This is a genomic window from Streptomyces sp. YIM S03343 (assembly GCF_054729195.1).
This window is the reverse complement of the sequence record NZ_JBPUKX010000001.1, coordinates 6,181,939-6,239,609: the sequence shown is the minus strand read 5'-3', so window position 1 is coordinate 6,239,609 and position 57,671 is coordinate 6,181,939. Positions and strand designations below refer to the sequence as shown.

The following is a 57,671-nucleotide window of genomic DNA, read 5'->3' as shown; positions in this document are numbered from 1 at the left end:
GGCGACCGGGGCGCCATGGCCCAGGACCCCGTGATCGTAGGCCGTCTCGGCGTGCACCGTAAGGTCCAGGCCGGTGTACTCCTGCTCCTCGCTCGCCCGCAGGCCCATCATCCTGTCGAGCAGCCGCCCGATGCCGTACGTCACCGCGAACGCGTACACCGCAACAGCCAGCACGGCGACCAGCTGCCGCCCGAGCAGGGCGAGCCCGCCGCCGTAGAGGAGGCCGTCGGTGCCGCCGGTCATGGCGGCGGTGGCGAACAGGCCGATGAGGAGGGTGCCGACGACACCGCCGACCAGGTGGACGCCCACGACGTCGAGGGAGTCGTCGTAGTTCAGCCTGAACTTCCAGCCCACGGCGTACGAGCAGACGATCCCGGCTGCCAGGCCCACCACGAGGGCGCCGGTCAGGGAGACCACGCCGCAGGACGGGGTGATCGCGACGAGCCCTGCGATCGCGCCGGAGGCGGCGCCGAGGGTGGTGGGGTGGCCGTCGCGCTTCTGCTCGACGAAGAGCCAGCCGAGCAGTCCGGTGCAGCCCGCGGCGAGGGTGTTGAGAAAGGCGGCCGCGGCGAGGCCGTCGGCGTGCAGCGCGGAGCCCGCGTTGAAGCCGAACCAGCCGAACCAGAGCAGCCCGGCGCCGAGCACCACCATCGGCAGGTTGTGCGGGCGCATCGCGTCCCTCTTGAAGCCGAGCCGCGGGCCGAGGACCAGGCAGAGGGCGAGCCCGGAGGCACCGGAAGTGATCTCGACGGGGAGTCCCCCGGCGAAGTCGAGGGCGCCGAGGCCGTGCAGGATCCAGCCACCGGGGCCCCATACCCAGTGGGCGACGGGAACGTATACGAGCAGGGTCCACAGCGGCACGAAGACCAGCCAGCCCGAGAACTTCGCCCGGTCGGCGACCGCGCCGCTGATCAGGGCGGCGGTGACGATCGCGAAGGTGAGCTGGAAGGTGGCGAACAGCAGGGTGGGGACGGAGCCCTGGACGCTGTGCGGGCCGATGCCGCTCATCCCGGCGTGGGCGACGGTGCCGATCAGGCCGTCGCCGGCGTCGGCACCGAACGCGAGCGAGTATCCGGCCGCCAGCCACACCACCGTGACCAGGGCGATCGACACGAAGCTCATCATCAGCATGTTGAGGACGCTCTTCGTGCGGACCATGCCGCCGTAGAAGAGGGCAAGACCCGGGGTCATCAGCAGCACCAGTGCGGTGGCTGCGAGCAGCCAGGCGGTGTCGCCGGTGTCCAGGGATGCGGCGGCAAGGGTCACGGTCACTCCAACCGGGGTATGGGCTCGTCAGAGGGTCACCGGCGCGCGTTTCCTGTCGTGCACAGGGATGTTTCCGTCACGTTTCATTGCAGACGGGTTACCTGAAGCTCACTGTCCGGGCAGGTGCGCAAGGGCCCGGTCGGCTCTTGTTCGGAGGGGCTCCCGGCATCAGGGACAATGGGCGGCATGAGCGTGCGTACCCAGACTTCCGAGCAGCCGGCCGAGACGGTCCACCGGGCCGGCTTCGCCTGTTTCGTGGGCCGACCCAACGCGGGCAAGTCCACCCTCACGAACGCTCTGGTCGGGCAGAAGGTGGCGATCACCTCCAACCGCCCGCAGACCACGCGGCACACGGTCCGGGGCATCGTGCACCGGCCCGACGCGCAGCTGATCCTGGTGGACACCCCGGGTCTGCACAAGCCGCGCACGCTGCTGGGCGAGCGGCTGAACGACGTGGTGCGGACCACCTGGGCCGAGGTCGATGTGATCGGCTTCTGTCTGCCCGCCGACCAGAAGCTCGGCCCCGGCGACCGTTTCATCGCCAAGGAACTGGCCGGGATCAAGAAGACCCCGAAGGTCGCGGTCGTCACCAAGACCGACCTGGTGGACGGCAAGACCCTGGCCGAGCAGCTGATCGCCGTCGACCTGCTCGGCAAGGAGCTGGGCATCGAGTGGGCGGAGATCGTCCCGGTGTCGGCGGTCGGCGACAAGCAGGTGGGCCTGCTGGCCGACCTGCTGGTCCCGATGCTGCCCGAGAGCCCCGCGCTCTACCCCGAGGGCGATCTGACCGACGAGCCCGAGCAGGTCATGGTGGCCGAGCTGATCCGCGAGGCCGCGCTGGAGGGCGTGCGCGACGAGCTGCCGCACTCCATCGCGGTGGTCGTGGAGGAGATGCTGCCGCGCGAGGACCGCCCCGCCGACAAGCCCCTCCTGGACATCCACGCCAACCTCTACATCGAACGCTCCAGCCAGAAGGGCATCATCATCGGCCCCAAGGGCAGGCGTCTGAAGGAGGTCGGCATGAAGTCCCGCAAGCACATCGAGGCCCTGCTGGGCACGCCGGTCTTCCTGGACCTGCATGTGAAGGTCGCGAAGGACTGGCAGCGGGACCCGAAGCAGCTGCGGCGGCTGGGGTTCTGACCCGTTCGGCCAGTTGCTTCACACCGTGGTGCGGAAGCCGATCGTCTGACCGTGGTACGGAAGCCGATCGTCAGACCGTAGTACGGAAGCCGATGGTCGGCACCGCTCGCCGCAGGGGCCACGGGCGGGCCGGTTCCCGGTCCACCAGGCCGGTGAGGAAGGCGTAGCGGTGCAGCGCGGCCGGGTCCTGGTCGGCCAGGGAGCGGACCTGGCGCCACCAGGCGCCGATCTCGGACCAGCCGGGCGCCGAAAGGGAGCCGCCGAACTCCTGCACGGACAGCGCGGCGGTGAGGCCGGCGAAGGCGAGGCGGTCGGCGAGCGGCCAGCCCGCCAGGGTGCCGGTGACGAAACCGGCCACGAACACGTCCCCGGCACCGGTCGGGTCGAGGGCCTCGACCTCGATCGCGGGCACCTCGGCGGTCTCCCCGGTTCTGCGGTCCACGGCGTACGCGCCCTCCGCGCCCAGGGTGACCACGGCCACCGGGACACTCTCGGTCAGGGCGTGGGCCGCGGCGCGCGGGGAGGCGGCGCCGGTGTAGCGCATGGCCTCCTCGGCGTTGGGCAGGAACGCCTCGCAGTGCGCCAGGTCGGGCAGTCCGGCCAGGTCCCAGGCTCCGGTGTCGTCCCAGCCGACGTCGCCGAAGATCCGGGTGCCGCGGGCCGCCGCCTGCGCGATCCAGGGTGACCGCCGGCCCGGGGTGAGCGAGGCGACGGCGGCGCGGGCGTGCGGCGGGCAGACGGGGGCGGGCAGGTCGGGCGGCGGCTCATGGCCGTGGGAGACCATGGTGCGCTCGCCCTCGTACGCCATGGACACGGTGACCGGGCTGTGCCAGCCGGGCACCCGGCGGGAGCGGGAGAGGTCGATGCCCTCGCCCTGTTCCAGCGCGTCCCAGCAGTAGTCGCCGTAGTGGTCGTCACCGAAGGCCGCCGCGAGGGACGTCTTCAGGCCGACACGGGCCAGCGCGGTGGCCATATTGGCCACGCCGCCGGGACTCGATCCCATACCCCGGGCCCAGGACTCGGTGCCGCGCACCGGGGCGGAGTCGAGGCCGGTGAAGATGATGTCGAGGAAGACGGTGCCGGTGAGATAGACGTCGCAGGGCGGGTCGTCGGGGGTGCGCAGACCCGCCAGGGGGTCGACCGGCAGTACGTCCGGGCCGGGACCGAAGACACGGGACGAACCGGAGGCGGGGGCGGAACCGGAGGCAGGGGAGGCATGGGGGGCGTTGGGCGCGGACACGTGCACTCCTGACAGATGGTGCGGTTCAGCCCAGTGTGCACCACTTCGCGCGCGGGAGTACGGCGATCACGGGAACGGGACCGCCCCGGGGCGGACAGGAGGTTACCAGCGGGGCACGGACGGTGTGACCCACTCGGGATCGGCGGTCCGCATGGCAGCCGCGTCGTCGCGGTCGCGCATCGAGCCGTCGTCGTCGGTCCACCGGCGGTGCAGGAACTCCAGTCGGTCACGGTCGAGTTCGACACCGAGTCCGGGGGCGTCCGGCACGGTGACACGGCCGCCGTCGAAGGTGACGCGCTCGGTGAGGACGTCCTCCGACTGCCAGGGGTAGTGCGTGTCGCAGGCGTGGCGCAGCCCGGGCACGGTCGAGGCGACATGGGTCATCGCGGCGAGGGAGATGCCGAGGTGGGTGTTGGAGTGCATGGACACCTCGACCCCGAACGTGCGGCAGACGGCGGCGAGTTGCTGGGTGTTGCGCAGCCCGCCCCAGTAGTGGTGGTCACAGAGCACCACCTGCACGGCGTCGCGGGCGAACGCCTCCTCGATCTCGGCGAACGTCGTCACGCACATGTTGGTCGCGAGCGGCACGTCGGTGCGCAAGGCGACCTCGGCCATCGCCGGGGTGCCGAGCGCCGGGTCCTCCAGATACTCCAGGACGTCGTGCAGTGCGTCCGCGACCTTCACCGAAGTGTCCACGGACCAGGCCCCGTTGGGATCGTGCCGCAGCGGCCGCCCCGGAAACGCCCCGGCGAGGGCGCGTACGGCGGCGATCTCCTCGTCGGGCGGGAAGACCCCGCCCTTGAGCTTGAAGGAGCCGAACCCGTGCCGCTCGGCGAACTGCCGCGCCTGCGCCACGATTCCGCCGGGATCGAGGGCGGCACCCCAGCCGTCGGACTCCGAGGCCACGCCCGCCGGATGAGCGGCGGGCTTGTAGAAGAGATAACCGCTGTACTCCACACTGTCGCGCACCTTGCCGCCGAGCAGGGTGTGCACGGGCAGCCCGAGCGCCTTGCCGAGGGCGTCGAGGCAGGCGACCTCGAAGGCGGAGAGCACGGACAACCGCAGCTTGTCGGCGGTCTGCACACCCCGCAGCCCGCCGACATCGACCTGCTCCTGCACATGTGACCGGTCGACGGTGACGCCCTCCGCAAGGAGGTGAAGCCCGTTCAGCTCACTGACCCGCCGCCCGACCAGCGCCCGCGCGAACGGCCGCGCCAGCTCCAGGTACTTGGTGTCGCCGTAGGTCTCCCCGACGCCCGTGATCCCGTCGTTGGTGACGATCTCGACGATCAGGCGGGGTGTGTACGGCTGGTGGACGCCCTGGGTGTTCAGCAGCGGCGGGTCGGCGACCAGGATCGGCGTCAGTCGGGCCTCGGCGATCGTGAGATCGGCGGTCACGGGGCGGCTCCAGGGACAGAGGCATCCACATACGAGAACAGGGCATCCACATACAAGAACACAGGCTAGGTACGCGAACGATGCCCCGTCAACGGCGCACCGGACGATCGCGGGCAAATGACGACCGTTACCCATTCCCCCCAACCCCAAACACAACGTGATCCACTTCACACGCGCCGTCCTTCTTCGCGAACCCCGTGCTTGGTACAACTTGATCGCGATCCCCCGTCCCCCGACGATCGTCGCGCCCCCTCACCCAAGCCGCTCTTCCCGCATGCCCTGGAACGCCCGTGTCCGCCCCCCGCACCATCCCCTGGCCCCTTCTCGCGCTCTTCACGACCGGGTATCTGGCCCCCTATCTCCTCCCCACGATCGTCGGCCGACTGGATTCGGGCCTACCGCTCTCGGCCACCCAGGCGGGCGCCATCGGCAGTGCCCTGCTGCTGAGTTCGGCGACGGCGGGCTTTCTCTCGGTACCCCGCATCGCACGGACCGGGGCCCGCGGCATGGCGCGCATCGGCCTGCTGCTGGCCGTGGCCGGCTACGGCACGGCGGCGCTCACCCACACCGTCGTGCTCGTCGTCGCGGGCGTGATGGCCGGCGGCTTCGGCTCGGGCACGGCCACGGCGGTCGCCGCGACGGGGATCGCGACGGAGGAGGACCCGCAGCGGGCATCGACGCTGGGACTGCTGGGTGTCTCCGCCCTCTCCAGCGCCCTGTACCTGGTGATTCCGCACCTGGGCGGGGGCCACGGCCAGCCGCTGGCCGCGATGGCGCTGACGGCGATGACCGTATGGCCGCTCACCGCCCGCCTCCCCGGCCCGGCCGCCACCGCCCAGCCGGCCACCCGCATCACCGGCCTCCCCGGACTGCGCTCCGGCCTCACCCTGGCCGGTGCCCTGATGTGCTGGGCGCTCACCCAGAACTCCCTGTGGGGCGTCAGCGGCCGCATCGGCCTCGCCCAGGCCGACCTCGGCGAGACGGCGGTGGGCGTGGTGTTCGCGGTGTCGCTCGGCGCGGGACTGCTCGGGGTGCTGGGCGCGGGCGCGCTGGGCCCGCGGCTGGGCAGAGCGGTGCCGATCGGCGGGGGGACGGTGCTGATCGCCGGGTGCATCCTGCTCACGGCGTCGTCGGCCGGCCCGGTGAGCTTCGCGACAGGCGAGATCGCCTGGAACCTGCTCTACCCGGTCGTCCTGTCCTACATCCTCGGCCTGGCCGCCTCCCTGGACTCCCGAGGCCGCTGGGCAGTACTGGTCGGCTCGGCCTCCTCCCTGGGCACAGCAGCAGGCCCCCTCACCGGCAGCGTCCTGTCCTCCCAGGCAGGCTTCCCGACGATGGGCGCGATCCTGGCAACGGCGCTGCTGGCGATAGCACCGGCGATGACGTGGGTGGCGGTACGAGCGGACAGGGGGCGGAGCCCTTCACGAACGGCAGCGACGGGAACAGCCGCCTCGCAGGCGCCTGCGGCGATACCGCCGCAGGCGGCCGCCTCGCAGGTGGCGGCTGTTGCAACCAGCCCATTGCGAGCGGTCACTTCTCAGGTGGCGGCGGCTGCAACAAGCCCATCCGCCACGGCCGCTTCTCGGGCAGCGGCTGCAACCAGCCCATCCGCCATGGCCACTTCTCGGGCGGCGGCCACCATAATCAGCCCGTCCGGCGTTTGAGGACGAGGCCCGTTCAGGGCCGATAGCGGGGGCTCGGGGGCGGCAGCCCCCGACATCCACCCACCGTCAGGTGAACGAATACCCAGCCACCTCGGCCAAGTACCGCTCACGCAAAGCCTCGTCGTCCTCCAAGAACGCCGCCAGGAACGAGTTCCGAGCCAACTCGAGCAACCCCGATTCACCGATGCCCAGCGCAGAGCGCACCGCCTCGACGTTGTCCCCCGCATACCCCCCGAAATAAGCCGGATCATCAGAGTTGACGGTGCACAGCAGCCCCGCGTCCAGCATCGCCCGCAACGGATGCCGCTCCAGCACATCGACGGCCCGCAGCCGCACATTGGACAACGGGCAGAGCGTCAGCGGCACGCGCTCCCGTACCAGCCGCGCCACCAGCGCCGGGTCCTCCATGCACCGCAGCCCGTGGTCGATGCGCTCCACGCCGAGTACGTCGAGCGCCTCGGTGATGTACTCCGGCGGCCCCTCCTCCCCGGCGTGGGCGACGCGGCGCAGCCCGAGCGCGGCGGCGGTCTCGTAGACCTCGCGGAACTTGGCGGGCGGATGCCCGACCTCGGCCGAGTCGAGCCCGACGCCGGTGATCCGGTCGAGGAAGGGCTTGGCCTCGTCCAGCGTCCGCAGGGCCGACTCGGCGGACTGGTCGCGCAGGAAGCACATGATGAGCCGGGTGGAGACACCGTGCGTGCGCTCGCTGTCGCCCAGGCTCCGCCACAGCCCCTCGATGACGGTCTCCATGCTCACGCCGCGCGCGAGATGGGCCTGCGGGTCGAAGAAGATCTCCGCGTGCCGTACGCCCTGCGCGGCGGCGCGGGTCAGATAGGCGTCGGCGAGATCGGCGAAGTCCTGCTCGGTGCGCAGGACGGCCATCAGCTCGTAGTACAGGTTCAGGAAGGACTGGAGGTCCTCGAACCGGTACGCCTCACGCAGGGCGTCGGTGTCGCCGTAGGGCAGGGTGACGCCGTTGCGCGCGGCGAGCGCGAAGGCCAGCTCGGGTTCGAGGGTGCCTTCGATATGGAGGTGCAGTTCAGCTATGGGCAGGGGCATCAAAGCATCGTACGGGTGTTTGGGCTGCGCTTCGGAACCGGAACCCGCACCAGATCATGCGCGACGGTCAGCTCACCGTCGTAGCCCGCGGCCCGCGCCAGCCGCTCGAACTCCTCCGGCTCGGAGTAGCGCTGGCTGAAGTGGGTGAGGACGAGGTGCCGTACGCCCGCGTCACGGGCGACCCGCGCGGCCTGGCCGGCGGTGAGATGCCCGTGCTCCGAGGCGAGCGGGGCGTCCTCGTCGAGGAAGGTGGACTCGATGACGAGCATGTCGCAGCCCTCGGCGAGCGCGTGGACGCCGTCGCACAGCCGGGTGTCCATGACGAACGCGAACCGCTGTCCGGGCCGTGGCTCGCTGACGTCGTCGAGGGTGACCTCGCCGATCGCACCCTCGCGCTGGATACGGCCGACGTCGGGTCCCGCGATGCCGTACGCGGCGAGCCGGTCGGGCAGCATACGGCGGCCGTCGGGTTCGGTGAGCCGGTAGCCGTAGGACTCCACAGGGTGGGAGAGCCGGCGGGCCTCCAGGGTGTACGACGCGGTCCGCGCGAGGACGCCGTCGGCGGCGACCGGGGCCTCGGTGAGATCGACGGTCTCGCGGTAGGCGGTGGCGTACCGCAGCCGGTCGAAGAAGCGCTGCCCTGAGCGCGGGTAATGCGCGGTGACCGGGTGCGGGACCTGGTCGAGGTTGATGCGCTGGATGACCCCGGCGAGCCCGAGGGAGTGGTCGCCGTGGAAGTGGGTGACGCAGATGCGGTCGATGTCGTGCGCGGCGACCCCGGCGCGCAGCATCTGGCGCTGGGTGCCCTCGCCGGGGTCGAAGAGGATGCCCTCGCCGTCCCAGCACAGCAGATAGCCGTTGTGGTTGCGGTGCCGGGTGGGGACCTGGCTGGCGGTACCGAGGACGACGAGTTCGCGTACGGACACGGTTTCCTATCCGGGGGGCCATTCGAGGCCGCGGCCGCCGAGGACGTGGGCGTGGGCGTGGAAGACGGTCTGACCCGCACCGGGGCCGGTGTTGAAGACGACGCGGTAGCTGTCCAGCTTGTCCTCGTCGGCGACGGCCTGGCTCTCGCGCAGCAGGTCCGCCGCGAGCTCGGGCGCCCCGGCGGCCAGCTCGGCCGCGTTCGGGTAGTGCGCCTTGGGGATCACCAGGACGTGGGTGGGCGCCTGGGGGTTGATGTCCCGGAAGGCCACGGTCGTCTCCGTCTCGCGGACGATCGTCGCGGGAATGTGGCCGCCGATGATCTTGCAGAAGAGGCAGTCGTCCTGCGGTTCCCCTGCCATGTTCCCTCCGGGGGTCGCCGAATTTCTCAGGTCCGGTGCATCGTATCCCTGGCGGGTGCGGGTCGGTGGGGGTTGGTCGCTCCCCCAAGCTCTCAACTCCGTTCGAGCAGGGAGGTACCCCCATCGCGGCGGAGCCGCATATCGACACAGCCCCGCGCCCCTGGGGATGGCGGAGTGCTCGGCCTTCGGCCATCGCACTCCCCCATCCCCATACCTACCGTCGCTCCGCTCAGCTGGGCTCGACCGGGGGAGTTTTTGCCGGGGTCGTCTCCAAGGTTTCCAGCGCTATGCGTACCGCCTCGTCCAGTTGCCGGTCTCTTCCTGTGGCCCAGTCCTGGGGGGCCTGGACGATCTCCACGTCCGGGTCCACGCCGTGGTTCTCGACGCTCCATTCGTAGCCCTCCAGCCAGAAGGCGTACTTGGGCTGGGTGACGAGGGTGCCGTCGACCAGGCGGTAGCGGCTGTCGATGCCGATGACGCCGCCCCAGGTGCGGGTGCCGACCACCGGGCCGATGCCGAGCGCCTTGATCGCCGCGTTGACGATGTCGCCGTCGGAGCCGGAGAACTCGTTGGCGACGACGACCACCGGGCCGCGGGGCGCGTCCGCGGGATAGCTGTACGGCCGCATTCCGCGCGGGCGGTTCCAGCCGACGATCCGGCGGGCCAGCTTCTCCACGACGAGTTGCGAGGTGTGGCCGCCGCGGTTCTCGCGGACGTCGACGACCAGGCCCTCGCGGACCACCTCGACGCGCAGGTCGCGGTGGATCTGGGCCCAGCCCGGCGCCATCATGTCGGGCACATGGAGATAGCCGAGGCGGCCGCCGGAGTGCTCATGGACGTAGGCGCGCCGGTCGGCGACCCAGGCGTGGTAGCGCAGAGGCTCCTCGTCGGAGAGGGGTACGACGACGGCGTGCCGCAGGTCGCCGCCGCCGGCCGGGGAGACGGTGAGCTCCACGGCCTTGCCCGCGGTGCCGATGAGCAGCGGGGCGGGGCCGGTCACCGGGTCGACGGGCCGCCCGGCGACCGCGACGACCGCGTCCCCGGCGCGCACCGCGACACCGGGCGCGGCGAGCGGGGAGCGGGCGTCGGGGTCGGAGGTCTCGGAGGGCAGGATGCGGTCGATGCGCCACAGGCCGTCGGCGTGACGGGAGAGGTCGGCGCCGAGCAGACCCTGCCGGGGGCCGGAGCCGAAGGTGCCGCGGGGGGTGACGTAGGCGTGCGAGGTGCCGAGTTCGCCGTGCACCTCCCACAGCAGGTCCACGAGGTCGTCGTGGGTGGCGATCCGGTCGAGGACGGGCCGGTAGCGGTCGAGGACGCCGTCCCAGTCGACGCCGCTCATGTCGGCGCGCCAGAAGTTGTCCCGCATGATGCGGCCGTTCTCGTCGTACATCTGACGCCACTCGGCCGCCGGGTCGACGGTCTGGCGGACCCGGCCGAGGTCGACGGTGACGCTGGACTCGCCGTCGTCGTCGGACGGGGCGCGGCGGTCGCTGGGCACCACGCGCAGCTTGCCGTCGGACCAGAGCAGGACGCGTTTGCCGTCGCCGCTGACCTGGAAATGGTCGGCGTCGCCCGCGAGGTGTTCCAGGCGCTGCTGGGCGAGGTCGTAGCGCTCCAGCTCGGTCTTGGGCTCGGGGTCGTCCGGGGTGGCGCGCGAGGAGCCGAGTTCACCCTGCACCGGGTGGCGCAGCCACAGCACACCGTCCTTCGCGGCACGCAGCCCGGAGTAGCGGGCGGCCTCGACGGGGAACGGCACGATGCGGTCGGCGAGGCCCTCCAGGTCGATACGGGTGGCGGGGGTGCCCTCGCTGTCGGGGGTCTCCTCCTTGTCCGGCGCCTCGAAGGGGCGGCCGTGGCGCTGCGGGCCGAACGGGGAGGGGGTGGCCGCGGCGAGGGTGATGAGGTGGGGGCGGTCGGCGACGACGAAGGACAGGTCGAAGACATGCTCGTCGTAGACGGGGTCGAAGGAGCGGGTGGACAGGAACGCCAGATGCTTGCCGTCGAGGGTGAAAGCCGGCGCGTAGTCCTGGAAGCGCAGCGGGGTGGCCTCCGTGACCGCCAGGTCGGTGGTGTTGGCGAGCTTGATCTGGCACAACGGGCGCGGCCCGGGGTGCGACCAGGCGAGCCATGCGGAGTCGGGTGAGAAGACGAGGCCGGAGGCGCTCCCGTCCTCGCTGCGGTCGACCTCGCGGACCTCGCCGGTCTCCCGTTCGACGAGCAGCAGCCGTCCGTCGTGCGCGGCGACGGCGGCGCGGCTGCCGTCGGGGGCCATGGCGAGGCCCAGGACCCGGCCGAGGCGGCCCGCGGCGAGCCGACGCGCGGTGGCGCCGGGGGCGAGGCCGGTGGCGGGGGCGAACTCCAGGGCGTCGTCGCCCTCGGCGTCGGTCACCCACACCACCCACTCCTCGCCGTCCACACGGAAGGTGCGGGGCAGGCGCGCGCGTACGCCGGGGGTGGCGGCGAGGGCGCGGGCAGGTCCGGAGCGGTGGGTGACCCAGTGGACCCCGCCGCGTACGGCTACGGCGCTGCCGCGCGCGGTGTGGTCGGGGGACGCCGAGCCGAACCAGTGGGCGGCGTCGACGGGGTAGAGCTGCTGGTCGACGCGGGGGCCACCGAGGCGGATGTCCAGGCGGCGGGGTTCGGCGCCGTCGAGGTCGTCGAGCAGCCAGAGTTCGCCGGCGCTGGAGTAGACGACGCGGGTGCCGTCGGTGGCGGCGTGACGGGCGTAGAAACCGCCGAGCGGGGTGTGGCGGCGGAGGTCGGAGCCGTCGGCGAGGGAGGAGTAGAGGGCGCCGGTGCCTTCGTGGTCGGAGAGGAAGGCGATGCGGTCGCCTACCCAGAGCGGGTACTCGATGTTGCCGTCCAGGTCCTGGTGCAGGCGGGTGAACTCCTGGGCGGCTTCGCTCTCTTGGGGTTCTTGGGCTGCCTCGGTGCCTGCGGCCCGTTCGGCTCGATCGGCTCGATCGGCTCGTTCGGCTCCGTCGGTTCCTTCGGCTTCCGCAGCGATCCACAACTTGCCCGCCGTGCCACCCCGGTAGCGCTTCCACCAGGCGGCCTCACGGCCCATCGGCGCCGAGAGGAGTACGGTGCGCGGGCCGTACGCCACCTCTCCGACGGGGCCGTACGGCAGGAGGGTCGCCGGTCCGCCGTCCAGCGGGACGGCACGGGCCCAGCTGCGGCGCAGGCTCGCCTGGCCCGCGGTGCTGAGCGCGAGGACCTCGCCGCCGGGGGTCCAGCCTCGTACCTGGGTGCGCCAACTGCCCCAGTGCGTCAGCCGTTTCGAGGGTCCGCCGTCGACGGGGGCGATATGCACCTCGGGGGCGCCGTCCCGGGTCGAGGTCCACGCGACGGTTTCGCCGTCCGGCGATATGCGGGGGTGGTTCACCGGTACGTTGTCGGCGCTGACGCGCCAGGCCCGGCCGCCGTCGATCGGGGCGAGCCAGACGTCGTCCTCCGCGGTGAAGGTGACGTGGGTGCCGTGCAGGTGCGGGAACCTTAGATACGCCGCCTGTGCGGACGATACGGGGTGAGTCACTCCGTCACCCTATTTGCCGGTTGCCTCCGGCGGCAGGGGCGGATCACTTTCCTTCGGGTGGGTTTGCAGGTGCGGGCGCGTTGTGGCCTTTCGCGCAGTTCCCCGCGCCCCTGGGGGTGGACCGGTCGCACTTCGAGTGCGGGTGCGTGGGGGCTTGTCGCAGTTCGCCGCGCCCCTAAAAAGAAGGGGGTTGCCCATCTCGGAGCCAAGGGCCGCCTGATTGCGGTTACTTGCCCTGTACCGGCCAGCACGTCGGGTCGCCCTTGCACCAGATCGTTCGGGTCACCGTGACCGTCGGGGCCGGGTTGCCGCCGTGGGTCGGGGCGTAGGTCACCGGTGGGGTGTATGTCGGGCCTGTGGTGGCGTTGCAGTTACCCAGGCCGTCTACGTGGAACCATTCCTTGCCGCCTACCTTGGCGGTCAGGTCGCCGCGGACGCAGGCGCCGTCGACGGCTCGGGTGACCTTGCCGGTGACGGTGATGGCGCGGTTGTCGTTGGTCTGGCCCTTGCAGTCGACCGAGGCGACCGTCTGCTCGGTCGACGAAGGCGACTTGGTCGAGGACGACTTGGTGCCGTAGTTCGCCGTGCAGGTCAGCCAACGCACGTTCACATGCTGGCGGGTGAGTTCCGCGGTCGCCGTCTTGTCCGTCGTGTACGCCACCGCCGCCGAGCTCAGACCGCCCGGATCGCACGCCGCGACCCCGCCCACCGCGACCACCGCGAGCCCGGCCACCGCGAGGGCGCGGCGTTCCCGTCGTCCTTGCCAAATGCGGCTCAATGCGCCCATGGAGGGCAGCCTGCCACTGTCCCGGCGCCCGCGGAAGAGCACATGCGGCCACTCGGGTGACCCACCGGCCGCGGTCCGGTGACGTCAGGTCAGGACCAGCGTCCTGTACGGCCCAGCAGCAGCGCCGCCGCCGCGGTCCCGGCAGTGGATGTGCGCAGCACGGTCGGGCCGAGGACGTACGGCTTCGCGCCCGCCTCCGTGAACGCCGCCAACTCCTCCGGGGACACGCCCCCTTCGGGTCCCACGACCAGCACGATCTCTCCCTCGGCGGGAAGTTCGGCGGTGGCGAGCGGGGTGTCGCCGCTCTCGTGGAGCACCGCGGCGAAGTCGGATTTGACGAGAAGTGCCGCAACCTGCTTGGTCGTCGCCGCGTCCGCGACCTCGGGGAAGCGGACCCGGCGGGACTGCTTGCCCGCCTCGCGGGCGGTGGCCCGCCACTTGCCGAGCGCCTTCATCCCGCGGTCTCCGCGCCACTGGGTGATACAGCGGGCGGCCTGCCACGGCACGATCGCGTCGACGCCGACCTCGGTCATCGTCTCCACGGCCAGCTCGCCCCGGTCGCCCTTGGGCAGCGCCTGGACGACGGTGATGCGCGGCGACGCGGCGGGCTCCTCGGCGACGGAGGTCATCCGGACGATCAGCCGGTCCTTGCCCTCGGTGCCGATCACCTCGCACACCGCGTAGCGCCCGGCGCCGTCGGTGAGGACGACCTCCTCGCCGGGCTGGAGCCGTTTCACGGAGACGGCGTGCCGTCCCTCGGGGCCGTCGAGGACATAGCGCCCCGCGCCACCCGCCTCAACCGTGTCACCGCCGTCGTCGATGCAGTCGATGTGATCGATGTGGTCGACCACGAACACCGGTGCCGTCATCAGAATTCTCCTCCGGATCTCGGCGGGCCCGTCAACGCGGTGAGCGCGCCGGCGAGTTCGGCGGCGAGCTGCTCCACCAGCCGCCCCGCGGACATCCCGCGTGCCATGCGGTGGCCCTGGCCCGCCCACAGCGCCATGCCCTGCGCGTCCCCGGCCTTGGCGGCGGCCTTGCGCAGCGGGGCGGTCAGATGGTGCACGTCCGGGTAGGCGACGGGGGCGTAGCGGCCGTGCTCGCGCACGAAGCGGTTGAGCAGGCCGCGGGCCGGGCGGCCGGAGAAGGCGCGGGTCAGTTCGGTGCGGGGGTAGAGGGGGTTGGTCAGGGCCTGTTTGTGCAGGGCGCTCGCGCCGGACTCGGGGGTGGCGAGGAACGCGGTGCCGAGCTGGGCCGCGCTGGCGCCCGCCGCGAGGACGGCGGCGATCTGGCTGCCGCGCATGATTCCCCCGGCGGCGACGACCGGTATGCCGACGGTCTCGCGGACCTGGGCGACGAGCGGCAGCAGGGCCATGCCGGCGCAGTCGTTCTCCGGGTTGTCCCAGTGGGTGCCCTGGTGGCCGCCGGCCTCCACGCCCTGTGCGATCACCGCGTCGGCCCCGGCCCGCTCCACCGCGAGGGCTTCCTCGGCGGTGGTCGCGGTGGCCAGCGTGAAGGTACCGGCGCGGCGCAGCGACTCCAGCACCTCAGGATGCGGCACACCGAAGTGGAACGACACCGCCGGCACCGGGTTGTCGAGCAGTACGGCGAGCTTGACGTCGTAGCCGTCGTCGCGGCCGCTGTCGGGGTCGCCGAGTTCCGTGTCGTACCAGGCGGCCTCCCCGGCCAGCTGGTGGGCGTAGAGCTCCACCGCGCCGGGCTCCGCGTACTGCGGCTGCGGCATGAAGATGTTGACGCCGAAGGGCTCTCCGGTGAGTCCCCGGATCTGCTTGATCTCCTGGTACAAGCCGTCGGCCGTCTTGTACCCGGCGGCCAGGAACCCGAGTCCGCCCGCCTCGGACACGGCCGCCGCGAGTCGCGGTACCGAGATCCCACCCGCCATGGGGGCCTGCACGATCGGCAGCGGGCAGAGATCGATCAGTGCGGAGGGCATGACGGCATGTTGTCACGTCCTTTGAACAAGTCCGAATCGGCCCGGACGTTGTCATAGGCCGTTGGCAAGGGGGCGTTCGGGGGTGTGCTGCGGGCCTCTCGACCCGGCCCGCAGCACGTGCGGACGATCAGCGGACACGGCTCCGGGCCGTTCACGTCAGAGTCCGGTCACCGGCCGTTGAACGCATCCTTCAACCACGAGAACAACCCTTGCCGCCCAAGCTGACTGCGCCTGCCCGGGGACCGACCCCCGGACCCCCAGCCACACCCACAGCGACCGTCACCGGCCGTTGAACGCATCCTTCAACCGCGAGAACAACCCTCGCCGCCCAGGCTGACTGCGCCTGCCCGGGGACCGACCCCCGGACCCCCAGCCACACCCACAGCGACCGTCACCGGCCGTTGAACGCATCCTTCAACCACGAGAACAACCCTCGCCGCCCAGGCTGACTGCGCCTGCCCGGGGACCGACCCCCGGACCCCCAGCCACACCCACAGCGACCGTCACCGGCCGTTGAACGCATCCTTCAACCACGAGAACAACCCTCGCCGCCCAGGCTGACTGCGCCTGCCCGGGTACCGACCCCCGGACCCCCAGCCACACCCACAGCGACCGTCACCGGCCGTTGAACGCATCCTTCAACCGCGAGAACAACCCTTGCTGCCCAGGCTGGAACTGCCCCGTCGGCCGTTCCTCCCCGCGCAGCTTGGCGAGTTCCCTCAGGAGGTGTTCCTGCTCGGGGTCGAGCTTGGTGGGGGTCTGGACCTCCACGTGGACGATCAGGTCGCCCCGGCCGCCGCCGCGCAGGTGCGTGATGCCCCTGGTGTGCAGCGGGATGGACTGGCCGGACTGGGTGCCCGGGCGGATGTCCACCTCTTCGAGGCCGTCCAGGGTCTCCAGCGGGACCTTGGTGCCGAGGGACGCCGCGGTCATCGGGATGGTCACCGTGCAGTGCAGATCGTCGCCGCGCCGCTGGAAGGTGCGGTGCGGAAGTTCGTGGATCTCCACGTACAGGTCACCGGCGGGGCCGCCGCCGGGGCCGACCTCGCCCTCACCGGCCAGCTGGATGCGGGTGCCGTTGTCGACACCGGCCGGGATCTTGACGGTGAGGGTGCGCCGGGAGCGGACCCGGCCGTCGCCCGCGCACTCCGGGCACGGCGTCGGGACGACGGTGCCGAAGCCCTGGCACTGGGGGCAGGGGCGGGAGGTCATGACCTGGCCGAGGAAGGACCGGGTCACCTGGGACACCTCGCCCCGGCCGCGGCACATGTCGCAGGTCTGCGCGGCGGTGCCGGGCGCGGCGCCCTCGCCGTTGCAGGTCCCGCAGACGACGGCCGTGTCGACCTGGATGTCCTTGGTGGTGCCGAAGGCGGCCTCGTCCAGCTCGACCTCCAGCCGGATCATGGCGTCCTGCCCGCGCCGGGTGCGCGAGCGCGGCCCGCGCTGCGACGCCGTGCCGAAGAACGCGTCCATGATGTCGGAGAAGTTGCCGAAGCCGCCCGCTCCGAAGCCGGCGCCCGCGCCGGCTCCGCCGGACTGCGAGAGCGGGTCGCCGCCGAGGTCGTAGACCTGCTTCTTCTGCGGGTCGGAGAGCACCTCGTAAGCGGCGTTGATCTCCTTGAACCGCTCCTGGGTCTTCGGGTCCGGATTGACGTCCGGGTGCAGCTCGCGTGCGAGCCGCCGGAAGGCCTTCTTGATCTCTTCCTGCGACGCGTCGCGGCGCACGCCGAGAACGGCGTAGTAGTCCGTGGCCACTTACGACTCCGCCAGGATCTGTCCGACGTACCGTGCCACTGCGCGTACCGCTCCCATCGTTCCCGGGTAATCCATGCGGGTCGGTCCGACCACGCCGAGCTTGGCCACTGCCTCGCCGCCCGAACCGTAGCCGACCGAGACCACGGACGTGGAGTTGAGTCCCTCGTAGGCGTTCTCATGACCGATGCGTACGGTCATGCCCGAATCCCCCGTCTCGCCCAGGAGTTTCAGGAGGACTACCTGTTCCTCCAGCGCCTCCAGGACGGGCCGGATGGTGAGGGGGAAGTCATGTCCGAAGCGGGTCAGATTGGCGGTGCCGCCGATCATGAGCCGCTCCTCGTTCTCCTCGACCAGTGTCTCCAGGAGGGTGGAGAGCACCGTCGAAACGGTACCGCGATCCTCGGCGTCGAACGCGTCGGGGAGGTCCTCGACGAGCAGCGGCACGTCGGTGAACCGGCGGCCCGCGACCCTGCTGTTGAGCCGGGCGCGCAGATCCGCGAGCGATGCCTCGCCGAACGGGGCGGGACAGTCGATCATCCGCTGCTCCACACGGCCGGTGTCCGTGATCAGCACCAGCATCACGCGGGCGGGCGCGAGCGACAGCAGTTCCACGTGCCGCACGGTGGAGCGGATCAGGGACGGGTACTGCACGACGGCGACCTGCCGGGTGAGCTGCGCGAGCAGCCGCACCGTACGGGCCACCACGTCGTCGAGGTCGACGGCGCCGTCGAGGAAGTTCTGGATCGCGCGCCGCTCCGGGGCCGTCATGGGCTTGACACCGGCGAGCTTGTCGACGAACAGCCGGTAGCCCTTGTCGGTGGGGATGCGCCCGGCGCTGGTGTGCGGCTGGGCGATGTACCCCTCGTCCTCCAGGGCGGCCATGTCGTTGCGGACAGTGGCCGGGGAGACGCCGAGGCTGTGGCGTTCGGTGAGCGCCTTGGAGCCGACCGGTTCCTCGGTGCCGACGTAGTCCTGGACGATGGCGCGCAAGACCTGGAGCCTGCGTTCACTCAGCATCGCGCCCTCCTCCAGATGTCGTCCCCTAGTCCCCCAGGCAGTCCCTGAGCGGTACCTGAGCAGTCTCTGAACGTCCTGCCGGCACTCTGCAGACGTCCTGCCTGGCACTCTGCGCGCGCGAGTGCCAACGGCTCCCCCGCCAGTGTACGGCGGTGGGGTACACCCCCGGCAAGGCTGGGACCCGTCGGTGCCCCCACGAGAGCACCGTCACAGTTAGCGTCGCTGCATGACCGTGACTTGGGAAGAGCTCGGATGGGAGCGGCTGGCGGACGGGGTGGGGCGGTGCCGTCTGCCCCGGTGGGACTGCACGGCGGGACTGGTGGTGGGCCGGGGTGCGGTCCTGGTGATCGACGCGGGGGCGGACCTCGCGGAGGGCACCCGGCTGCGGGCGCAGGCGGAGGCGCTCGCGGGGCACCGTGTGACCCATCTCGCTCTCACCCACCCCCACTTCGATCATGTCTTCGGGGCGGCGGCGTTCGCGGGCGCGGAGATGTTCGGCGCGGTCGGCGTGGACGCGGCGCTCATGTCCCGGCGGGCGCGGGAGGAACTGCGCGCGGACGCGGTACGCAACGGTCTGCTCGCGGCGCAGGCGGACGAGGCGGCCGATGCGCCGGTCGTTCCCCGCCACCATGTCTCCGGCGAGTGGACCCTGGACCTCGGCGGCGGCCGTCAGGTGCTGCTGGCGAACGTGGGCCCCGGCCACACCGCCCACGACCTGGCGGTGCTGGTCCCCTCCCTGTCGCCCGGCGACCCGGACGATCCGGAGGTGGTCTTCTGCGGCGACCTCGTGGAGGAGTCCGGCGAACCCCAGGCGGGACCGGACGCCGTACGCTCCCGCTGGCCGGCCGCCCTGGACCGGCTGCTGGCGCTTGGCGGCCCGGACGCCCTGTACGTACCGGGCCACGGCGCGGCGGTGGACGCGGAGTTCGTGCGGGCGCAGCGGGACGCCCTGGCGGCTCGCTTCGGCGTGTCGTGACGGCGCTACGGCGCCCTGCCGCCCCGTTCCTCCTATCGTCGTCCGAATGCGCCAGTACTCACCGGACCTGACCCCGCCGTGGAAGAGGCAGCAGCCCGCGCCGGAGGTGCCGGCGGAGCCCGGCCTGGTCGTGGAGGAGCCCGGCACCGGCTTCTGCGGCGCGGTGATCCGCTGCGAGGCGGGCACGGTGACCCTGGAGGACCGGTTCGGCAAGCACCGGGTGTTCCCGCTCCAGCCGCGCGGCTTCCACCTGGAGGGGCGGGTCGTGACCCTCGTACGCCCGCCGCAGTCCACCCCCGTACGCCCCGCCCGCACCGCCTCCGGCTCGGTGGCCGTCCCCGGCGCCCGCGCACGGGTGGCCCGCGCAGGGCGCATCTATGTCGAGGGGCGGCACGACGCGGAACTGGTCGAGAAGGTGTGGGGCGACGACCTGCGCGTCGAGGGCGTGGTCGTGGAGTACCTGTCGGGCGTCGACGACCTCCCGTCGATCGTCACCGGCTTCGCCCCGGGCCCCGACGCCCGCCTCGGCGTCCTGGTGGACCACCTGGTCACGGGCACCAAGGAGTGGCGCATCGCGGAGGCGGTGACGAGCGAACACGCCCTGGTGGTGGGCCACCCGTACATCGACGTGTGGGAGGCGGTGAAACCGTCCTCCCTGGGCATCGACGCCTGGCCCCGCATCCCGCACGGGGAGGACTGGAAGACGGGCGTGTGCCGCGCCCTCGGCTGGCCGGACAACACCGGCGCGGCCTGGCAGCACATCCTCTCCCGGGTCCACTCCTACAAGGACCTGGAACCGGAACTGCTGGGCCGGGTCGAGGAACTGATCGACTTCGTCACGGCAGCGGACGGCGGCGCGACGGCCTGACGCCGGGCGGTCGCCGAGCGGTCGCCGGGCGGTCGCCGGGCGGTCTCCGACGGCCACGGTCCTGGAGACTGTGGCTCAGTCGACGAGGTCCCTGACCACCGCGTCCGCCAGCAGGCGGCCCCGCAGGGTGAGGACGGCTTGGCCCTCGTCGTAGGGGCGGGCCTCCAGGAGGCCGTCGCGCAGGGCTCGGCGGGAGGCCGCGAGGCCCTGCTCACGGAGGAGGGACAGCGGTACGCCCTCGCTCAGCCGCAGCTCCAGCAGGATGCGCTCCACCCGGCGGTCCTCGTCGGTCAGCAGTTCGCGGCCCGCGCCCGGGGAGCGGCCCTCGGCCAGCGCCGCCGCATACGCGCCGGGGTGCTTCACGTTCCACCAGCGCACACCGCCGACGTGCGAATGCGCCCCGGGGCCCGCGCCCCACCAGTCCGCTCCGCGCCAGTACAGCTCGTTGTGCAGGCAGCGGGCGGCGTCGGTGGTGGCCCAGTTGGAGACCTCGTACCAGCCGTAGCCCGCCGCCGACAGCGTCTCCTCGGCGATCAGATACCGGTCGGCGTGGACGTCGTCGTCGGTCGGCGGGATCTCGCCTCGGCGGATACGGCGGGCGAGCTGCGTGCCCTCCTCGACTATGAGGGCGTACGCGCTGATGTGGTCGGGTCCGGCGCCGAGGGCGGCGTCGAGGGAGGCCCGCCAGTCGTCGTCGGACTCACCCGGGGTGCCGTAGATCAGGTCGAGGTTGACGTGCTCGAAGCCCGCCGCCCGGGCCTCGGCGACGCACGCCTCCGGGCGGCCGGGGGTGTGGGTGCGGTCCAGGATCCGCAGTACGTGCCGCCTGGCGCTCTGCATCCCGAAGGAGATCCGGTTGAAGCCCCCTTCGCGCAGAGCGGCCAGATAAGCCGGGTCGACCGACTCGGGGTTCGCCTCCGTCGTCACCTCGGCGTCCGCCGCGAGCCCGAACTCCTCACGGATCGCGGCGAGCATCCGCACCAGGTCGGCGGCGGCCAGCAGGGTGGGCGTACCGCCGCCGACAAAGACGGTACGGACCTCGCGCTGGTCGTCGCCGAGCACCTTCCGGGCCAGGCGGACCTCATCGATCAGGGTGCCGGCGTAGTTGTCCCGGGAGGCGAGCACACCGCCGCTGCCGCGCAGCTCGGTGGCGGTGTAGGTGTTGAAGTCGCAGTACCCGCAGCGAGTCGCGCAGTACGGCACATGCAGATAGAACCCGAGGGGACGGCCGGCGGCGCCGGCAAGCGCGACCTCGGGCAGAGCACCGTCGGCGGGGACGGGCTCGCCGTCGGGGAGTGCGGAAGGCATGTGCTCCATTGTCCCGTACGGCGGGGGGTACGGGGCCGGTGTGCGGCTTTGGGGGGTGGGCCGCGCAGCCCGGCGCTACCGGGGTACCGCTGGGGAAGGTCGCGCAGCCCGGCGCTAACGGGTTGCCGCCCGCGCCCACCCGTGCTGCCCCAGCGGCACGACTGCCCGCGGCTGGGCGCGGCGGGCAGCGCCCCGAAGGGGCGCGGGGAACTGCGCGACCAGCCACAACGTGCCCGCAGATGACCACCGACCGCCGAACCCCAAGGGGCGCGGGGAACTGCGCGACCAGCCACAACGTGCCCGCAGATGACCACCGACCGCCGAACCCCAAGGGGCGCGGGGAACTGCGCGACCAGCCACGACGTGCCCGCAGATGACCACCGACCGCCGAACCCCAAGGGGCGCGGGGAACTGCGCGACCAGCCACGACGTGCCCGCACTCTGAGCCCCGCCCCCTACCCCCCTTCACCGCCGGGTGGCAGCCGGTCCGCCTGGAGAACCAGCAGCGCCAGATCATCCTCCGGAGGCTGCGGGGCAAAGTCATGGACCAGCCGGCTGATCCGCTCCGCGATCCCCTCGGCGCTAAGCCCGGCGCAGCCACCCAGCGCCCGAGCGAGCCCGTCCGCGTCGTCGAACTGCCGCGAGCCCTCACGCCGTTCGGTGACCCCGTCCGTCACGCACAACAGACTGTCGCCCGGGCGCAGCTCGAACGTCTCAGCGGTGTACGTGGCGTCCTCGACCACCCCGAGGATGGTCTGCGGATGCGCAACCGAGCGCACGGTGCCGTCCAAACGGAGGTGCAACGGCAGCGGATGCCCCGCCGAGGCGAGGGTGCAGCGGATGCCGCCGCCGGGCAGCGGGACGAGTTCGCCGTGCAGAAGCGAGAGGAAGCGGGTCTGGGGGCCGTCACCGGGGGCGACCGCGCGGCCCCCGGCGGCCACCAGGGCACGGGCGGCGGCGTCGGCCGCCTCGGTGGCGTCGTCGAGGAGGAGCTGGTTGAGGCGGTCGAGGACGTCGGCGACACCGTGGCCGTCCCGGGCGAGCAGCCGCAGCCAGGGCCGGGCGAGACCGATGACCACGGCCGCCTCGGGCCCCTTGCCCTGGACGTCGCCGACGGCGAAGCACCAGCGGCCGTCCCCGGCGGGGAAGAGGTCGTAGAAGTCGCCGCTGGGATCGCCCTTGTCGCACGGCTCGTAGACGAGCGCGCTGCTCACCCCGGGGATCTCGGCGACGGCGCCGGGCAGCAGACCGCGCTGGAGGATGGCGCTGATGGTGGCCTGCCGGGCGTACTGCCGGGCCGCGCCGATGGCGAGCCCCACCCGGCGGCTGAGGTCCTCGACGAGCCCGGTGATCTCGTCGGGGAAGTCCGGCACTCCGGATCGGCCGATGACGAGCGTGCCGAGCGGCCGGCCGCCCGCGATCAGCCGGTAGGCCAGGGCCGCGCCGTGGGCATCGCGCGGGCCGAGGGCGTCGCCGGGCCAGGGGTGCGGGACGGGGGCGGGGCGCGGTCCGCCGGCCGGGCGGGGCGGGTCCTTCGCCAGGGCGCGGCGCAGGTCGTCGATGCGGTTCTCGCTGCTGTGCCAGACCCGGGCCAGCCGCGGCCCGGCCGCCCCCGTGCCGCCGTCGCCGGTGCCCGGGTGCCGGGTTCCCCAGCGTGCGAGCGACTCGTCCTCCAGCCACACCGCGCACCAGTCCGCGAGCCGCGGCACGATCAGCTGGCCGGTGAGGGCGGCGACGAGGTCCTCGTCGAGCTGCCCGGCGAGGAGGTCGGAGGCCTCGGCGAGGAAGGAGAGGGCGCCGCGGCCCAGCCAGTCCCGGTCGCGCTCGGCGCGCTGCGGAGAGGGGGCGAGGATCTCGGCGACACCGAGGCCGCGTTCCAGGGCGCGGTCGAGGGCGGCCGCGTCGTCGTGCGTCTCGCCGCCGCCGTCGGCGTCCGCGGCGCCGTCGGGGGTCAGGCGCGCCCACACCGTCTTGGCGCCCCGGCGGTAGGTGACGCCCCAGGACTCGGCGAGGGTGGCGACGAGCCGCAGTCCGCGGCCGTACTCCGGTGTCCCGTACGGCACTTCGGGCCCGGTTCCGCGCGGCGCCCGCGAGGGATGGTGGTCGCCGACCTCCACGACGAGCCCGCCGGACCCGTCCGGCCGGCACAGCAGCTCCACATCGGTGCCCGCGTGCACGACGGCGTTGGTGACGAGTTCGCTGACGACGATGAGCGCGTCGTCCACCACCCGCCCGCAGGGGCAACCGGCACCCACCGCCGACCCGGGGCGGCCCCACTCCGTCAGGGCCTCCCGCACCAGCCCGCGCGCCGCGCCCGGTGCCAGGGGGCTGCCGGTCAGGGTCGTACACAGCTGTGCGCTCCCGTCCGCGCCGGTGTACGCGGGCGCGCCCGAGTCGAGGGACATGGTCTCCCGTTGCGTCGGAATGGCCCACATGGACAGCTCCCCCAGGAGGTGGCACGAATTCGCTCGGCCGATGGGGGCATGGTGACAGACCGGCTCCGCACATAAGCATCGAGTTACCGAAGAAGACCGTGACGGGTGACAACCGTGCTATACGAGTGCACGGACAGGGACGGTTTACGGACCGACTCCGAACGACTCCCCGTCCGGGTACCGGTCGCCCGCTCGACTCTCGACATACCGCGCGACGGCACTCGACGGCCCCGGAACGCCGGTCACGTTCCGGGGCCGTGAGGGTCGTGAGGGCCGTGAGGGCCTGGTAGGCCTGGTGGGCCGGGAGGGCCGGGAGGGCCAGCCGCGAGGCCGCCTCCGTCCCCGCCCCGGCCCGCCCCCGGTGTCACGCCTCCCGCGTGCCCGCGTACATCTCCTCGATGAGGTACTTGTACTCCCGTTCCACCACCGGCCGCTTCAGCTTCAGGCTCGGGGTGATCTCGCCGTGCTCGACATCGAGGTCGCGCGGGAGGAGGCGGAATTTCTTGATGGTCTGCCAGCGCTGGAGACCCTGGTTGAGCTCCCTGATGTAGCCGTCGACCATCCCGACCGTGGCCGGGTCGGCGACGATCTCGGCGTACGGCCTGCCCTCCATGCCGTTCTCCTTCGCCCACTCGGTGATCGCGATCTCGTCGAGGGCGATGAGGGCGGTGCAGTAGTTGCGGTCGGCGCCGTGCACCAGGATGTTGGAGACGTACGGGCAGACGCCCTTGAACTGGCCCTCCACCTCGGCGGGCGCGATGTACTTGCCGCCGGAGGTCTTGATGAGGTCCTTCTTGCGGTCGGTGATGCGCAGATAGCCGTCCACGGACAGCTCACCGATGTCGCCGGTGTGCAACCAGCCGTCCGGCTCCAGCACCTCGGCGGTCTTCTCGGGCAGCTTGTGATAGCCCTGCATGATGCCGGGGCCGCGCAGCAGGATCTCGCCGTCCTCCGCGATGCGCACCTCGGTGCCGGGCAGCGGCTTGCCGACGGTGCCGGTGCGGTAGGCCTCGCCGGGGTTGACGAAGGACGCCGCCGAGGACTCGGTGAGCCCGTAGCCCTCCAGGACATGGATGCCTGCGCCGGCGAAGAAGTAGCCGATCTCCGGGGCCAGGGCGGCGCTGCCGGAGACACAGGCGCGCAGCCGCCCGCCGAACGCCTCGCGGATCTTGGAGTAGACGAGCGCGTCGGCGGCCTTGTGCTTGGCGGCGAGAGCGAAGGGCGCGCTACGGCTGCCGGTGCGCGCGAAGGTGTCCTGGGTGACCTTGGCGTACTCGCGGGCGACCTCGGACGCCCACTGGAAGATCTTGTACTTGGCAGCGCCGCCCGCACGGGCCTTGGCGGCGACGCCGTTGTAGACCTTCTCGAAGATCCGGGGCACGGCAGCCATGTACGTCGGCTGCACGACCGGCAGATTCTCGATGATCTTGTCGACGCGGCCGTCCACGGCGGTGACGTGCCCGACCTCGATCTGACCCGAGGTGAGCACCTTGCCGAAGACGTGCGCCAGCGGCAGCCACAGGTACTGCACGTCGTCGGCGCCGATCAGCCCGGTCGCCGAGATCGCCTTGGCCATGTAGGACCAGTTGTCATGCGGCAGGCGCACGCCCTTGGGGCGGCCGGTGGTACCGGAGGTGTAGATCAGGGTGGCGAGCTGCTCGGAGGTGATCGCGCCGACCCGCTCCTTGATCAGCTCGGGGTGCACCTCCAGATAGGCCGCCCCGCGCCGCTCCAGCTCGGCAAGCGTCAGCACCCGGTCGGAGGACTCGACCCCGGCCGCGTCCACGACCACGATGTGCGTGAGGTCGGGCAGGTCGGACTGCCGCTCCTCGGCCTTGGCGAGCTGCTCGGCGTTCTCCGCGATGAGCACCTTGCTCTCGGAGTCGGACAGGATGAACGCCGACTCGTCGGCGTTGGTCTGCGGGTAGACGGTGGTCGTGGCCGCACCGGCGCACAGGATGCCGAGGTCGGCGAGGATCCACTCGACACGAGTCGAGGAGGCCAGCGCCACGCGCTGCTCCGGCTGCACCCCCAGCTCGATGAGCCCGGCCGCGATCGCGTACACCCGCTCGGCGGCCTGCGCCCAGGTCAGCGACGCCCACTCGTCGGGGCCGTCACCGGAGGCAGCGGGCACCGGGAAGCGGTAGGCCTCGGCGTCCGGCGTGGCTGTCACCCGCTCCAGGAAGAGGCCCGCGACAGACGGCGGACGGTTCTCGATCAGGGTCTGTGTGTCGCTCACGACATCCTCCGGGGCCCGCGGCAGGCGGCTGGCTCGTGCGGCTGGTTTTCCACCCGCGGGTCACGGCCCTGGTCCCCGACCCGGACCGTTTGTTTAACTCGCGAGTAACTATGGAGCAGGGATCAGAGTAAGGCGCGACCGGCGGCTGCGTAAGGGGTGGGGTCTGTCGCCTACTCCACAGCATGACCGCCCGAACGCCCGGGGGCCCGCCGCACTTTGGCACGGCAGGCCCCCGTTCCGCCCCGTTTGCCGGGCGGCCGTTCCTCACTTCGGGTGATGCGACCTCGGGTGACGCGATTGCGGATGGCGTGATGACGGCTGACGCACGATCACTTCTTGCCCTTGGCGGACGCCACGCTGTCGTCGCTGGACAGGACGGCGATGAACGCCTCCTGCGGAACCTCCACCGCGCCCACCATCTTCATCCGCTTCTTGCCTTCCTTCTGCTTCTCCAGCAGCTTCCGCTTACGGGAGATGTCACCGCCGTAGCACTTGGCGAGGACGTCCTTGCGGATGGCGCGGATGGTCTCGCGGGCGATCACCCGGGAGCCGATGGCGGCCTGCACCGGCACCTCGAAGTTCTGCCGCGGGATGAGTTCCCGGAGCTTGGCGACGAGCCGTACGCCGTATGCGTACGCCTGGTCCTTGTGGGTGATCGCGGAGAAGGCGTCCACCTTGTCGCCGTGCAGCAGGATGTCGACCTTGACGAGGCTCGAGGACTGCTCGCCGGTGGGCTCGTAGTCCAGCGACGCGTAGCCGCGCGTCTTGGACTTGAGCTGGTCGAAGAAGTCGAAGACGATCTCGGCCAGCGGCAGGGTGTAGCGGATCTCGACCCGGTCCTCGGAGAGGTAGTCCATGCCGAGCAGGGCGCCGCGCCGGGTCTGGCACAGCTCCATGATCGCGCCGATGAACTCGGTGGGCGCCAGGATCGTCGCCCGGACGACGGGCTCGTACACCTCGTCGATCTTGCCCTCGGGGAACTCGCTCGGGTTGGTGACGACGTGCTCGCTGCCGTCCTCCATGATCACCCGGTAGACCACGTTGGGTGCGGTCGCGATCAGGTCGAGGCCGAACTCGCGCTCCAGCCGCTCCCTGATGACGTCGAGGTGCAGCAGGCCGAGGAAGCCGACGCGGAAGCCGAAGCCGAGGGCCGCGGAGGTCTCCGGCTCGTAGACCAGGGCGGCGTCGTTGAGCTGGAGCTTGTCGAGGGCCTCGCGCAGTTCGGGGTAGTCGGAGCCGTCCAGCGGGTACAGACCGGAGAACACCATCGGCTTCGGGTCCTTGTACCCGCCGAGGGCGTCCGTGGCTCCCTTGTGCTGGCTGGTGACGGTGTCGCCGACCTTGGACTGGCGGACGTCCTTCACACCGGTGATCAGATAGCCGACCTCACCCACGCCGAGCCCATCGGCGGACAGCATCTCGGGCGAGTTGGTGCCGATCTCCAGCAGCTCGTGGGTGGCGCCGGTCGACATCATCCGGATGCGCTCACGCTTGTTGAGCTGGCCGTCGATGACCCTGACGTAGGTGACCACACCGCGGTAGGAGTCGTAGACCGAGTCGAAGATCATCGCGCGGGCGGGCGCGTCGGCGACCCCGACGGGCGCGGGGACCTCCCGTACGACCTTGTCGAGCAGCGCGTCGACCCCCACGCCGGTCTTGGCGGACACCCGCAGGACGTCCTCGGGGTTGCAGCCGACCAGGTTGGCGAGTTCCTCGGCGAACTTCTCGGGCTGCGCGGCCGGCAGGTCGATCTTGTTCAGGACGGGGATGATCGTGAGGTCGTTCTCCATCGCCAGATAGAGGTTGGCGAGGGTCTGCGCCTCGATGCCCTGCGCCGCGTCCACCAGGAGGACGGTCCCCTCGCAGGCGGCGAGCGACCGCGAGACCTCGTACGTGAAGTCGACGTGCCCCGGGGTGTCGATCATGTTGAGGATGTGGGTGTTGCCCGGATCCTGGCTCGGGGCCCAGGGCAGCCGCACGGCCTGGGACTTGATCGTGATGCCGCGCTCGCGCTCGATGTCCATGCGGTCGAGATACTGAGCACGCATCTGCCGCTGCTCGACCACTCCGGTCAGCTGGAGCATCCGGTCGGCGAGGGTGGACTTGCCGTGGTCGATGTGCGCGATGATGCAGAAGTTGCGGATCAGAGCCGGGTCGGTACGGCTCGGCTCGGGCACATTGTTAGGGGTCGCGGGCACGCAGGGTCCTGATTCTTGAGGTATCCGCAGGGATCGGCGGCTCGGGTCGGATCGATACGTAGGCATCCATGGTCCCACGGGCGGGGGGCCGGTACCGGTTCGGGCGGTGACGGGGGTGTAACGGCACCAGGGCCCCCGAGGGCGGTTTTGGGCGGGCGCCGGGCCGCTGGTAGATTGGGTCGCTGTGTCTCATGCCCTCTCAGCGCGAGGCACACCTCAAGAGATCACCGGCACGGGACCCGAGCGGCCCCGCGCCAGAACCTGAAAAGGCTCATTCGTGGCGAACATCAAGTCCCAGATCAAGCGGAACAAGACCAACGAGAAGGCCCGGCTGCGCAACAAGGCCGTCAAGTCCTCTCTGAAGACCGCGATCCGCAAGGCCCGCGAGGCCGCTGCCGCGGGTGACGTCGAGAAGGCCAACGAGTACCAGCGCGCTGCCGCGCGTCAGCTCGACAAGGCCGTCTCGAAGGGCGTCATCCACAAGAACCAGGCCGCCAACAAGAAGTCGGCGCTTGCTTCCAAGGTCGGGTCCCTCCAGGGCTGACCCTTTCTCTTGGCTTTCTTGGCCTGACCGCCGGAAGGACCCAGAGCGGGCCCTCTCTCATCCGCTCCCGACCGGCACCCCGGATCCACGCGCGGCCTGCGTTCGCCACGCGGGCGTGGATCCACAGCACAGCAGTCTGAAACCGGAGGCCCCGGCTTCCGCCCTTCCCCAGGGCGGAAGCCGGGGCCTCCGGCGTTCTGTACGGCCGTACTCGTGTCGCGCGTACTCGCGCCGTGCGTACTTGTGCCGCGCGTAGGCGTGTCGTGCGTAGGCGTGTCGTGCGCACGGGTGTCGTCCGTACTCAGTCGTCCCTGCTCAGGCCTTCGAACTCAGCCGCTCGAACTCAGCGTTCGCACTCAGCCGTTCGACCTCAGCCGCTCGAAGGGACGACGTGCAGCAACCCCCCTCACAGGGGGGTTGCGTTTGTGTGTGCTTGCTGGGGGCAGTCCGAAGGCGGCTCAGACTGCCCCCTGCCCGAACGCGGCCGGGGAGCGTGTCCGGACATCTGTGTTTCTCACCCGAGCGGGGTGTTTTCCAGGGTTCTACGTGCACCAGGGCCGCGATGTCAACACATACGGAAAGGTAAAGCAACACAGTCAGAAGTGTTGTCTTCCTGGCCAGTGGGAGTACTGTTCGCCCTAGACAGGCATCACCCCACATGAAACGGACTTGATCCCACATGTACGCAGCGAAGCGTCAGCCTCAGATCATTCAGCGCATCGCGCTGGATGACGCTGACGCATACGCGGGCGGTGCCTCTCTTCATGCCTTCCTCGGTGCAGGCGGTGCCGGGTGGAGGGGTCTGGTGGCGGCGGTGGCGCATGGTGCTGCTGCTGTGTCGTTGCCGGGCAGTGTGATGCCGGCTCCGGCGGATGTGTGTCCGTCCGGGGTTGTTGGCGGGGCTGATGTTCCGCTGTTGCGGCCGCTGGGCGGTCGTGTCGGCCGGTTGTTGACCGGTCGGGGTCGGGGACGTGTCTCATCCCTACCGGAGTGAATCGGAAGATTTGTAATGACTGACACAGCGGCGTTGAAGAACCTGGAAGGCAACGGGTTCAGAGCCAGAGTCCAGCGGCTCGGCGGGCAGTTGGCCGGCATGGTGATGCCGAATATCGCGGCGTTCATCGCGTGGGGTCTGATCACGGCGATGTTCATCCCGACGGGGTGGATTCCGAACGAGACGTTGGCGAAGCTCGTCGGGCCGATGATCACGTTCCTGCTGCCGGTGTTGATCGGTTACACCGGCGGTCGCATGGTGCACGGTCAGCGTGGTGCGGTGGTCGCGGCGATTGCCACGGTGGGTGTGGCGGTCGGTGCGGACGGTACGCCGATGTTCCTGGGTGCGATGATCATCGGCCCGTTCACGGCGTATCTGCTGAAGCTGGTGGACGGGTATCTGCAGCCGCGGACGCGTGCCGGGTTCGAGATGCTGGTGGACAACTTCTCCGCGGGCATTCTCGGTGGTGCGATGGCCGTGGGTGGTGTGGCGGGTGTCGGGCCGGTGGTCAGGTCGCTGACGACGGCTGCGGGTCATGGTGTGGACTGGCTGGTCAGCAATCATCTGCTGCCGGTGGTGTCGATCATTGTGGAGCCGGCGAAGGTCCTGTTCCTGAACAATGCGATCAACCACGGTGTGCTGTCGCCTCTGGGTGTGGACGAGGCGGCGAAGCACGGCAAGTCGATCCTGTTCATGATCGAGACGAACCCCGGTCCGGGTCTGGGCATTCTGCTGGCGTATCTGCTGTTCGGTCCGAAGCGTCTGCGCGGGTCGGTTCCGGGTGCGATCGTGGTGCACTTCCTGGGTGGTATCCACGAGATCTACTTCCCGTACCTGCTGATGAAGCCGCGTCTGATCCTGGCGGCGGTCGCCGGTGGTATGGCGGGTGTGTCGACGGCGATGGTCACGGGTGCGGGTCTGGTCGCGGCTCCGTCGCCGGGCAGCATCTTCGCCTATCTCGCGGTGACGCCGAAGGGCGGCTACTTCTCGGTGCTGGCGTCGATCGCGGTGGCTGCGACGGTGTCGTTCCTGGTGGGTTCGGCTCTGCTGAAGACGGAGCGCAAGTCCGGTGAGGACGACGAGCCGGCTGCGGTTGAGGGCGGTGTGGTGTCCTCGGATGCTGAGGCTGTGGTGGCGGACGCGGAGGCTGTGGTGTCGCGGTCGCTGGCGGGTGCGGACATCAAGAACGTGGTCGTGGCGTGTGACGCGGGGATGGGCTCCAGTGTGATGCTGGCGAGCCAGCTGACGAAGCGGCTGAAGCCCTACGGTGTGACGGTCACGCACAAGGCGGTGAACGAGCTGCCGGCGGACACGCCGCTGGTGGTGACGCATCAGGATCTGGCGGCGCGGGCGCGGTCGATCGCGCCGAACGCGGTGATCATCCCGTTCCAGTCGTTCCTGAACGATCCGGCCTTCGACAGGCTGGAGGAAGCCATTCGTGACGGAGGAGAGGTTCGTGCCTGAGGTTCTGCCCCGTGAGGGTATCCGTGTCGGGCTGAAGGCTGCCGACCGGTGGGACGCGGTGCGTCAGTGCGGTGCGGTTCTGGAGGAGCTGGGCGCGGTCGAGGACGGCTACGCGGCGGCGATGCTGGAGCGTGAGCGGTCGGTGTCCACCTTTGTGGGTGAGGGTGTCGCGATCCCGCACGGTACGTCCCAGTCGCGGTCGCTGGTGAGGCGGACGGCGCTGGCGGTGCTGCAGTTCCCCGCAGGGGTGGACTGGGGCGGCCAGTCGGTCACCACGTGTGTGGCGATCGCGGCGAAGGGCGACGAGCACATTTCGGTGCTCTCCGCTCTGGCTCTTCTGCTGCTGGAGCCCGACCAGGCCGAGAAGCTGCGTGCTTCGTCGGACCCGGACGAGATCTATCAGCTTCTGGAATCGATCAGCAAGGACATCGCATGAAGGTCGCACGTTTCTACGCTCCCGGTGATCTCCGGATAGAGGACGTGCCGGAGCCGGTCCCGGGGCCGGACGAGGTGAAGATCAGGGTCCGTAACTGCTCGACGTGCGGTACGGATGTGAAGATCTTCAATCATGGTCATCAGCATCTGGACCCGCCGCGGGTGATGGGTCACGAGATTGCGGGTGAGGTCGTCGAGGTCGGCGCCCAGGTTGCGGGCGGCTGGGTCGCGGGTGACCGTGTCCAGGTGATCGCGGCGGTGCCGTGCGGTGAGTGCGCGGACTGCACCGCCGGGCGGCTGACGATCTGCCCGAACCAGACGTCGGTGGGTTACCAGTACGACGGCGGGTTCGCCGAGTACCTGATCGTGCCGCACGCCGTTTTGAAGGTCGACGGCCTGAACCGGATCCCGGAGGGCGTGTCGTTCGCGGAGGCGTCGGTGGCGGAGCCGCTGGCGTGTGCGATCAACGGTCAGGAACTCGCCCGGGTGGGCGAGGGCGACGACGTGATCGTGATGGGTGCGGGTCCGATCGGCTGCATGCATGTTCATCTGGCGCGTGCGCGGGGTGCCCGCAGGGTGTTCCTCGCGGACATCAACGCGGGCCGGCTGAAGCAGTCCGCTGATGCTGTGAAGCCGGATGCGGCGATCTGCGGTGCGGATGTCGACATGGTCGAGGAGGTCCTGCGGCTGACCGACGGGCGTGGCGTGGATGTGGTGATCACGGCTGCGGCATCCGGGAAGGCGCAGGAGGACGGTGTGCGGATGGCGGCCCGGCAGGGCCGGATCAGCCTGTTCGGGGGTCTGCCGAAGACCGCGCCGACGATCACGCTGGACTCGAACCTGGTCCACTACCGTGAGCTGACGGTGGTGGGTGTGAACGGGTCCAGCCCCGCGCACAACAAGCAGGCCCTTGAGCTCATCGCGTCCGGGAAGGTCCCGGTCAAGGACCTCATCACGCACCGTATGACCCTGGACCAGGTCCCCGAGGCCATCGCCACGGTCGCCGCGGGCGACGCGATCAAGGTCACCATCGAACCCTGACCCCACCCCCCCCCCCAACAGCGGCCCGGCCGGATCCCCCGATCCGACCGGGCCGCACCACATCCCCCCCACCACAACCAACCACTTAGGCATGACAGCATGCCGTCCATGGCAGACGACAGCACGAGCGGGTTTCTGGCGGGCTGAGCACTCCGCTGGAAGTGCCGTCTGCCGTCTGCGGCACCATCGTGGCTGGTCGCGCAGTTCCCCGCGCCCCTTCGGGGCGCTGCCTAACCGGAGCGGACTTCGTCCGACCTGCTTCGACGGCCCTCATCATCAGCGTCCCGGGGGCGGAACCGGCTTGTCCGAGCCTGGCACGAACGGTTCGGCCCGTCAGCACGGGCAGGGGTTTCCGGCCCATGTATGACGCTTTCGACCTTGGTCCGGCAACTGCGGGCGGTTTCCCAGCGTGCTGTGTCTGGCTCCTGAGCCGGACAGCTGGCTACGGCAGCTCACCGAGGCGATGGCCGACCGGTGGCCCGAGGCCCCTCCCTGCGGTGGCCGGTTCACCGCGATGTCGTACCCCACCCGACCGTCGCAGACGGTCAGGACGAGCCCGTCCTGGACGAGATCGAATCCGCCCTGCTCCCTGGACTGCCCATCACGTCCTATGCATCGTGTGTCGACCTCAGGGTGGATGACGGCGCGAGGTGGCGGATGCGGGCCGCGTTCCCACTCCGTGGGTGAACGGGCCGTAGGCAACTGGCCGCCCACGGGCGGTCTTTGGCGGTGATTCGGTGGGGGGATGTGGTGCGGCCCGGTCGGATCGGGGGATCCGGCCGGGCCGCTGTTGGGGGGGGGGGTGGGGTCAGGGTTCGATGGTGACCTTGATCGCGTCGCCCGCGGCGACCGTGGCGATGGCCTCGGGGACCTGGTCCAGGGTCATACGGTGCGTGATGAGGTCCTTGACCGGGACCTTCCCGGACGCGATGAGCTCAAGGGCCTGCTTGTTGTGCGCGGGGCTGGACCCGTTCACACCCACCACCGTCAGCTCACGGTAGTGGACCAGGTTCGAGTCCAGCGTGATCGTCGGCGCGGTCTTCGGCAGACCCCCGAACAGGCTGATCCGGCCCTGCCGGGCCGCCATCCGCACACCGTCCTCCTGCGCCTTCCCGGATGCCGCAGCCGTGATCACCACATCCACGCCACGCCCGTCGGTCAGCCGCAGGACCTCCTCGACCATGTCGACATCCGCACCGCAGATCGCCGCATCCGGCTTCACAGCATCAGCGGACTGCTTCAGCCGGCCCGCGTTGATGTCCGCGAGGAACACCCTGCGGGCACCCCGCGCACGCGCCAGATGAACATGCATGCAGCCGATCGGACCCGCACCCATCACGATCACGTCGTCGCCCTCGCCCACCCGGGCGAGTTCCTGACCGTTGATCGCACACGCCAGCGGCTCCGCCACCGACGCCTCCGCGAACGACACGCCCTCCGGGATCCGGTTCAGGCCGTCGACCTTCAAAACGGCGTGCGGCACGATCAGGTACTCGGCGAACCCGCCGTCGTACTGGTAACCCACCGACGTCTGGTTCGGGCAGATCGTCAGCCGCCCGGCGGTGCAGTCCGCGCACTCACCGCACGGCACCGCCGCGATCACCTGGACACGGTCACCCGCGACCCAGCCGCCCGCAACCTGGGCGCCGACCTCGACGACCTCACCCGCAATCTCGTGACCCATCACCCGCGGCGGGTCCAGATGCTGATGACCATGATTGAAGATCTTCACATCCGTACCGCACGTCGAGCAGTTACGGACCCTGATCTTCACCTCGTCCGGCCCCGGGACCGGCTCCGGCACGTCCTCTATCCGGAGATCACCGGGAGCGTAGAAACGTGCGACCTTCATGCGATGTCCTTGCTGATCGATTCCAGAAGCTGATAGATCTCGTCCGGGTCCGACGAAGCACGCAGCTTCTCGGCCTGGTCGGGCTCCAGCAGCAGAAGAGCCAGAGCGGAGAGCACCGAAATGTGCTCGTCGCCCTTCGCCGCGATCGCCACACACGTGGTGACCGACTGGCCGCCCCAGTCCACCCCTGCGGGGAACTGCAGCACCGCCAGCGCCGTCCGCCTCACCAGCGACCGCGACTGGGACGTACCGTGCGGGATCGCGACACCCTCACCCACAAAGGTGGACACCGACCGCTCACGCTCCAGCATCGCCGCCGCGTAGCCGTCCTCGACCGCGCCCAGCTCCTCCAGAACCGCACCGCACTGACGCACCGCGTCCCACCGGTCGGCAGCCTTCAGCCCGACACGGATACCCTCACGGGGCAGAACCTCAGGCACGAACCTCTCCTCCGTCACGAATGGCTTCCTCCAGCCTGTCGAAGGCCGGATCGTTCAGGAACGACTGGAACGGGATGATCACCGCGTTCGGCGCGATCGACCGCGCCCGCGCCGCCAGATCCTGATGCGTCACCACCAGCGGCGTGTCCGCCGGCAGCTCGTTCACCGCCTTGTGCGTGACCGTCACACCGTAGGGCTTCAGCCGCTTCGTCAGCTGGCTCGCCAGCATCACACTGGAGCCCATCCCCGCGTCACACGCCACGACCACGTTCTTGATGTCCGCACCCGCCAGCGACCGCGACACCACAGCCTCCGCGTCCGCCACCACAGCCTCAGCATCCGAGGACACCACACCGCCCTCAACCGCAGCCGGCTCGTCGTCCTCACCGGACTTGCGCTCCGTCTTCAGCAGAGCCGAACCCACCAGGAACGACACCGTCGCAGCCACCGCGATCGACGCCAGCACCGAGAAGTAGCCGCCCTTCGGCGTCACCGCGAGATAGGCGAAGATGCTGCCCGGCGACGGAGCCGCGACCAGACCCGCACCCGTGACCATCGCCGTCGACACACCCGCCATACCACCGGCGACCGCCGCCAGGATCAGACGCGGCTTCATCAGCAGGTACGGGAAGTAGATCTCGTGGATACCACCCAGGAAGTGCACCACGATCGCACCCGGAACCGACCCGCGCAGACGCTTCGGACCGAACAGCAGATACGCCAGCAGAATGCCCAGACCCGGACCGGGGTTCGTCTCGATCATGAACAGGATCGACTTGCCGTGCTTCGCCGCCTCGTCCACACCCAGAGGCGACAGCACACCGTGGTTGATCGCATTGTTCAGGAACAGGACCTTCGCCGGCTCCACAATGATCGACACCACCGGCAGCAGATGATTGCTGACCAGCCAGTCCACACCATGACCCGCAGCCGTCGTCAGCGACCTGACCACCGGCCCGACACCCGCCACACCACCCACGGCCATCGCACCACCGAGAATGCCCGCGGAGAAGTTGTCCACCAGCATCTCGAACCCGGCACGCGTCCGCGGCTGCAGATACCCGTCCACCAGCTTCAGCAGATACGCCGTGAACGGGCCGATGATCATCGCACCCAGGAACATCGGCGTACCGTCCGCACCGACCGCCACACCCACCGTGGCAATCGCCGCGACCACCGCACCACGCTGACCGTGCACCATGCGACCGCCGGTGTAACCGATCAACACCGGCAGCAGGAACGTGATCATCGGCCCGACGAGCTTCGCCAACGTCTCGTTCGGAATCCACCCCGTCGGGATGAACATCGCCGTGATCAGACCCCACGCGATGAACGCCGCGATATTCGGCATCACCATGCCGGCCAACTGCCCGCCGAGCCGCTGGACTCTGGCTCTGAACCCGTTGCCTTCCAGGTTCTTCAACGCCGCTGTGTCAGTCATTACAAATCTTCCGATTCACTCCGGTAGGGATGAGACACGTCCCCGACCCCGACCGGTCAACAACCGGCCGACACGACCGCCCAGCGGCCGCAACAGCGGAACATCAGCCCCGCCAACAACCCCGGACGGACACACATCCGCCGGAGCCGGCATCACACTGCCCGGCAACGACACAGCAGCAGCACCATGCGCCACCGCCGCCACCAGACCCCTCCACCCGGCACCGCCTGCACCGAGGAAGCCAGCAAGGGAAGCGTCTCCCGCTCCCACATCGCTTCGGACGTCGGTCACGGCCGCACTGCCGTACCACTCGCCCTCCGCGGACACCAGCAGCATTCCGTCCGCGCCGAGGCTGGCGAGCACCTGACGTGCACCCAGTCCGCGCAGCTCCCTTGCCGCCTCAAGCGCGTCACCGACCGTCACCAGCGGTCGGCCCACCGCTTCCGCGAGCTCCTCACGGTTCGGCTTGACCACATCGGGGCCTGCCTTCAGCGCGGCCAGCAACGCCGGACCCGAGGTGTCCAGCGCGATCCGCGCACCGCAGTCGTGCACCCACGTCACCAGCTCCGCGTACCACTCGGGCGCCAGACCCCGGGGCAGGCTGCCGCAGCACGCCAGCCACTCCGTGTCCGGCCCGATCAGACCGCGCACGGTCTTCAGCAGTACGTCGGATTCTTCAGCGGTCAGCTCCGGGCCCGGAGCGTTGATCTTCGTGAGCACACCGTCCGGCTCGACGGCGCTCACATTGACTCTGGTCGTGCCTTCGACCCATACCGGCGCGATCTCGATGCCCTGTCTGGCCAGGAGTTCGGCCATCAGCATCCCCGAGGACCCGCCCAGCGGCAGCACGGCCGTCGTGGCGTGCCCCGCGGCGCTCAGCGCACGTGACACATTCACGCCCTTGCCGCCCGGGTCCACCCGGTCGGCAGCCGCACGATGCACCGCACCCCGCCGGAGCTCTGTCACCTCGAAGGTGCAGTCCAGGCTCGGATTCGGAGTGATGGTGACGATCATGCTCGGATCACCTCCGGTCCCACGGCCGCGATCTCCTCGGCCTGCTCGTCGGTCAGACCGGTGTCCGTGACGACCACGTCCACCTGGTCCAAGGTCGCGAACCTGGCGAAGTACCGCGCTCCGTACTTGCTCGAGTCGGCGAGCAGCACCACGCGCCGGGCGCTCGCCACCATGGCCCGCTTCACCGCGGCCTCCGCGAGATCGGGCGTGGAGAGCCCGGAGTGCGCTGCGAAGCCGTTGGTCGCGATCACGGCGGTGTCCGCCTCCAGGTCGGCCAGGTCCCGCAGGGCCCAGGCGTCCACCGCCGCCTGGGTACGGTGCCGCAGCCGGCCGCCGACCAGATGGAGATTGAGGTTGGGATACTCCGCCAGCCGCGCGGCCACCGGCAGCGCGTTGGTCACGACGGTGAGCGCGGAGTCCAGCGGCAGCAGCGCGGCGAGCCGGGAGATGGTGGTGCCGGCGTCCAGCAGCACGCTGCCCTCATCGGGCAGCAGCGCCAGGGCGGCCTTGGCGATCCGCTCCTTGTCGGCTGCGGCGGTGGAGTCACGCTCCGCAAGCCCGGGCTCCACCAGGCGCAAGCCTCCGGCAGGCAGCGCACCGCCGTGCACCCGGCGCAGCAGTCCGGCGCGTTCAAGGGCTGTCAGGTCGCGCCGGACGGTCTCCTGCGTGACGCCGAAGTCTTCGGCCAGCGAGGGGACTTCCACCCGGCCGAGCTCCTGGGCCAGCTGAACGATCCGTTGCTGCCGCTCGGGTGCGTACATGTTGGATCAGGTCCGTTTCATGTGGGGTGATGCCTGTCTACGCCAGACAGTACTCCGACCCGCATGAAAGGCAACAACTTCTGAGTGTGTTGTTTTACCCTTCCGATTGTGTTGACATCAGCTCGCTGAACCACGTACAACCCTGAAAAACACCTCTCGCAGGTGTCAAACACAGATGTCCGGACACGCTCCCCGGCCGTGTCCGGGCTGGGGGGCAGTCTGAACCGCCTTCGGACTGCCCCCACCAGCCACCTACGGGCACAGCGCCCGCAGGGGCGGCTGCGCCCTCCCATCATCCCCGATCCATGCTCGATCTCGAAGGAGAAGCAATGCCCCAGGTACTGGTCACCGTCGGCTCACAGCAGGGCCTGCACGCTCGCCCGGCCACCCTCTTCGTCCAGGCCGCCACCCGGCAGCCCGTCAAGGTGACCATCGGCCGCCCGGACCAGCCCGCCGTGGACGCCAGGAGCCTGCTGTCCGTACTCGCCCTAGGGGCCGAGAAGGGCGACACCCTCCAGCTCACGGCCGACGGCGACAACGCCGAGACCGTCCTGAAGGAACTCGCCGAGGTCCTCTCCACGGACCACGACGCCGCCGCCTGACGACGCCACCCGAACCGAGCATCCGGCCTCACGGCCGGCACTCGTGTTATTTGTCACATATTCCCTGTACGTCCCGTTTGCGCCCTGTTTGCGTCCTGAAGAACGCTGTGTGAGCCGAGATCAGCGCCCCCGCGACCTCGCGGCACGCGCGATGGTCACCACGGCCTTCTCCAGGGCGTACCCGGGGTCCTCGCCGCCGCCCTTCACACCGGCGTCCGCATCGGCGACCGCCCGCAGTGCCACGGCCACCCCGTCGGGTGTCCAGCCGCGCATCTGCTGGCGGACCCGGTCGATCTTCCAGGGCGGCATCCCGAGCTCGCGCGCGAGATCGGCGGGCCGTCCGCCGCGCGCGGAGGACAGCTTGCCGATGGCCCGCACGCCCTGTGCGAGCGCGCTGGTGATCATCACCGGCGCCACGCCGGTGGCCAGCGACCAGCGCAGCGCCTCCAGCGCCTCCGCCGTCCGCCCCTCGACGGCCCGGTCGGCGACGGTGAAGCTGGACGCCTCGGCCCGCCCCCTGTAGTACCGCCCCACGACGGCCTCGTCGATCGTGCCCTCGACGTCCGCGGAGAGCTGCGACACCGCGGACGCCAGCTCCCGCAGATCGGACCCGATGGCGTCGACGAGCGCCTGGCACGCCTCGGGCGTGGCCGACCGCCCCGCCGTCCGGAACTCGCCCCGCACAAAGGCCAGCCGGTCCGCGGGCTTGGTCATCTTCGGGCAGGCCACATCCCTCGCCCCCGCCTTGCGCGCGGCGTCCAGCAGGGCTTTGCCCTTCGCCTGGCCAGCGTGCAGCAGCACGAGCGTGATCTCCTCGGCGGGCGCCGCGAGATACGCCTTCACATCCTTGACCGTGTCCGCCGACAGGTCCTGCGCATTGCGCACGACCACGACCTTGCGCTCGGCGAAGAGCGACGGACTGGTCAGCTCGGCGAGTGTGCCCGGCTGCAACTGGTCCGGTGTCAGATCCCGTACGTCCGTGTCGGCATCGGCGGCCCGCGCCGCGGCCACCACATCCCGCACGGCACGGTCGAGCAGGAGATCCTCCTGGCCCACGGCAAGCGTCACCGGGGCGAGCAGATCGTCGTTCGCAGTCTTCTTGGCCATCGCGTACAGCATCGCACGCACCACTGACATCACACCGCCGCGCCCCGGACCGGCAGGCCGGGAGTGTCATGAATCAGGTGTGATCTTCCCCGAAGGAGTCACCTGATGAGTACGACGATGGATCACCGGATCGAGTCCTTGGGCAGCGTGTCGCTTGCCGTGGCTGGCGGTGGCGTTCAGGGTGCCGACGTGAGGTCGATGCCGGTGTCTGAGAACGGTCTGTCCAGTGAGTTGCTGGAGGAGCTGGCCGCGTTGGCGGCCGAGAAGGTCCGCGGCGGGGGCGGACTGCGGCTGATGGGCGAGGGCGGGCTGCTGCCCGAGTTGGCCCAGCACCTGATGCAGGCCGCGCTGGATGCCGAGATGGACGAGCACCTGGCTGCCGGGGCCGGCCGGGTGGGCGGGCGCGGATCGCGCTCGGGCGGCAACATGCGCAACGGCTACCGGGCGAAGAAGGTCATGACGGAGGTCGGCCCGGTGACGGTGCAGGTCCCCCGTGACCGGCTGGGGACCTTCCGGCCCCGGATCCTGCCCGCCTACGCCCGCCGCACGGGCGCGCTGGACGATCTGGTGCTCTCGCTGACCGCCAAGGGCCTGACCTCCGGTGAGATCGTCTCCCACCTCGCCCAGACGTACGGGATGACGACCACGAAGGAGACCATCTCCACGATCACCGACAAGGCCCTGGAATCGATGGCGGAATGGCGCACCCGCCCGCTCGATCCGGTCTACCCGGTCGTCTTCGTCGACGCCGTGCACGTCAAGATCAGGGACGGTCATGTCGCCAACCGGCCGATCTACGTGGCCGTCGCGGTCACCGCCGACGGCTACCGCGAGATCCTCGGCCTATGGGTCGGCGACGGCGGTGAGGGTGCCAAGTACTGGACCACAGTCCTGACCGAGATCAAGAACCGGGGCGTGCGCGACGTACTGATGCTGGTCTGCGACGGGCTGAGTGCTCTGCCCGACGCGGTGAACACCGTCTGGCCTCGCACGGTGGTGCAGACCTGCGTCGTCCACCGAAGCCGTCAAGAAACAACGCGTTGCTTCGCGGAGACGAGATCGTTGATCTGGTATGCGCATATCCGACGAGGTCCGCAGCCAGTTGGCACGACGGTTCGACGTTCTTCTCCCGCATCTGAACGAGCGTCAACGGCGACTGGCGTTGGCGACCGAGGCCCGGCTGATCGGGCACGGAGGCGTCGGACTGATTGCGCGGATAGCCCAGGTCAGCGAGACGACTGTCCGCAAGGGCGTGTTCGAACTCGAGGCCGGGGCCGACCCGCTGCCCGAGGGGCGTATCCGGCGCCCTGGTGGCGGGCGGATGCGGGCCGAGGAGGTCGACCCTCAGCTGGTCCCGGCCCTGATGGCGCTGGTTGAACCGGACGAGCGCGGTGATCCGATGTCGCCGCTGCGCTGGACGACGAAGTCGCTGCGGCACCTGGCCGCAGAGCTGTCCCGGCAAGGGCATCGCGTGACCGCACCCACGGTGGGTCGGCTGTTGAAGGAGCAGGGGTTCAGCCTGCAGGGCACCGCCAAGACGCTGGAAGGCGATCAACACCCTGACCGGGACGCGCAGTTCCGCTATATCAACGAGCAGGTCAAGGAGCATCAGGCTGCGGGTGATCCGGTGATCAGCGTGGACGCGAAGAAAAAGGAACAAGTGGGGCAACTGCCGATGCCCGGGCAGGAATGGCGGCCGGCCGGACAGCCCGTCGAGGTCGAGGACCACAGTTTCTTCGCCGGTCCGCATGTGGAGTCCGTGATCCCGTACGGGATCTACGACATGAGCACGAACACTGGCTGGGTGAACGTCGGCACCGACCACAACACTGCCACGTTCGCGGCAGCTTCGATCCGCCGCTGGTGGCAGGCGCGCGGCCGCCACGACTACCCCCAGGCATCACGGCTGCTGATCACCGCGGACGCCGGGGGGTCCAACAGCTACCGCTACCGGGTTTGGAAGGCCGAACTGGCCGCGTTCGCCGCCGATGTCGGCCTGAACGTCACGGTGTGTCATTTTCCGCCGGGCACAAGCAAATGGAACAAAATCGAGCACAGGCTGTTCTCCCACATCACGATGAACTGGCGCGGACGCCCCCTGACCAGCCACGAAGTCGTCCTCAAAACAATCACCGCGACCACCACCCGGACCGGCCTGCGCGTCGAGGCCGCTCTCGACGAAGGCTCCTACCCGACCGGCATCGCGGTCAGCCGAGAACAGTTGCAGGCCCTGCCGATCACCGCGCATGCCGACCACGGCCAGTGGAACTACAGCATCGCCCCGAGCGGCGGCACCGCCCTCGCCCCGCGCGCCGACGAACGCACCGAGGCCCGCGCCCAAGCCCTCCAATTGCTCACCGACCCCCGCCTGACCGGCATGAGTACCGACGAACTGAACGCGCTGAAAGCCAAGTTGGCCCCCGCCCAGGCAGCCGCTGCTGAACAACACCGCTACGTGCTCCGCAAAGGGCGCCGCGTCGCCACCACCGGCCGCAGCCGATCACTGCTCTCCGATGCGGACGAAGTCCTGATCACCGTCATCTACCTGCGCCAAGTCTGCCCACAGAAGGTGCTGGGCGACCTGCTCGGGATCAATCCCGTCACCATCGGCCACGGCATCAAGGCCACCCGGAAGCTGCTGGACGAACAGAAGATCGGCATCACGCCCACCATCGTGCGCTACTTCACCCGCGCCGAGGACCTCCGCGCCTGGGTCACCGGCAGCGGCCCGGCCCAGCACGCTCCCGCGACACTGACCCGCCAGGCGCTGACGGCCCCGACTCTGACCGGCATGAGTCACGAGGCACTGCATGCCCTGCTCGAAGAACTGATCGTGCCCTATGCCGCCGCGATCGAAGAGCGCCGCCACCGCCAGCGCGGCGGCAACCGGCGCCCGGGCACTCGCGGCGGAGTCTTCCGGCAGAAGATCACCGACGGCGACCGGATCCTCGCCACGATCCTCTACCGCCGCCGCGTCTGCGGCCTCGACGCTCTCGCCGAGCTGTTCGGCGTCTGCCGCAGCACACTGTGGAACGCGATCCGTGATGTCCTGCCGATCCTCGATGCCCGCCACACCGACATCACTCCCGCCGACCACCGCCACCCCACCGCAGCCGACCTGCTCACCTCAGTCGGCGCCGATAAACACCAGGTTGTTTCTTGACGGCTTCACCTCATCCGCGCCAGCCTGCGCTATGCCTCCCGCCGTGACTGGGCCGAGGTCGCCCGCGACCTCAAGCCCGTCTACACCGCGGTCAACGAGGACGAAGCACGTCAACGGCTCGCCGAGTTCGACGCCACGTGGGGCAAGCGCTACCCGTCGATCGCCGGGACCTGGCAACGGGCCTGGAGCGAGTTCGTGCCCTTCCTCGGCCTGCCCGACGCGATCCGCCAGGTCGTCTACACCACGAATGCGATCGAGTCGCTCAACGCCCGCTACCGGCGCGCGGCCCAGGCCTGCGGACACTTCCCCAACGAGCAGGCCGCCCTCAAGCGCCTCTACCTGGCCACCCTCGCCCTCGACCCCACCGGCCGCGGCCGCCAGCGCTGGAACAACCGCTGGAAGTCCGCCCTCAACGAGTTCGACGTCCTCTTCGACGGACGCCTTACCGCCGGCCGGGTGTAGGCCGAACAGCCCACCGATCAACTCGTAGGCCAAACAGACGAATCACACCTAATTCCTGATAGACCCGGCAGGCCGGCGGCAGGACGGGCGAGGGTCTTCAACTGTTGGGTGCTTGGTTTATGGATCCGTGTTGATGCTGGATAGCAGGGTTGGTGTGGCTCTGCAGGTAATCCGGTGATCTGCCATGCGATGGTGTGGGGTTCGCACTGGTTTGGGCTGTCTGGTGGTGATGCGGCCGTAGGGTCCGTGGTCATGGAGCTTCTTCGTTTGGCGGTGGCCGCGCGCAGGGTGGGTGTGCACCCGGGGACGCTGCGGCTGTGGGCGAACGAGGGCAGGGTTGCGGTGGTGTGGGTGGGCCGGGAACGTCGTTTCTCCGTCGAGGCGTTGGACGCGTTGACGGGGAGTGCGGCGTCGGCTGAGCGGCGTGAGGCGTTGTATGTGCGGGTCTCGGGAACCAGTGGGCAGGAGTCGTCGCTGGCCGTGCAGGAGGCGGAGTTGCGGGGCTCGGCTTCGGGTGTGGTGGTCGCGCTGTTCCGGGACCGGGCTTCGGGGCTGCGGGAGTCGCGTCCGGGTCTCGACCGGTTGCTGAAGCGGGCGGCGGCGGGGGAGTTCACCCATGTGCGGGTCACGCATCGTGACCGTCTGGCCCGGTTCGGTGCGGGCTGGCTGATCGAGGTGCTGGCCCATCGCGAGGTGGCGCTCGAGGTCCTGCACGCCAAGGGCACGGCGGGGGGCAGGGAGGAACTGCTGGACGACTTCATGTCCCTGGTGGCCGCCTTCGCCGGACGGATGTACGGGCTGCGCTCGCGTGAAGCACGGCGACGGCTGCTGGCCGAGGCCGACGAGCGGATCGGCGATCCTGGCTCCGGCCCCGGTACCGTCGGCGCAGGTCCAGGTCGCTTCCCTGCTCCCGAAGCCGAAGCCGTGCGGGTGGGGGAGGACCGTGGCTAGGCTGATGGCGACGGCGACGTGTACCGCTTTTGGTGCCGTCCTGGAGGAGGGCGGGCACAGGGTCGGGCAGCGGGTGCTGTGCAAACGGGTGGGTTTCCTGGCCGTCTTGTGCCGGGATCTGACCGCCCGGCTGGTCGCGGCCCGGTGGGACGAGACGTCGCTGGATGTGCTGGCCGCCGGGGTGGACGCGGACGGCAAGGGCCTGCCGTCCAAGGGCTGGATGGCCCTACGCCGCCTGGGCTGGAACACGCCCGGCCCTGCTTCTGCTTCTGCTTCTGCTTCTGCTGCGTGTGCCGGGGCGGACGGGAGGGCGGGGGTGTACGTGTCGGACCGGGTGCGGCGGGCGGGTGAGGAGCAGGCCGCCCGCACGCTGCGTCTGGCCCTGCACCGGCGGGCCGTGGTCATGGCGCTGCTGGCCGCCTGGCCCGCCGATCCCTCTCGGCGTACCCGGGCGGAGTGGACGGCCCTGCGGGAGGTGCTGCCCTCGGGGACGAGTGCGGCGGAGATCCGCAACCGGACCCGGCAGATCCGCGACTGGGCCCGTGCACATGCCGGGCGCCTGCCCGCGGGCCTGTGCGAGCTGGAGGAACCCCCGGCGGTGGCCGCTTCGGTGCTGCTGGCGGCGATGGACCGGCAGCAGACCACCCTGGAGCGCCTGGATGCGGCACGGGCCCGGCTACGGGTGAAACTCCCCCTCGTGGCCACGCCGGTCTCCCGCCACGACTGGGCCTGGCACGTCATCGACCTGCGCCTTCCGGTCACCGTCGAGCCGGACGCGGTCCTGCACGCCCCCACCCTGCGCCCCACCCTCACCGGGCGGATCGCGGTGGACCTGCCGCACTCAAGGCCGCTGGCCACCGCTCCGGCCACCGGACACACCGTGGCGGCCGGTTTCGACTGGGGTGTCAACACCCTGCTCACCGGCGCCGTGGGCCGCCTGACCGGGCAGGCCGGGACGGCACGGGTGGTCACCGACGGCCGCCCGCTGGTCTTCGACGCCACCGCGGTCAGTGCGAAACTGCACCGGCTGCGCACCCACCGCGAACACCTCGCCGCCAAACGCGACCACCACCGCGCGCTCGCCGAGCCGCCCGGCACCTCGCCACCAGCCCGGACCGTCCTGCTTCAGCGGGCGGCGGTGCTGGAACGCGAGCACGCTCGGGTGTGCGCCCGCATCCGCCACCTGAACGACGCGCTGGCCTGGTCGGCCGCCCGATGGGCCGTCGACCAGACGCAGGCGCTCGGCGCCACCGTGATCTACATCGAAGACCTCGCCACCCTCGAGACGCGCAGCCGACGGCGGGGCAATGCCCGGTTGTCCGGGCAGGTGCGCGGCACCGTCGCCGAGGCGATGCGGCACCTGGCCGCCAAGGCCGGCATCACCGTCGTCACCGTCCCGGCCCGGGGCACCTCCGCCCTGTGTCCCCAGTGCCTGGGTGCGCTCGGGCATCATCCCGCCCCCGACCGGCTGGGCGAGCGCGGCTGGAAATGGGCCCACTGCACCGGCTGCGGTCTGTCCCTGGACCGCGACCTGGCCGCCGCCCGCCGGATCGTCTCACGCGGCCTGCTCGGCCAGACCCACACCCAAACCGAACGCGCCACCGGCACCCGTACCATCCGCACCCCCGTCGAGGGCACCGTCACCATGGTGCGCCGCCCGAAGAAGACCACCCGCCGCCTGCGCCGCGCGGCCACCGGCCCCGCCCGGCCGCGCGGCCCGAAGACCACCCCGGGCAAGACCCGCCCCACACCGGCCCGACCCTGCCCGGCCCGCCGGACACACACTTCCCGCCGTACGCCCGATGCGCGTACGGTCCCCGCCACCACCCCCACCGGGGCGGTACAGCGTCCGGCGGGGCATGACACCCAGACCCCCACCCCCTTCCCGGGGTGCGGGCCAGGTCATGGAGCACCCGCCCCCACTCGGCCGGAAGAACTCCTTCCGGCCGGGACACGGCGACTCTCCCGCGAAACCTGTCGGCGGCGCACCCGCGCCGCCGAGCGGACCGGCTTCCACCACGCGCACGCCACCGAAGTCCACCCCCTCACCCCGAGGTTCGGACCCCACGACGGCAATCGCACACGGCCACGCCGCGCCCGAAAAGCCTGAAACCATCAGACACACACAGAGTTTCAGAGACGCTACGGCTCCTCCCGCCAGCCCTCCCAGTCCCCCGCGAACTCGTCCAGCGCGGCCGGGTCCAGGCGGCCCTCCTCGTCGTGCAGGACGACAAGCCACTGTGCGTCCTCGGCGTCGTCGTCGCCCGCCAGGGCCTCGCGGACGACGGCCGGTTCCTCGTCGGTGCCGAAGCGGTCGGCGAGGGCGTCGGCCGCTTCCCGGGCGGCGTCGCGGTCGGGCAGGACCAGTACGTGTCTCACTTCGCTCACGGAGTCATCTTCCAGCCCTACGGCGTCCCCTTCGCGGCCGGGGCAGGGTTCCGGACCGTGGGGACATGGTCCAGCGTGATGCCGAAGCGGTCCCGGTAGGCGCCCAGCACCTCCTCGTCCGTCGTCAGTTCGGTCGTCTCCCGGCTCCCGTCGCGGGCGGTCGACGTCAGCGTGCGGCCGCTCAGGGTGAGACGGCCGCCGTCCTCGGTGATCCGGGAGCACACCAGGGAGCGGGTGAAATGCGAGGTAGGCGAGGTGCTGTGCCACCACGCCCCCGCGGCGAAGTCCGCGAGCACCCGTGGCCGCGTCTCCAGCCGGTACTCGGGTTTTCCGTCCCGGTACACATCCAGGTCGGCCGCCTCGTGGCCGTTCCGCCAGCCCCGTACCCCCGCTGCGTCCGGGCCCGCCTCGACGATCCGGAACACACCCCCCGGGTCCGCCTGCTCGCCCGGGTCCCCGAAAGCCAGCGGGTAAAAGCTGTGCGAGCCGAAGCCCACGTCGGCCAGCCAGTCACCGCCGTCCACCGTGCGCACCCGCAGCGCGAGATGGTCGTAGGGGATCCCGAGCCGCCCCTCCGCCCCGTACACCCGTGCCGCCAGCGTCGTGACATCGAAGCCCAGCGCGGCGAGCAACGCCCCGAAGGCGCCGTTCAGTTCGTAGCAGAATCCGCCCCGCCCACCGCTCGTCACCTTGTCCAGCAGCCGTTGCTCGTCCAGCACGATCTCCTCTCCCAGGTGCACGGACAGGTTCTCGAAGGGAACGGCCCGCAGGTGCCGCAGATGCAGTTCGCGCAGGACCTCCACGGTCGGCCACCCGGGGTGCGGGGCACCCAGACGGTCGAGATAGGCGTCGATCAGCGCGGGATTCATGGCCACGGGACTCATGCACTCAGTCTCGCGTGATCCGCAGCTTCCGGCCCTCTCCGGACACCGCCAGCGCGCCGTCGCGGTCCGTGCGCAGCACCGTCGCCCCTTCCGCCCGTAGCGCGGCGACCGTGCTCGGGGCCGGATGTCCGTACGGGTTGTCCGCACCGACCGAGATGAGCGCCAGGCGCGGGGCCACCCTGCGTATCAGCGCCGGGTCCTGGTGGGCCGAGCCGTGGTGGGCGACCTTCAGGACGTCCACCGGGCCCAGGAGGGCGCCCGCCGGGGAGTCCAAGAGGGCCTGCTGGGCCGGGGGTTCGAGGTCGCCGAGCAGGGGGAGGCGCAGTCCGGCCGAGCGGACGAACAGGGTCACGCTGGCGTCGTTCGGTCCGTCGGGCTCCGGGAACGGGTGTGGCGGCGGCCACAGTACCTGCCAGGTCAGCCGGCCTGCGGTGCGGCGTTCCCCGGCCCTCGCGGGGAAGAGGGGGATGTGGCGTGCGGCTGCCTCCCGTCTCACGGACTCCACCTGGTCCGCTGGTTCTTCGAACTCCGTCGTCTCGATCGCGCCCACCGTCCGCCCGCGCAGCACCCCGGGCAGCCCGGCGACATGGTCGGCGTGGAAGTGGGTCAGGATGATCAGAGGGATGCGTGTGATGCCCAGGTCGCGCAGACAGCGGTCTACCGGTGCCGGGTCTGGGCCGGTGTCCACGACCACCCCGGTTCCCTCGCCCGCCGCGAGTACCGTCGCATCGCCCTGGCCCACGTCGCACATCGCGTACCGCCAGCCTGGCGGCGGCCAGCCCGTGATCACCCTGGTCAGCGGGGGCGGCCGTACGATCGCGAGCAGGAGCAGCAGCCCGCACACCGCGCACAGCCAGGGGTGGGTCAGCAGTCGCCGCCCCACGGTCACGGTGATCGCGGTGACGGCGGCCAGCAGCAGCGCACCCGTCCAGCCGCCCGGCCAGTCCACTCCCGCTCCCGGCAGCGCGGCCCCGGTCCGGGCCACGTACGCGAGCCCGCCCGCGGGCCAACCCGCACACCAGGCCAGGGCCTTGGCCGCCGGTATCGCCATCGGTGCCGCCGCAAGCGCCGCGAAGCCCAGCACCGTCGCCGGGGCGAGGGCCGCTTCGGCGAGCAGATTGCACGGCACCGCCACCAGGCTCACCCGCGCCGACAGCACCACCACGATCGGCGCGCACACCGCCTGGGCCGCGGCGGCAGTGGCCAGCGCCTCGGCGAGCCGGGCGGGCACCCGGCGCCGTCGCAGGGCCTCGCTCCAGCGCGGCGCGAGGGTGAGCAGGGCGCCGGTGGCCAGCACGGAGAGCAGAAAGCCGTAGCTGCGGGCCAGCCAGGGGTCGTAGAGCACCAGCAGCAGGACCGCCGCCGCCAGTGCCGGGAGCAGGGATCTGCGGCGGCCGGTCGCGAGCGCGAGCAGGGCTACGGTGCCGCAGGCGGCGGCCCGCAGCACGCTCGGGTCCGGGCGGCACACGACGACGAAGCCGAGGGTGAGCGCCCCGCCGAGCAGCGCGGTCGCCCGCAGCGGGAGGCCCAGCCGCGGGGCGAGGCCACGTCGTTCGACGCGCTGGGCCAGGGCGGGCGGGCCGATCAGCAGGGCCAGCAGGATGGTCAGGTTGCTGCCGGACACAGCCAGCGTGTGTGCCAGGTCCGTCTCCTTGAACGCCTCGTCCAGTTCCGGCGGGATCCTCGACGTGTCCCCGACGACCAGGCCCGGCAGTAGCGCCCGCGCGTCCGGCGGCAGTCCGTCAGTGGCCTCGCGTAGCCCGGCCCGCAATCGGCCCGCCAGGCGCTGGGGTCCGGAGGGGCCTCCGGTCATCCGTGGCACCGGCTCGTCTTTGATGCGCGCGCGTCCACCAGCAGCAGTACCGGTGTGCGCGTCGTCACCTCTGTCCCGTCCGGCTGCTCGACCCGTCTCACCTCGCCCTCGATCAGAACGGATGGCGGTGCCGCATGATCGCCGTTGACATGGGGACGGGTCAGTCGGGGGTCCGAGGTGACCTCCACCTCGGCGGTCACGGTGGCGTACTGCCTCGCCAGCTCCGGCACCGGGCCCCTGCGCAGGTCCGCGCCATGCAGCCCGGCCGAGGCGGCGGACGCGGCTACCGCGGCCAGTACGGCGGCGCCGGTGGCCCGCGGCCAGGTGACAGCCATGCCAGCCATGCCGCGCCGTCGTAATGCCGGGCCCATCAGTACGCAGGCCGCCGCGAGGCTGGCGACTGCCACTGCCGCGGTCCGTGCGGGCGGCGCGTCCAGGAGCAGCGCGGTCGTCGCCCAGGCGGCCAGCGCGGGCGGTACGAGGCGCAGGTCCACCGGGGCTTCCTGGCGGGGGTGGGACGCGCCGAGCCGGCCGGCGGCCGCGTGCACGGCGGGGCGGGCGGCATCGGTCGGGGTAAGGCGGCCGTGAGCATTGCGGTCCGTCGGGGGCGGGACTCCACCGCTCATGGGCGGACCAGCTCGCGCAGATCGGCGAAGCGGCGGGTGCCGATGCCGTTGACCTGGCGCAGTTCGTCGACCGAGCGGAAGCCGCCGTGCCGGGTGCGGTAGTCGATGATGTGCTGGGCCAGCACGGGGCCGACGCCGGGGAGAGTGTTGAACTGTTCCGCCGTCGCCGTGTTGAGGGAGACCAACCCCCCTGTGCCAGCGGGTGCGCCGCCCGCAGCACCCTCTCCGAGCGGTTCGGGGGGTGCCGCGGGTGCCGGGCCGCCGACCACCAACTGCTCCCCGTCGCTCAGGAACCGGGCGCGGTTGAGGGCGTCGGTGTCGGTGCCCGGTCGTACTCCTCCCGCCGCCCGCAGCGCGTCGACCACCCGTGAACCGGCCGGCAGATGCCGGATCCCGGGACTGCGGACCCGTCCGGTGACATCCACCACGATCTCCGACCCTGCCGTCCCGGGGGCGGCGCGCTTCCGCAGTCCTTCCGGTCCTGTGGTTCCTCCGGTTCCTTCGCGTTCTCCGCTCTCGTACGGGACCTCCGCCCGTACCACCTGCGGTACACGCACCGGCTGGGTGCGGCCCGACCGGTAGTGGTGCACGGCGAAGGCCACGGCGACGACCAGCAGCACGGTCAGCGCGATCACGCTCCGCCGCTCCACCCCGCACCGCGTCTGCACCCACAACGGCAGCCGTTCGCGCACCGCGAGACCGGCTCGCTCACGCCATCCGGCGGCGCGGGGCACGGGATCGGGGCCGGCGCCGACGCCGGGTTCCTCATCCGGGGGCGCGGTGCACCGTTCCTCCCCCGGTGGTCCGCTCCCCGCCGCCTCCTCCGCCAACGCTTCCCGGCCCGCTACCCGTTCGGGGAAGAGCAGTTCCGCCCGGTGTTGGAGTGCCGTCGCCGGGGTCCTGCGGTCTCGCCGCAGTGGTCCTCGGGCGGTCGAACGGCGGTGCCGCGCACGGCCGTCGGAGCCGGGAGCGCGGCCCGGGCCGCTGGTCGCGGTGACTGTCTGGAGGGTCGAGCAGGTGCTCGTGCGTGATCGATGTGCCATGCGACGAGCATCCGCGATCCCGCCGAGCCGCGATGATCTTGGTCGATTTCCGTGGACCAACGCCCCGTTGTGGATAACTCCGCCACCCGTGAGGGTGAAGACGCGGGCGAAGGCACAGGTGACAACGCAGATGGAGAACCGTCAGCGCGGCGAGACCACCACGCCCAGCAGCCCCGGTCCGGTGTGCGCCCCGATCACCGCACCGACCTCGCTCACATGGAGGTCGCCGAGCCCGGGCAGCCGGGTGCGCAGCCGGTCGGCGAGGGCCGATGCCCGGTCGGGGGCGGCGAGATGGTGGACGGCGATGTCGACCTCGGTGCCGCCGGTCCGGTCGGCGACGAGTTCCTCCAGGCGGGCGATGGCCTTCGACGCCGTGCGCACCTTCTCCAGGGGTTCGATGCGTCCGCCCTCCAGTTGGAGCAGCGGTTTCACGGCGAGCGCGGAGCCGAGGAGGGCCTGGGCCGCGCCGATCCGGCCGCCCCTGCGCAGATACTCGAGGGTGTCGACGTAGAAGTAGGCCGAGGTGGCCGCGGCCCGCTTCTCGGCGATGGTGACCGCCTCGTCCAGGGTGCCGCCCGACTCCGCCGTCTCCGACGCGGCGAGCGCGCAGAAGCCGAGGGCCATCGCGATCATCCCGGTGTCCACCACCCGCACGGGCACCGGGGCTTCGCGTGCCGCGAGGACCGCGGCGTCGTAGGTGCCGGACAGTTCGGCGGAGAGATGCAGGGAGACGATGCCGGTGGCGCCGGACTCGGCGACCCGGCGGTAGGTCTCGGCGAAGATCTCGGGGGCGGGGCGCGAGGTGGTGACGGGGCGGCGCTTGTGGAGGGCCTGGACCAGGGCGCGGGTGGAGATCTCGGTGCCCTCGTCGAACGGCTCGCCGTCGACGACGACGGTCAGGGGTACCGCGGTGATGCCGTGGCGCTCCATCGTCAGCTGCGGCAGGTAGGCCGTTGAATCGGTGACGATCGCGACATGGCGGGACATGGACTGGAGGTTACCTTCCGTAGTACCCGGACGGCAGCCCGGCCTCTGCCAGGTGGGGTGGGAGAGGCGGGATCAGGTCGTGCTCTCGGGCCGAGGTTTCTTCTGCCACGGGTAGGTGGGGCGCGGGGCGGGCGGGTCGATGGAGGCCCGCTCGGGTTCCCCGGTGCTGTGCGCGGTGCCGTGGGAAGGGCCGCGCGAGGTGCTGCCCGCGCCCGGGGTGTCCGGCCAGGTCTGCTCGGCGGCCGGGCCGCCGGTGGTGGGGGCCTCGGGCCAGGGGGGCGGGGTGTGGGCGGGGTCTTCGGTCTTCTTCCAGTGCCGCAGGGCGCCCGCCTCGACATCGATCTGGGCGCTCAGGGCGTCCAGGTCGTCCTCGGCGAAACGGCGGGCACGGTCGTTGGCGGCCCAGCGCAGCGCGTCGGCCGACTGAGTGACGCGTTCAGTGCGCTCCCGCAGGGCGGGCAGCAGTTCGGCCAGTTTCGCCCGGTTCGGCTCGGACTCCAGCCGCTTGAGCTCGCCGTCGAGTTCATGTCCGTGGGCGCTGAGCTGGTGGAAGAGGCGCAGCGACTCCTTGAGGGACTCGTCCTCGGCGGCGCCGGCCTGGAGGGCGTCCTGGGTGGCGCGCATGGAGGTGCGCAGCTTGAGGCGGAGCTGGGCCAGTTCGCCGACGGGGCCGAACTGGGTGAAGGTCTTGGCGCGCAGTGTGTGGTCCTCGACGGTGCGGCGGGCCTGGGCGACCGTCCGGTCCACGCCGCGTTTGGCGGCGCCGACGGCCTTCACCGTGGCGTAGGCGCCGAGGGCCACGAACAGGAGGAAGAGAAGGGCGAACACTGCGACCACGGCTTCCACGACACTCCTCCTCCGGGCCCCGCACGGCACGCCTCGTGCCGCACCTCCACGGTAAACGCACAGGGCAGGCCCGCGGTTCCGATGGAACCCCGAACCTGCCCGTAGGGGATCACCCGGAGGTCCCTCCCCTGTGCTCAACCGAAGGCGACGCCTCGACGCCGGAGCCGTCACGCCGTGACGATGTTCACCAGCTTCGGCGCCCGCACGATCACCTTGCGGATGCCCGCGCCGTCCAGCGCGGCGACGACCTTCTCGTCAGCCAGCGCCGTCTTCTCCAGTTCCTCGTCGGAGATGCCGGGCGAGACCTCCAGGCGTGCCCTGACCTTGCCCTTGATCTGTACGACACAGGTCACGGTCTCGTCGACGACGTACGCCGGGTCGGCGACCGGGAAGTCCTGGTGGACGACCGAGTCGGTGTGGCCCAGACGGCGCCACAGTTCCTCGGCGATGTGCGGGGCCAGCGGGGCGACCATCAGCACCAGCGGCTCGGCGACCGCCCGCGGTACGGCACCGCCCGCCTTGGTCAGATGGTTGTTCAGCTCGGTGACCTTGGCGATGGCCGTGTTGAAGCGCAGCCCCTCCAGATCCTGGCGCACACCGTCGATCGCCTTGTTCAGGGCACGCAGCGTCTCCACGTCGGGCTCCGTGTCGACGACGGTGACCTCGCCGGTCTCCTCGTCGACGACGTTGCGCCAGAGCCGCTGCAGCAGCCGGAACTGACCGACCACCGCGCGCGTGTCCCACGGCCGGGAGACGTCCAGGGGGCCCATCGCCATCTCGTACAGGCGCAGCGTGTCGGCGCCGTACTCGGCGCAGATCTCGTCCGGGGTCACCGCGTTCTTCAGGGACTTGCCCATCTTGCCCAGCAGCCGGCTGACCTTCTCGCCGCCGTACCACCAGGCGCCGTCCCGCTCCTCGACCTCGGCGGCCGGTACCGCGATGCCGCGGCTGTCGCGGTAGACGTAAGCCTGGATCATGCCCTGGTTGAACAGCTTGTGGAACGGCTCGGCCGACGACACATGCCCCAGGTCGTAGAGCACCTTGGACCAGAAGCGCGCGTACAGCAGGTGCAGCACGGCGTGTTCGGCGCCGCCGACGTACAGGTCGACGCCGCCGTGCGGCAGGCCTTCGCGCGGGCCCATCCAGTAGCGCTCGATCTCGGGGTCGACCAGGCGCTGTTCGTTGTGCGGGTCCAGGTAGCGCAGTTCGTACCAGCAGGAACCGGCCCAGTTGGGCATGGTGTTGGTCTCGCGCCGGTACTTCCTCGGCCCGTCGCCCAGGTCCAGGGTGACGTTCACCCACTCCTCGTTGCGCGACAGCGGGGTCTCGGGCTGGGTGTCCGCGTCGTCCGCGTCGAAGGTGCGCGGCGAGTAGTCCTCGACCTCGGGCAGCTCCAGCGGCAGCATCGACTCGGGCAGGGAGTGGGCGACGCCGTCCTCGTCGTAGACGATCGGGAAGGGCTCGCCCCAGTAGCGCTGGCGGCTGAACAGCCAGTCACGCAGCCGGAAGTTGACGGTGCCGCGGCCGATGCCCTTGCGTTCCAGCCACTCCGTGATGCGTGCCTTGGCCTCGGCGACGGGCAGGCCGTTCAGGTCGACGTCGTCGTTGGTGGAGTTGATGATCTTCGCCTCGTACGACGCGAAGGCGTTCTCCCACGTGGCGGTGTCGGTGCCGCGCCCGTCGGTCGGCTCCACGATGCAGTGGATCGGCAGTTCGAAGGCGCGCGCGAACTCGAAGTCGCGCTGGTCGCCCGCGGGGACGGCCATGATGGCGCCGGTGCCGTAGCCCATCAGGACGTAGTCGGCGATGAACACCGGGATGCTGTCGCCGTTGACGGGGTTGACGGCGTAGGCACCGATGAAGACGCCGGTCTTGTCCTTGGCCTCGGCCTGCCGCTCCACGTCGGACTTGGCGGCGGCCTGCGCGCGGTAGGCGGCGACGGCCTCGGTGGGCGTGGCGTGGCCGCCGGTCCACACGTCGTGGGTGTCCTCGGGCCAGGCGTCCGGGGTGAACTTGTCGACCAGGGGGTGCTCGGGGGCCAGCACCATGTAGGTCGCGCCGAACAGGGTGTCGGGGCGCGTGGTGAAGACGGTGATGTGCTCGCCGTCGATCGGGAAGTCGACGCGGGCGCCCTCGGAGCGGCCGATCCAGTTGCGCTGCTGGAGCTTGATGGCCTCGGGCCAGTCCAGCTCCTCCAGGTCCTCAAGGAGGCGGTCGGCGTAAGCCGTGATCCGCATGTTCCACTGGCGCAGCTTGGCCTTGAAGACGGGGAAGTTGCCGCGCTCCGAGCGGCCGTCGGCGGTGACCTCCTCGTTGGCCAGGACGGTGCCCAGACCGGGGCACCAGTTGACCGGCGCGTCGGAGGCGTAGGCCAGGCGGAACTCGCTCAGGACGTCGGCGCGCTCCACGTCGGTCAGCTGGTCCCACGCGCGCGTGTGCCCCGGTACGGCGCGTTCACCGCAGGCGAACTGGGCGATCAGCTCGGCGATGGGGCGGGCCTTCTTCGCCTCGTCGTCGTACCAGGAGTTGAAGATCTGCAGGAAGATCCACTGGGTCCACTTGTAGTAGTCCGGGTCGATCGTGGCGAACGACCGGCGCTTGTCGTGGCCCAGGCCCAGCCGGCGGAGCTGGGCCTTCATGTTCTCGATGTTGGCCTCGGTGGACACGCGCGGGTGCGTGCCGGTCTGCACGGCGTACTGCTCCGCGGGCAGGCCGAAGGCGTCGAAGCCCAGGGTGTGCAGCACGTTGTGGCCGCTCATCCGCTGGTAGCGGGCGAAGACGTCGGTCGCGATGTAGCCCAGCGGGTGGCCGACGTGCAGGCCCGCACCGGAGGGGTACGGGAACATGTCCATGATGAACTTCTTGGGCCTGGCGACCAGCTCCGGATCGCCGGACAGGTCGCCGCCGGGGTTCGGCGCCGCGTAGGTGCCCTCGGCGTCCCAGAAGTCCTGCCAGCGTGCCTCGATGTCGGCCGCCATGGCGGCCGTGTAGCGGTGCGGCGCCGCCACCTCGGCGGCAGCGGGGTTCGTCTCGCTCATGATCCTCAAAGCTCCATCGATCGTCTCTGCCTGCGGCTGCGACTTTCCGGAAATGAAAAATCCCCTCGCACAGGAGGGGACGCCGCGCCGATGCCGGCCACTCGACTCACCCGGTGGCCGGGACTGATCAGCGCGGCTCGCTAAGCAGAAGGCGTACGGCACGCATGGCGTCAGGGTACCGCAGCCGTCGAGCGGGCCGCGACGGACTTCCGGCGGGGCGGCCTCGGCGGAGCCCGCACCAGGGGCGACTGCAGCGTCACAAGGGCGCCACGGCGGTACGACGGAGACATGACGGAGACACGGCGAAACCCGCGGCCGGGGCGCCGTAGCCAACCGTAGAGGCACCGCACCCGCTTGTGAAGGTTCTGAAAAGCTGAACAATGTTCAATGATAACCCGGCGTAACGACCCCTATGGGGACAACACCACCCCCACGCAACACCTTGATAACAACGCAATAACTCAAACGCCGTACCGCTCGGTTTGCGGCCACTTAGAGTGCTCGGTCGGGACCGCTTTCCCGAACCGCTCGGAGTTGCCCCCATGAACCCTCGCCGCAGTAACAGCTCGCTCCCCAAACCCGGCCGCTCGGCCTACGGGGTGGCGACCGCTGTCGTCCTGCTCCTCATACCCGTGATCGTGCTGAACGGAGGCAACTGGCTCCAGGACTTCCTGAACTTCGGCGCCGGCGTCCTGTCGCTCGTCTGCCTGAGCTGCTCGGTGATCTGGGGCCTGGTCGCCCAGGACCGGATCATCCTCAACATCCGCCAGCGCATCGTGGCCCAGGGCGTCCACCGGATCACCGCCGTCGCCTCGATCGCGTTCCTCATCGTGCACATCGCCATCAAGCTCGCCATCGACCACACCGTGCTGATCGCCGCGCTGATCCCCTTCAGCCTCGGCTTCACCGGCAGCGGCGGGCTGATCGGCCTCGGCTCCCTGGCCGGGCTGCTCATGATCTTCGTCGGTGTCACCGGCGCGCTGCGCAACCAGTTCGCCTCACCCGCGCCGGTGGCCGCCCGCTGGCGCGCGATGCACATGCTGGCCTACCCCGCCTGGTGCGCGGCGCTGATCCACGGGCTCTACGCGGGCCGCCCGGTGCGCAGCCCGCTCTTCACGTACCTGTACGAACTGTCCCTGATCGCGGTCATGGCGATGCTCGCCCTGCGCGCCGCGCCCCGCCCCTTCAAGCGCAAGGTCGCCGACCGGATCATGTCGCTGCTCGGCGGCGACGAGCGCACGGTCCTCGACGACCTCGACGACAGCCGCTCCCGGGCCGCGGAGTCCGCGATGCCGTCGGGCGGCGGCTCCCTGCCCGGCTACGAGGGGCGCGGCGGCCGTCGCTCCCCGCTCGGCGACACCGGAACCGGTGCCCAGCCGCGGGTGATGTCCCCGTCCGCACCGTCGTCCGCACCGTCCTACGAATCCCCCGCGGCCCCGCAGTCCGCGAACGGCTTCGCAGCCCCGCAGCCCGCGAACGGCTTCGCCGCCGCCTACCGCACCGTGACCCCGCCCGCCCAGCCCCGCCAGGACTACAGCGCCGACCAGACCGCCGTGATGGACCCGCTGACGGACATGCAGGGCACCGGAGCGATGCCCCGTGTGAACGCCGGCGGCACCGGAAGCTGGCCGGTCCCCTCCCCTCCCCCGG

At 70.8% G+C, this 57,671-nt stretch carries 41 protein-coding genes and 3 pseudogenes (2 of these 44 only partly in view); 15 read left to right on the top strand and 29 right to left on the bottom strand.

Features of this window, described 5'->3' with window-relative positions; translation table 11 throughout:
- A protein-coding gene (locus ACSYGN_RS27205; RefSeq protein WP_460403773.1) for an ammonium transporter crosses the window boundary here: on the bottom strand, positions 1-1,266 show its 5' portion. The gene continues 69 nt to the left of window position 1, outside the view; only the first 1,266 of its 1,335 coding nucleotides appear in the window; its start codon is at positions 1,264-1,266; its stop codon lies beyond the left edge, outside the window.
- 186 nt (positions 1,267-1,452) lie between these two features.
- On the opposite strand from ACSYGN_RS27205, the gene era reads away from it, so the two are divergent.
- Positions 1,453-2,406: a GTPase Era gene (gene era, locus ACSYGN_RS27200; RefSeq protein WP_460400047.1), complete on the top strand. Its 954-nt coding sequence runs from the start codon at positions 1,453-1,455 to the stop codon at positions 2,404-2,406.
- A gap of 70 nt (positions 2,407-2,476) precedes the next feature.
- Here the strand turns inward: era and ACSYGN_RS27195 are convergent, their stop codons facing one another.
- Both ACSYGN_RS27195 and ACSYGN_RS27190 read right to left on the bottom strand, forming a co-directional pair.
- Positions 2,477-3,553, bottom strand: coding sequence for a carbohydrate kinase family protein (locus ACSYGN_RS27195; RefSeq protein ID WP_460403771.1), 1,077 nt, complete (start codon positions 3,551-3,553; stop codon positions 2,477-2,479).
- Between the two features lie 195 nt (positions 3,554-3,748).
- Positions 3,749-5,044 (bottom strand): glucarate dehydratase family protein, encoded by a 1,296-nt coding sequence (locus ACSYGN_RS27190; RefSeq protein ID WP_460400045.1) that lies wholly within the window; start codon positions 5,042-5,044, stop codon positions 3,749-3,751.
- 290 nt (positions 5,045-5,334) lie between these two features.
- Between ACSYGN_RS27190 and ACSYGN_RS27185 the strand changes: the two genes are divergently transcribed.
- On the top strand, positions 5,335-6,708 hold the full coding sequence (locus tag ACSYGN_RS27185) for an MFS transporter (protein ID WP_460400043.1): 1,374 nt from the start codon (positions 5,335-5,337) through the stop codon (positions 6,706-6,708).
- A gap of 66 nt (positions 6,709-6,774) precedes the next feature.
- Here ACSYGN_RS27185 and ACSYGN_RS27180 read toward each other — a convergent pair whose 3' ends face one another.
- The 9 genes from ACSYGN_RS27180 to hrcA all read right to left on the bottom strand — a co-directional run bounded on the left by ACSYGN_RS27180 (position 6,775) and on the right by hrcA (position 18,101).
- A complete protein-coding gene (locus ACSYGN_RS27180) occupies positions 6,775-7,767 on the bottom strand; it encodes an adenosine deaminase (protein ID WP_460400041.1) in 993 nt (330 codons plus the stop codon).
- On the bottom strand, positions 7,767-8,693 hold the full coding sequence (locus ACSYGN_RS27175; RefSeq protein WP_460400039.1) for a ribonuclease Z: 927 nt from the start codon (positions 8,691-8,693) through the stop codon (positions 7,767-7,769). Before ACSYGN_RS27175 ends, ACSYGN_RS27180 begins: the two co-directional genes overlap by 1 nt.
- Before the next feature lie 6 nt (positions 8,694-8,699).
- Complete coding sequence (locus tag ACSYGN_RS27170; RefSeq protein WP_460400037.1) at positions 8,700-9,053, bottom strand: histidine triad nucleotide-binding protein; 354 nt, start codon at positions 9,051-9,053, stop codon at positions 8,700-8,702.
- Between the two features lie 229 nt (positions 9,054-9,282).
- A complete protein-coding gene (locus ACSYGN_RS27165; protein WP_460400035.1) occupies positions 9,283-12,588 on the bottom strand; it encodes a S41 family peptidase in 3,306 nt (1,101 codons plus the stop codon).
- Between the two features lie 226 nt (positions 12,589-12,814).
- Positions 12,815-13,375 (bottom strand): hypothetical protein, encoded by a 561-nt coding sequence (locus tag ACSYGN_RS27160; RefSeq protein WP_460400033.1) that lies wholly within the window; start codon positions 13,373-13,375, stop codon positions 12,815-12,817.
- A gap of 89 nt (positions 13,376-13,464) precedes the next feature.
- A complete protein-coding gene (locus tag ACSYGN_RS27155; RefSeq protein ID WP_460400031.1) occupies positions 13,465-14,244 on the bottom strand; it encodes a 16S rRNA (uracil(1498)-N(3))-methyltransferase in 780 nt (259 codons plus the stop codon).
- Positions 14,244-15,329 carry a nitronate monooxygenase gene (locus tag ACSYGN_RS27150; protein ID WP_460400029.1) on the bottom strand — a complete coding sequence of 362 codons (1,086 nt, stop codon included), beginning with the start codon at positions 15,327-15,329 and terminating at the stop codon, positions 14,244-14,246. The genes ACSYGN_RS27155 and ACSYGN_RS27150 overlap by 1 nt, the downstream gene beginning before the upstream one ends.
- Positions 15,330-15,944: 615 nt before the next feature.
- The gene (gene dnaJ, locus ACSYGN_RS27145; RefSeq protein WP_460400027.1) at positions 15,945-17,084 is read right to left on the bottom strand and encodes a molecular chaperone DnaJ; all 1,140 of its coding nucleotides are present in this window, start codon (positions 17,082-17,084) and stop codon (positions 15,945-15,947) included.
- Positions 17,085-18,101, bottom strand: coding sequence for a heat-inducible transcriptional repressor HrcA (gene hrcA / locus ACSYGN_RS27140; protein ID WP_460400025.1), 1,017 nt, complete (start codon positions 18,099-18,101; stop codon positions 17,085-17,087).
- Positions 18,102-18,327: 226 nt separating this feature from the next.
- Between hrcA and ACSYGN_RS27135 the strand changes: the two genes are divergently transcribed.
- Both ACSYGN_RS27135 and ACSYGN_RS27130 read left to right on the top strand, forming a co-directional pair.
- Positions 18,328-19,077: an MBL fold metallo-hydrolase gene (locus ACSYGN_RS27135; protein ID WP_460400023.1), complete on the top strand. Its 750-nt coding sequence runs from the start codon at positions 18,328-18,330 to the stop codon at positions 19,075-19,077.
- A 46-nt stretch (positions 19,078-19,123) separates the two neighbouring features.
- Entirely contained in the window at positions 19,124-19,945 is an 822-nt protein-coding gene (locus ACSYGN_RS27130; RefSeq protein WP_460400021.1) for a DUF3097 domain-containing protein, read from the top strand.
- Positions 19,946-20,020: 75 nt separating this feature from the next.
- Here the strand turns inward: ACSYGN_RS27130 and hemW are convergent, their stop codons facing one another.
- The 4 genes from hemW to lepA all read right to left on the bottom strand — a co-directional run bounded on the left by hemW (position 20,021) and on the right by lepA (position 28,125).
- Positions 20,021-21,253 (bottom strand): radical SAM family heme chaperone HemW, encoded by a 1,233-nt coding sequence (hemW, locus tag ACSYGN_RS27125; protein WP_460400019.1) that lies wholly within the window; start codon positions 21,251-21,253, stop codon positions 20,021-20,023.
- Between the two features lie 455 nt (positions 21,254-21,708).
- Positions 21,709-23,688: a SpoIIE family protein phosphatase gene (locus tag ACSYGN_RS27120; protein WP_460400017.1), complete on the bottom strand. Its 1,980-nt coding sequence runs from the start codon at positions 23,686-23,688 to the stop codon at positions 21,709-21,711.
- Between the two features lie 364 nt (positions 23,689-24,052).
- Positions 24,053-25,927, bottom strand: a complete 1,875-nt coding sequence (locus tag ACSYGN_RS27115) for an AMP-dependent synthetase/ligase (RefSeq protein ID WP_460400015.1) — start codon at positions 25,925-25,927, stop codon at positions 24,053-24,055.
- 329 nt (positions 25,928-26,256) lie between these two features.
- Positions 26,257-28,125, bottom strand: coding sequence for a translation elongation factor 4 (gene lepA / locus ACSYGN_RS27110; RefSeq protein WP_460400013.1), 1,869 nt, complete (start codon positions 28,123-28,125; stop codon positions 26,257-26,259).
- Positions 28,126-28,402: 277 nt separating this feature from the next.
- Here lepA and rpsT point away from each other — a divergent pair, with 277 nt between their 5' ends.
- The 4 genes from rpsT (at position 28,403) to ACSYGN_RS27090 (ending at position 32,603) form a co-directional block, all read left to right on the top strand.
- Positions 28,403-28,669, top strand: a complete 267-nt coding sequence (rpsT, locus tag ACSYGN_RS27105) for a 30S ribosomal protein S20 (RefSeq protein ID WP_460400011.1) — start codon at positions 28,403-28,405, stop codon at positions 28,667-28,669.
- 1,009 nt (positions 28,670-29,678) lie between these two features.
- A complete protein-coding gene (locus ACSYGN_RS27100) occupies positions 29,679-31,127 on the top strand; it encodes a PTS mannitol transporter subunit IICB (RefSeq protein ID WP_460400005.1) in 1,449 nt (482 codons plus the stop codon).
- A complete protein-coding gene (locus tag ACSYGN_RS27095; protein ID WP_460400007.1) occupies positions 31,120-31,563 on the top strand; it encodes a PTS sugar transporter subunit IIA in 444 nt (147 codons plus the stop codon). Before ACSYGN_RS27100 ends, ACSYGN_RS27095 begins: the two co-directional genes overlap by 8 nt.
- Positions 31,560-32,603 carry a zinc-dependent dehydrogenase gene (locus ACSYGN_RS27090; RefSeq protein WP_460400009.1) on the top strand — a complete coding sequence of 348 codons (1,044 nt, stop codon included), beginning with the start codon at positions 31,560-31,562 and terminating at the stop codon, positions 32,601-32,603. Before ACSYGN_RS27095 ends, ACSYGN_RS27090 begins: the two co-directional genes overlap by 4 nt.
- 808 nt (positions 32,604-33,411) lie before the next feature.
- Here ACSYGN_RS27090 and ACSYGN_RS27085 read toward each other — a convergent pair.
- The 5 genes from ACSYGN_RS27085 to ACSYGN_RS27065 are packed head-to-tail and all read right to left on the bottom strand — an operon-like array spanning position 33,412 to position 38,111.
- Positions 33,412-34,455, bottom strand: coding sequence for a zinc-dependent dehydrogenase (locus ACSYGN_RS27085; RefSeq protein ID WP_460400009.1), 1,044 nt, complete (start codon positions 34,453-34,455; stop codon positions 33,412-33,414).
- Positions 34,452-34,895, bottom strand: a complete 444-nt coding sequence (locus ACSYGN_RS27080; protein WP_460400007.1) for a PTS sugar transporter subunit IIA — start codon at positions 34,893-34,895, stop codon at positions 34,452-34,454. Before ACSYGN_RS27080 ends, ACSYGN_RS27085 begins: the two co-directional genes overlap by 4 nt.
- Positions 34,888-36,336 (bottom strand): PTS mannitol transporter subunit IICB, encoded by a 1,449-nt coding sequence (locus ACSYGN_RS27075; RefSeq protein WP_460400005.1) that lies wholly within the window; start codon positions 36,334-36,336, stop codon positions 34,888-34,890. Before ACSYGN_RS27075 ends, ACSYGN_RS27080 begins: the two co-directional genes overlap by 8 nt.
- A 15-nt stretch (positions 36,337-36,351) precedes the next feature.
- On the bottom strand, positions 36,352-37,350 hold the full coding sequence (gene pfkB / locus ACSYGN_RS27070) for a 1-phosphofructokinase (RefSeq protein ID WP_460400003.1): 999 nt from the start codon (positions 37,348-37,350) through the stop codon (positions 36,352-36,354).
- A complete protein-coding gene (locus tag ACSYGN_RS27065; RefSeq protein WP_460400001.1) occupies positions 37,347-38,111 on the bottom strand; it encodes a DeoR/GlpR family DNA-binding transcription regulator in 765 nt (254 codons plus the stop codon). The genes pfkB and ACSYGN_RS27065 overlap by 4 nt, the downstream gene beginning before the upstream one ends.
- Positions 38,112-38,440: 329 nt before the next feature.
- Here ACSYGN_RS27065 and ACSYGN_RS27060 point away from each other — a divergent pair, with 329 nt between their 5' ends.
- Entirely contained in the window at positions 38,441-38,713 is a 273-nt protein-coding gene (locus ACSYGN_RS27060) for an HPr family phosphocarrier protein (RefSeq protein WP_460399999.1), read from the top strand.
- Between the two features lie 120 nt (positions 38,714-38,833).
- On the opposite strand, the gene holA is transcribed toward ACSYGN_RS27060, so the two are convergent.
- Positions 38,834-39,820: a DNA polymerase III subunit delta gene (gene holA, locus ACSYGN_RS27055; protein WP_460399997.1), complete on the bottom strand. Its 987-nt coding sequence runs from the start codon at positions 39,818-39,820 to the stop codon at positions 38,834-38,836.
- A gap of 198 nt (positions 39,821-40,018) precedes the next feature.
- Between holA and ACSYGN_RS27050 the strand changes: the two are divergent.
- The 5 genes and pseudogenes from ACSYGN_RS27050 to ACSYGN_RS27030 all read left to right on the top strand — a co-directional run.
- Positions 40,019-40,847 (top strand): annotated as a pseudogene (locus ACSYGN_RS27050) (IS256 family transposase); the annotation flags it as partial.
- Between the two features lie 45 nt (positions 40,848-40,892).
- Entirely contained in the window at positions 40,893-42,983 is a 2,091-nt protein-coding gene (locus tag ACSYGN_RS27045; protein WP_460399995.1) for an ISAzo13 family transposase, read from the top strand.
- Between the two features lie 3 nt (positions 42,984-42,986).
- Positions 42,987-43,445 (top strand): annotated as a pseudogene (locus tag ACSYGN_RS27040) (transposase); the annotation flags it as partial.
- 252 nt (positions 43,446-43,697) lie between these two features.
- Positions 43,698-44,396: an IS607 family transposase gene (locus ACSYGN_RS27035; RefSeq protein WP_460399993.1), complete on the top strand. Its 699-nt coding sequence runs from the start codon at positions 43,698-43,700 to the stop codon at positions 44,394-44,396.
- Positions 44,389-46,506 (top strand): zinc ribbon domain-containing protein, encoded by a 2,118-nt coding sequence (locus ACSYGN_RS27030; RefSeq protein WP_460399991.1) that lies wholly within the window; start codon positions 44,389-44,391, stop codon positions 46,504-46,506. Before ACSYGN_RS27035 ends, ACSYGN_RS27030 begins: the two co-directional genes overlap by 8 nt.
- Before the next feature lie 32 nt (positions 46,507-46,538).
- On the opposite strand, the gene ACSYGN_RS27025 is transcribed toward ACSYGN_RS27030, so the two are convergent.
- From ACSYGN_RS27025 to leuS, 7 genes and pseudogenes are all read right to left on the bottom strand, one after another.
- Positions 46,539-46,784, bottom strand: a complete 246-nt coding sequence (locus ACSYGN_RS27025; RefSeq protein ID WP_460399988.1) for a hypothetical protein — start codon at positions 46,782-46,784, stop codon at positions 46,539-46,541.
- 17 nt (positions 46,785-46,801) lie between these two features.
- On the bottom strand, positions 46,802-47,653 hold the full coding sequence (locus ACSYGN_RS27020; protein ID WP_460403769.1) for an arylamine N-acetyltransferase family protein: 852 nt from the start codon (positions 47,651-47,653) through the stop codon (positions 46,802-46,804).
- Between the two features lie 19 nt (positions 47,654-47,672).
- Positions 47,673-49,852 (bottom strand): annotated as a pseudogene (locus ACSYGN_RS27015) (ComEC/Rec2 family competence protein).
- 251 nt (positions 49,853-50,103) lie between these two features.
- A complete protein-coding gene (locus ACSYGN_RS27010) occupies positions 50,104-51,150 on the bottom strand; it encodes a helix-hairpin-helix domain-containing protein (RefSeq protein ID WP_460399986.1) in 1,047 nt (348 codons plus the stop codon).
- 141 nt (positions 51,151-51,291) lie between these two features.
- Positions 51,292-52,137 carry a DegV family protein gene (locus tag ACSYGN_RS27005; protein ID WP_460399984.1) on the bottom strand — a complete coding sequence of 282 codons (846 nt, stop codon included), beginning with the start codon at positions 52,135-52,137 and terminating at the stop codon, positions 51,292-51,294.
- A gap of 72 nt (positions 52,138-52,209) precedes the next feature.
- Positions 52,210-52,983, bottom strand: a complete 774-nt coding sequence (locus ACSYGN_RS27000) for a hypothetical protein (protein WP_460399982.1) — start codon at positions 52,981-52,983, stop codon at positions 52,210-52,212.
- A gap of 167 nt (positions 52,984-53,150) precedes the next feature.
- Complete coding sequence (leuS, locus tag ACSYGN_RS26995) at positions 53,151-56,021, bottom strand: leucine--tRNA ligase (protein WP_460399980.1); 2,871 nt, start codon at positions 56,019-56,021, stop codon at positions 53,151-53,153.
- Between the two features lie 542 nt (positions 56,022-56,563).
- On the opposite strand from leuS, the gene ACSYGN_RS26990 reads away from it, so the two are divergent.
- On the top strand, positions 56,564-57,671 hold the 5' portion of the coding sequence (locus tag ACSYGN_RS26990; protein WP_460399978.1) for a cytochrome b/b6 domain-containing protein. It continues 257 nt past the right edge of the window; only the first 1,108 of its 1,365 coding nucleotides appear in the window; the start codon lies at positions 56,564-56,566; its stop codon lies off the right edge, out of view.

Excerpts from the sequence above, each read along its gene's own strand:
- era (WP_460400047.1), top strand. The coding sequence starts at position 1,453 with ATGAGCGTGCGTACCCAGACTTCCGAGCAGCCGGCCGAGACGGTCCAC.
- ACSYGN_RS27180 (WP_460400041.1), bottom strand. The coding sequence starts at position 7,767 with ATGCCCCTGCCCATAGCTGAACTGCACCTCCATATCGAAGGCACCCTC.
- ACSYGN_RS27170 (WP_460400037.1), bottom strand. The coding sequence starts at position 9,053 with ATGGCAGGGGAACCGCAGGACGACTGCCTCTTCTGCAAGATCATCGGC.
- ACSYGN_RS27160 (WP_460400033.1), bottom strand. The coding sequence starts at position 13,375 with ATGGGCGCATTGAGCCGCATTTGGCAAGGACGACGGGAACGCCGCGCC.
- ACSYGN_RS27155 (WP_460400031.1), bottom strand. The coding sequence starts at position 14,244 with ATGACGGCACCGGTGTTCGTGGTCGACCACATCGATCACATCGACTGC.
- ACSYGN_RS27150 (WP_460400029.1), bottom strand. The coding sequence starts at position 15,329 with ATGCCCTCCGCACTGATCGATCTCTGCCCGCTGCCGATCGTGCAGGCC.
- hrcA (WP_460400025.1), bottom strand. The coding sequence starts at position 18,101 with ATGCTGAGTGAACGCAGGCTCCAGGTCTTGCGCGCCATCGTCCAGGAC.
- ACSYGN_RS27135 (WP_460400023.1), top strand. The coding sequence starts at position 18,328 with ATGACCGTGACTTGGGAAGAGCTCGGATGGGAGCGGCTGGCGGACGGG.
- ACSYGN_RS27130 (WP_460400021.1), top strand. The coding sequence starts at position 19,124 with ATGCGCCAGTACTCACCGGACCTGACCCCGCCGTGGAAGAGGCAGCAG.
- hemW (WP_460400019.1), bottom strand. The coding sequence starts at position 21,253 with ATGCCTTCCGCACTCCCCGACGGCGAGCCCGTCCCCGCCGACGGTGCT.
- ACSYGN_RS27120 (WP_460400017.1), bottom strand. The coding sequence starts at position 23,688 with ATGTGGGCCATTCCGACGCAACGGGAGACCATGTCCCTCGACTCGGGC.
- ACSYGN_RS27100 (WP_460400005.1), top strand. The coding sequence starts at position 29,679 with ATGACTGACACAGCGGCGTTGAAGAACCTGGAAGGCAACGGGTTCAGA.
- ACSYGN_RS27090 (WP_460400009.1), top strand. The coding sequence starts at position 31,560 with ATGAAGGTCGCACGTTTCTACGCTCCCGGTGATCTCCGGATAGAGGAC.
- ACSYGN_RS27085 (WP_460400009.1), bottom strand. The coding sequence starts at position 34,455 with ATGAAGGTCGCACGTTTCTACGCTCCCGGTGATCTCCGGATAGAGGAC.
- ACSYGN_RS27075 (WP_460400005.1), bottom strand. The coding sequence starts at position 36,336 with ATGACTGACACAGCGGCGTTGAAGAACCTGGAAGGCAACGGGTTCAGA.
- pfkB (WP_460400003.1), bottom strand. The coding sequence starts at position 37,350 with ATGATCGTCACCATCACTCCGAATCCGAGCCTGGACTGCACCTTCGAG.
- ACSYGN_RS27065 (WP_460400001.1), bottom strand. The coding sequence starts at position 38,111 with ATGTACGCACCCGAGCGGCAGCAACGGATCGTTCAGCTGGCCCAGGAG.
- ACSYGN_RS27060 (WP_460399999.1), top strand. The coding sequence starts at position 38,441 with ATGCCCCAGGTACTGGTCACCGTCGGCTCACAGCAGGGCCTGCACGCT.
- holA (WP_460399997.1), bottom strand. The coding sequence starts at position 39,820 with ATGGCCAAGAAGACTGCGAACGACGATCTGCTCGCCCCGGTGACGCTT.
- ACSYGN_RS27045 (WP_460399995.1), top strand. The coding sequence starts at position 40,893 with ATGCGCATATCCGACGAGGTCCGCAGCCAGTTGGCACGACGGTTCGAC.
- ACSYGN_RS27035 (WP_460399993.1), top strand. The coding sequence starts at position 43,698 with ATGGAGCTTCTTCGTTTGGCGGTGGCCGCGCGCAGGGTGGGTGTGCAC.
- ACSYGN_RS27020 (WP_460403769.1), bottom strand. The coding sequence starts at position 47,653 with ATGAATCCCGCGCTGATCGACGCCTATCTCGACCGTCTGGGTGCCCCG.
- ACSYGN_RS27010 (WP_460399986.1), bottom strand. The coding sequence starts at position 51,150 with ATGGCACATCGATCACGCACGAGCACCTGCTCGACCCTCCAGACAGTC.
- ACSYGN_RS27005 (WP_460399984.1), bottom strand. The coding sequence starts at position 52,137 with ATGTCCCGCCATGTCGCGATCGTCACCGATTCAACGGCCTACCTGCCG.
- leuS (WP_460399980.1), bottom strand. The coding sequence starts at position 56,021 with ATGAGCGAGACGAACCCCGCTGCCGCCGAGGTGGCGGCGCCGCACCGC.